Source organism: Caballeronia sp. BCC1704, assembly GCF_902833455.1.
Taxonomy (GTDB): domain Bacteria; phylum Pseudomonadota; class Gammaproteobacteria; order Burkholderiales; family Burkholderiaceae; genus Caballeronia.
In genome coordinates this window covers 965,790-1,023,460 of sequence record NZ_CADFFT010000001.1, presented here as the reverse complement: position 1 = coordinate 1,023,460, position 57,671 = coordinate 965,790, and the positions used below count along the sequence as shown (strand labels likewise).

Sequence of the window (57,671 nt, the reverse complement as noted above, 5' to 3'; positions counted from 1 at the left end):
GCATCGTCCGCAACGGGGCGTTCACGTATCTAAGCCAGTGATCCGCGGACAACCGGCGCTGCTTGCCGAGCGCGCGGTTTTGGGTCATAATCGCCGACTCAGCGTGCCCAGGTGGTGAAATTGGTAGACGCAGGGGACTCAAAATCCCCCGCCGCAAGGCGTGCCGGTTCGATTCCGGCCCTGGGCACCATCCTCTTAGAGCCTTGCGCCGTAAGGCTTCTACAGCGTCAGTAGCTTCTCGCGCTTTGCACTGTTTTCCCCTCGCTTAACCTTTCCGCTTTTTTAGCAGACTGCGAAGGCGCGACTATGTCCGACGCGCTCGTGCAGCGTTCGTCATTCGCCTACTTGCGGCGTAAATGTTGCCGCGTGCCTGTCTATCCCTGCGATACGGACGCGTCGGCGGCTTAGAACGGTACATTCCGGTCGTTCGTCGCTCTTGCACGCACACCGTATCCGTGAACGTCGATATGGGCCGTTGTTTCTCGCGACCTTCTTCAGCCTCGGGATTCCGCCGATGACGTTGGCATAACGGTCGCTATAGTATTTACAACCGCCTGAACGTATCGGGCTTTAATGGAAACGCGGCGTATTGGAAAATCGCAAGATCACGTTATCGCTCTCAATTGAATCGAGGTAGATCTTCTTCAAGTGCGACAGCGTTGATGCGGCCTGAAATAACTACCTTCAGCACCTGAGCGATACGCGAGAAATCTAAACGCCGGCATGCGCGAGAAGAAAGGCCGCATATTGACCGTGCTGAGACTTGAAATACCGGCATTCGATGTTTCAATGGCGGGTGCTCACCGAACGGTTGGTCGCACAGGGGAAGGTTGGAATTCCAGTCACGACTTGTCGAAATGCATTAGGGTGCTCCTCGTATTGGCTGAAAGGTTTGACGCAACTCGATTCTCAGACCCTTCGACCGCCAGGCAGTGAAAACGGGCGGGTTGTGGAATAACCGCTGAGCCCAAATAGCCGGAGGCGCGCAAGAGTCGGGACTCGAATCAACAAACGGTGTCAGTTGTCGGTCTTAGGGCGGCCAGAAAGCGCCATCACAAAAAGGACCGTTATCCCGCCGGAAGCTGGCATTCTTAATACTGGAATATCGGCAGCAATCACTCCGTTTCGTGCGCCATATATCAACGGTCACATTATTGCAAGATGCAGCCGTTGCTAAAAGGCAGTGCATTTCGCGTTCGGTGTCGAATTTGGCACGCTGGTCTCACACAGTAATATGCTCAAAACTCGACGACCGCGCTTGCGTTTCACAGAACGTTTGCTAACCTATATTGGCTAATTCAGATGCCGCGACGGCTTATAGCGGCCCGCTAACTTTTTGTATCTGGCAAATGACGGCATTTCATTGCGCAAGATTGTGAATAGAGGCGATGACCATTGCCGGTCGACCTCTTGAACGCGTGTCAGGTCGGATCGGGGATACGGCGGCGTCGGTGCCGCGCATAGTGATTTGGCTGGCTAAAAGGCCATCGTACATTCGTCGCGTCGGAGGGCCCAGATGAAGTCCAGCAGCGTTCTGCTTAGTAGAAGCTCATTCGCACCTGCTTTGGCGCAACATCCAGCCGCCTATTCGGCCTGCGGGCAAAGCGTGCAGGCTCAACAGGCGAACGACGGCACCTGCCGTCCAAGGGCGGAACAAGATAGCGACGGTGGCCCGGCAGCCGTCGCAAACGCCCCAGCGGCACCGCATGGACCCACGCGCGCCATCATGAGTGACGTGGATCGTCACTAATTGCGGCGCGGTGCAACGGTAGTCGCCACTGCGGGCGCTGTCGCGGGTGGCGAGCGCAGTCGCCGCGAACACGTCGCGCAGGCTCGAGCAGCCCAGTCGACGAAGCAATCTCTATGAATGTGTAGGCGCTGATCACCGCCTACATGCAGGGAAGGAAACACCGGCCGAACGGCAGCCAGTCGAAGCAGCGCCGCTAACAAGAAAGCGGACGGTTCGCGACGGCGCCTTCGCCGCCTCGATATCACACTACGCAGGTAACTTCACGAGGTGACGGATGTGCGTGCGTCTAACCATGGAAGCATCAGCGCCCAATACCGCGACTCGCTTCGCGGCCGCGATGCTGGCCGCAATGATGAGTTGGCCTGCTGTTGCGACGGAGGGCGGACTCGGAAGGTCCGTCACCGGCATGACAGTCCTTCCGGATGCGGGCATTGTTCCGTCCGAGCCTTTGACGATCTTTAGCGTTGAGCAGATCTACATCGACGGATCTATCGGCGCAAGTCGTCAGGTTCCCGTCTCCGGAAGAACTTCGCTGGGCATTGAGGGCGAAGTCGCCTTCACCTTGGCATCTGTGCTGCGTACATGGGGTTCTGTTGGAGGATGGAGTTTCGCATCCGGCATCACACTCCCATACGTCTGGTCGGAGGTGACCGGCTCCCTATCTGCCGGACCCGGGGCGAGATCGGCCACTGACAGAACATCCAATCTTTTCGACCTGTACTTCACGCCAGTGCTCGCTGGCTACCACCTGTCCCAGACCGATCACGTGGCCCTGAGCTTCAATTTCTGGGCACCCACTGGTGAGTACGAAGCTAACGCGCTCGCCAATCCGAGCCTGAACAACTGGACGTTTGTGCCGCAGATCGCCTACACGAAGCTCGTACCAAACGACGACATGGAGTTCGATGTAACGCTAGGCCTGCAGCTCTACACGCGCAATACCGCGACCGACTACCATAACGCTCCACTGCTCACCCTTGACGTGATGGGACTGAAGAAGTTCAACAATGGGCTCGGTGTCGGGCTGGTCGTGGGAACAACGCAGCAACTTGGCAACGATAGCGGCCCGACAGCCGACCGGCTCAATGGTTTTGTCGGTCGTGACGTTTCGGTCGGACCCGTCGTCACCTTGAACACCAAGCTATTCGGCAAGAACGCCCTGTCCGCGTCCCTGCGCTGGGTGCCGAACGTCATGAGCGTGAATCGCCTCAAGAGCACGAGGAGCTTCCAGGCTGGAGCCACGGTCGCCTTTTAGATTCAGCCTGAAAGGGGCAGCCAGTGCGCGGGCGCGTGACCGCAGGCGCGGAGACACGCATCGCGTGAGGCTTCTCATCGTTGGCTCGGATGCTATGTCGCAAGAACGAAGTCTTCTTTCGCGCCCCCCCCAAACCGAGGGGGGCGAGCACGCTTCCAAGCTTTAGAGTGACAGCTAACCGTTTTTGTCAGGCGACGCAGTTTTCAGCGGCACAGACGACGAACCACCGCAGACAGCGCTTGATTAGACCTAGCCCGCGTCGTCAGGCAAGCAGTCGTGACTACGATCGGGAGAGGAGCGTAAGAAAACTGATGCACGCTGCCCTTGCCTCGAGTCGCATCTGTGCGGCCGAGGCACACTGGCACCGGTTATCGTCGCGCATGAGCTTTACACGTCGTTCGATTCCGAGACTCGTCTTCAACAAGGAACCAGGCCATGAAATCGATTCGGGCTTCAGTAATAGTGATCGCAGCAACGGCGCTAGCATTCGCTTTGCAGGCGCAAGATGCTACGGCGCAGAACAGTGCCACGGATGGCACGCATTCCGCACAGGCGCCCAGCGCGGGCCCGCTGTCCGACGAGCAGATCAGTCAGGCTTACATCTACCTCCTTGGCCGGTTGTTCGTGACACGCCAGGAACAACTGGACTTTCAGGAAGGTTTCCACTGGAACCAACTCAACCACCGAAAGCCTGGGGCGGTGGACTGGCCGAATCCGAATCTCGATGTGGCCTATTCCGAAGCGTGGGTCGCCGTGGACGACAGCAGTTGCACGGTCGTAACTGTCCCACAGGTCAAAGGCAGGTACTTCACCGTCCAGGTGCTGAGCGGATGGGGCGAAACGCTTGCCAATATCAATGAGCGCGTCTTTCCCAGGAAACCCTATGGCGACTTCGCGCTGTGCCTGAATGGTTCGAAAGTTCCTACCCCAACGGGTGCCACGCGGATCGACCTTCCAGTCAAGTACTCCCGGATTCTTACGAGAGTCGCGCTCGGCAGCGACGTTGAAGGTGCGGTCGCGCTACAGCATCAGTTCCGCTTGACGACAACTGGATCACCCGCGCTTCCTTCGATCCCGAAGACTCCCCTTTTCGGGCTGGAAGACTTTCCCGGCGTCGAGGCTTTCGACGCGGCTGCCGTGGCACTGGATAGCGACCCAGACCGCAACGCGGGGCTGGAGGGCATGAGCGCGCTTGTTCGGCAAGTTGCGAACGCAGCGAGAGATCCGTCGCAGCGGAAGCGGATCGATCATGTGGTCCGTACGAAGGCGCTCGCTGAAATCGCGGAGGCGGGCGAGATCATCGGGCATGGAACCGCGCAGAGCGGCTGGGCTCGGCCAGGGGTGGTCGGTGAGTACGGGACTGACTACCTCACGCGTACGCTCGTGAACTACCGCGGCATATGGGCGAATATCAAGCCGGAGGTCCTTTACTATCGTGGCGCCAAGGATTCGACGGGCGCGGAGTTGAACGGCGATAACGTCTATACGTTGACCTTTCCGAAGGATGCGCTGCCGTCGCGCTTCGCCAACTATTTCTGGTCCGTGATCGCAGTGGACAGCGCCCGGTTCCGCGTCTTGCCCAATGCACTGAACAAGTACCTGATAAACGAGGCCTCTGGTCTCACCTACGCTGACGATGGCTCCTTGACGCTCTACTTCGCCGCGGAGAAGCCGGCGAATGCGCCTCAGGGCAACTGGCTACCGACGCCACGCGGCTCGAAGTACCGCTTGACGTTCCGCTATTACGGGCCAATTGACGCAGTAGCGAATGGAACCTATTTCCCTCCCGCATTGAAGCGTGTTCCCTGATCACTGCGCTACGTTCTGCATCGACATGGCAACTGCGGCGGGTTCGCGCTACTGCGGCAGCTTCGCCGAGAGTAGCGCGTGATGAGACAGTCGCCTCCGACCTCTCAAACGGTCAGCAAGACATCGGACGCTTACGGACCGCTTTGGGTCGGGTGCCGACTTTCGCCACCTGCATGGGGTCGGCAGCCCTCACCGGATCTGCCGCATTTGTTCGATGACGTCTCGACTTATACGGTTCAGCCGCCCTTGACTTTTGCCTTGGGGTACTCCCGCGACGTTCCGAAGGCTGCTGCGGCTTGCGTAAAGGTATCGGGATGCCCGCCTACCTTCGATCCGGACATCACGACGAACGAGACGCGTGCAGGTTCCACTTCGCCCGAGTCCATCGACACTGCCCCGGCAGGACTAATCGCTGCGCGGATCGCCGCTGCGTCACCGCACGACGACGGCGCCCCGTCGGCGCGACGTTCCCGACGCGCGTGTCCCCATCCAGCAAAGCGAAGGCGTACTCATCGTATCCGTCCGGTCGTGCGATCGATCCACACTACTGACGCGCGACCTCCAGAACCGCACGCACCGGCGTATTCCGTGACGCGAACATTACGCTAATGTGCGCAATCGCTTAGACGTACGGCACCCGGCGTCGCAAGAATGGGCTTCGAATCGGCGTCGCGGCATCCCGGCGCGGGGCGCGTCACGAGGACGCGCGCCCGCGCGGCAATCCGGCTTCGGGTTGCACTGGATGCACCACTGCCGTGACTTTGCTTCGCGCGCTGCGCAAGCCATAAATCTAACGAGTGCGCCATGACGCAACCCGAATCTTCGCTGACGCTGGATGCCGTCATCTGCGGCCGCTGTCACGCCATTTCGCCGGCCGACGAGCACACCTGTCCGTACTGCGGCGCGGACCGCCACGGCGCAGTGTTCACCAGCGTGGCCGACGCGGCGGCTATTTCGCCGGTCGAGGAACCGTACGATATCGTCGATCTGCGCGACACCGGGTGGCTCACGCGCCTCGCGCGCCGCAAGATGGTGACGTCGTATCCGAGCCTCGTCGAACCGGGCGATGAGCTCGCCGCCCCGGTGCGAACGCCCGCGCGCAAGATACTCGCGGTGCTGGTGGGTGGCGTCGTGGCGGCGGCGGCCGGTGCATACTTTTATGCGCAGCAAGCCGCGGTCATCGTGCCGACGAAATCGGGCGCCACGGCGGGCGTTGCCGGTGACGGTGCCTTGCTGGCGGCGCAGGGCCGTGGCGACGCGGGACGTCCGACGCTGGCGCGTCACGGTAGCGATGCATCGAGCGACGACGCGCGCGACGACAACCAGGCGCGCACGTCGGTTGCAACTCCGGGCGCGTCGGCGGCGGCGACTGCGACCGAAGGCGCACAGGCATCGCAAGGCGATACCGCGACCGGGCGCGTCGTTTCGCAGACACGCTCGCTGGCGGTTGTGCCGGCGACATCGGCGCACGCACGCACGTTCGCATCGGCCAGCGCCGTGGTGGCGGGGCAGTCTGCGATTCCACAACAGAGGGACAAGACACCCGTCATAGGAACAGCCGCGTCGCCGACGATGACAGCCACCGCACCGCGCCCGCCCTCGCAAACAACGGTGGCCGACGTGGCTACGGCGACCGCTTCGGGCATCTCCGCACCCGCCGCCGTGCCGGTGACTCGTGCCGCTCCGACTGCCTCCGCGCAATCCGCGCCGGCGGCATCGGCACACGCGGCCAGTGTTCCGATGGGCCTGGCTTCTAGCGATCCGGCGCAGGCAAAAGCCAGTCCGACGCCGATCCTCTCGCCGCAGCCGAAGGCCGCGACAACGACGCCGACGACGGCGACAGTCGCGACCGACAAGTCGCCACCCTCGTCCGCCACCGCGACCGCGACCGCACGCCCGAATGGCAACCCGCCGCAAGCATCCACGTCCGTCGCCCAGCCGGAACGACCGACTCCGGCAGCAGTGGCGCGAAGCATCGTCGCGGTGAGGCAGGCCCTCGCCGCTCACGACCTTTCCGCTGCGCGCCGCCACCTGCGCGGCCTTTACGCGAATCAGGCCCTGAGCCCGGAAATCGCGCAGCTTGCCGCCGATGTGTCGCGTCAGGAGCGCGCACGCGACAGCGCGATAGCGAGCGCCCGCGCCTGTTCGGCAAAGCAGGAACCCGCCTGCGCCGTGCGCAACGCCCGCCGCGCGGTGGCGCTCGATCCGCGCAATCCGCAGGCGCAGACGCTGCTGCGTCAGGCGATGGCCGCGCAAGCCGAAGCCAATACCGCGTACTTCCGTCAGGCGAGCGCACTGCCCGCGCCCGTGCCGGCCGCCATGACCTTCGACGGACGCTGGAGCGCCGCAGGCAGGCACGGCGCCACGGCGAGCCAGCAGGACCGCTCGCCGTCGACGTTCACGATCTTCGGCCTGGGCGTGCCGACGGTAGCGAAGGGGCGCGGCGACGCGCATTGAGGGCAGCCGCGGTCTGCGTGCCTGGTCGACGGCGACAACTGCCGCCGCGTGGCTTTGCCGACAAATACGAACGCGCATGCCATGCGGCGACGGTCGTGCGCGCGCCTGTTCGACGCGGACAACCCGCAGCCGCGCGGCTTAGCCGACAGATCCGAACGCGCATTGCCATGCGGCGATCGGCCGTACGCACGACTATGCGACTGGGGCAACTGCCCGCCGCGCGGCTGCACCGACAGCTTCGAACGCGCATGCGATGCGGCGATCGGCGGTACCCGCGCCTGTTCGACGCGGGGAACTGGCCGTCGCCCGGCTGAGCCGACAGCGCATGCCGGTGACGGAGCTCGCGCGTTCACGACTTCCCGCTTGCTAAAATGCGCCCTCCGTCCCCATTCGTCCGATGGACCTCGAATCACTCCTCTTCTCGCAAGGCTTCGGCTCACGCCGTCAATGTCGCGGCATCATCTTGGAGGGCCGCGTGCGCATAGGCGGTGACGTTTGTAACGATCCGAACGCCAGCATCGCGGTCGCCGAATCGCCGGACTTCGAAGTCGACGGCACCGTCTGGACGTATCGCGAGAAGGCGTATATCGCGATGAACAAGCCCGCGGGCTACGAATGCTCGCGCGATCCGCAACATCACCTGAGCGTGTTTCACCTGTTGCCGCCGCAGCTCATCGAGCGCGGCGTGCAGCCGGTCGGCCGGCTCGATCAGGATACGACGGGCCTCCTCCTCTTCTCCGACGACGGCGCGTTCGTCCACGCCTTCACTTCGCCCAAGCGCAAAGTGCCGAAGGTGTATCTCGCGACGCTGCGCCACCCGCTCGACGATGCCCAACTCGCCAGCCTGCGCGACGGCGTGCTGCTGCACGGCGAAACGAAACCCAGCGCCGCGCTGGCCGCGCATCGCCGCGACGAACGGCTGCTCGAACTGACGGTGCTCGAAGGCAAATACCATCAGGTCAAGCGGATGGTTGCGGCAGCGGGCAATCGCGTGGAGAAGCTGCATCGGGAGCGCGTGGGCGGCTTCGCGTTGCCGGCGTCTCTCCCGGAAGGTGAATGGCAATGGCTCGGTGACGAGGATCTCGCTGCACTGCGCGCGCAGGGCTGAGGCGCTGCGCCGCAGCGATAGAAGCTGCACCCGGAGCGCGTGGGCGGCTATGCGCTGCCGGCGTCTCTCGCGGAGGGCGAATGGCGATGGCTCGGTGATGAGGCTCTCGCTGAACTGCGCGCTCAGCGCTAAGGCGATGCCTGCCGCCGCAGCACATAGAAACTGCATCGGTAGCGCGTGGGCGGCTATGCGCTGCCGACGTCTCTCGCGAAAGGTGAATGGCAATGGCTCGGTGACGAGGCTCTCGCTGAACTGCGCGCTCAGCGCTAAGGCGATGCCTGCCGCCGCAGCACATAAAAACTGCATCGGTAGCGCGTGGGTGGCTATGCGCTCCGGCGTCTCTCGCGGAAGGTGAATGGCAATGGCTCCGTAACGGCGATCTCGCTGCAACGCGCGCCCAGGTCTTAGGCGCTTCACCGCGCGCCGCAGCAATAGAACCCTCACCCGGAGCGCGTGGACGCCTATGCGCTGCCGGCATCTCTCGCCGGCCCGGCGACAACAACATCGATGCCCTGCGCGCCCCGCAGCTATCAATCTTCACGCCAATCGGTACAAGCCCCGATGTCTCGCCGCTGCGCCGCAGCATGCCTTCCGCGCGCGGCGCTCATATACTCGTCTTACGGATTCAAAATCACTAGAAGAAAGCAGGAGGGCATCATGGCTTCCCACATGAGCGTCGCGCTGATCGCGTTCTTGGCGTTGAGCGCGGTCGTGATCGGGGTATTGGGTGTTGTCATGCACGTGCGTCACCGCTACTCGCCGAACCTCATCGGCGCATTGATCGGCGCGCTGATGTGCTTCGTCCTGCTCGAAACGATTCCCGCGCTGATCTAGCGCCGCATCGTGCCGACGCGCGAGCGCAAGAAGTCGTCCACGGTCGGATGACGCAGCGTATAGCCTAACTCGCGCTTCATGCGTGCGTTGGACAGACGGCGCGACTCGCGCATGAACGAGAGCGTAAGCGGTTCCAGACGCGTTTCCGCCTCCTCGCGCGTGATGCGTGGCACGCGCGGCAAACCGTACGCGTCGGCGACGCGATCGAAATAGTCGGCCATGCGCAAATCCGTGTCGTCCGACGCGTTCACGACGCGCTGCGCCCGCCCGCGCCCGAGCGCGCGCATGAGAATCGCGGCGAGATCGTCGGCGTGAATGTGATTCGTGTAGACGTCATCGCGTTCGATGAGCGCGGGCATCGCCCGTTCGATGCGCGCAAGCGGCAGGCGATTCTCCGCGTAAATGCCGGGAATCCGCACGATGGAAACGCGCCAGCCGCTTCGCGCGCCCACGCGGCGCAATTGCTGCTCGGCCGACACGCGCCGCCGTGCGCGCTCGTTGTCCGGCCGCGCGGGCCGCGTTTCATCGACCAGCGCGCCGCCGCAGTCGCCGTAGACGCCCGTCGTGCTCGCATACACGAAGCGCACAGGCGCAACGCGCGATGTGGCTCTCGATGCGGCTCCAAAAGGGGCGTCGGGTACAATGAAAGTCGATGCGCGCCGCGCACGATGCTGGGCAACGGCGGCCTGAGCGCCACGCGCAACCGAACGGCGCGGCGCGCGCAAGGCAGCGAGCAACGCACGCGTGCGGCGGTCGGTGTCGCCTTCGCGCTGAGGCGGCGCAAGATGCAGCACATGCGGCGCGATGCCCGCGAGCCTGCGAAGGCTGCGCTTCGCATCCAGGTCGCCGGCGATCGGCGAGGCGCCCGCTGCGCGGAGTTCAGCGGCGCGTTCCGGATGATGCGTGAGGGCGATCACGCGCGGCGACGCGGCGCGCGAACGCAAGAGCGGCAGCACGCGCAGCCCGACATCGCCGCATCCGACGATCAGCACGCGCGGGCGGCGCAAGGTTCGAGTGGCGATCATGCGAAGCATTGTATCCGCCGCTTGCGTGACGCGTTCCGGCGTCATCGAGAGACACATTCACACATCGCAAGAAATCGATCTATGGCATTCAACGTAACGCTCCGGCAAAGCGGCCGGCAGTTTCAGGTGGAACCCGACGAGCCGGTGCTGACCGCGGCGCTGCGCCAGGGCATCGGCTTGCCTTACGGCTGCAAGAACGGCGCGTGCGGTTCCTGCAAGGGCGCGGTCGTCGAAGGCGAAGTCGAGCAGGCGCCGCATTCGTCGTCCGCGCTCTCCAACGACGAAAAAACGCGCGGCATGGCGCTCTTCTGCTGCGCGACCGCGCAGAGCGACCTCACGATCGACGTGCGCGAAGTCGCGGGTGTCGGCGACGTGCAGGTCAAGAAGCTGCCGTGCCGCGTGAACGCGCTTCAGCGCAAGGCCGACGACGTCATCGAAATGAAGCTGCAACTGCCCGCCAACGAGCGCCTGCAATATCTCGCGGGGCAGTACATCGAATTCATTCTGAAGGACGGCAAGCGCCGCAGCTATTCGATGGCGAGCCCGCCGCATCACGAAGGCCCGCTCGAACTGCACATTCGCCACATGCCGGGCGGCACGTTCACGGACCACGTGTTCGGCGCGATGAAAGAGCGCGACATCTTGCGCTTCGAAGGTCCGCTCGGGACGTTCTTCCTGCGCGACGAATCGGACAAGCCGATCGTGCTGCTCGCTTCCGGCACGGGCTTCGCGCCGATCAAGGCGATCATCGAACACGCGGTCTTCAAGAACCTGAACCGGCCGATGACGCTCTATTGGGGCGGACGCCGCAAGAAAGACCTATACATGATGGACCTCGCCGAGCAATGGGCGAAGGAAGTGCCCAACTTCAAGTTCGTGCCGGTGCTGTCCGAACCCGATCCGCACGACGGCTGGACCGGCCGCACGGGCTTTGTTCATCGCGCTGTCATCGAGGATCTGCCAGACTTGAGCGCGTATCAGGTCTATGCGTGCGGCGCGCCCGTGATGGTGGAATCGGCGCAGCGCGATTTCACGCAGCATCACCGCTTGCCGGAGGACGAGTTCTACGCCGATTCGTTCACGAGCGCAGCGGACCTCGCGCATCCGGTCTGACGGCCCGCGCGGGCCTCGCATGCCGCCGGCGCGCAACAAATCGACGCCGGCGGTTTACATGCACGAACGTGATCACGTATCCTTCGCGAATGAACCGAATCGCTAACATCGTCCGACGCCGCCGCTCGCCGCTTCCCTAGGGATGCCGCTGGCTCGTCATGCATTCGCGCTCGTCATGTTCGGTTAGTCTGAAGCGCAGAGAATGAAGCCACGGAAACACCGTGGCTTTTGTTTTTTGCGCGCCGTTTTTTTCACCTGAGTCCACGCCCGGAGCCTGCTGTCATGAATTTCAATGAGTACCCCGTCGATTCGCTGATGTACATCACGAACCGCCCCGAGATCGTGTTCACGCACGGCAAGGGCTCCTGGCTTTACGACAACACCGGCAAACGCTATCTCGACTTCATTCAGGGCTGGGCCGTCAATTCGCTCGGTCACTGCAACGACGGCGTGATCGAGGCGCTGGAGAAGCAGGCGCGCACGCTGATCAATCCGTCGCCCGCGTTCTATAACGAGCCGATGGCGAAGCTCGCCGCGCTGCTCACGGAGCACAGTTGCTTCGACAAGGTGTTCTTTGCCAACAGCGGCGCGGAAGCGAACGAAGGCGCGATCAAGCTCGCGCGCAAGTGGGGCCGCAAGTTCCGCAACGGCGCGTACGAGATCATCACGTTCGATCACAGCTTCCACGGCCGCACGCTCGCGACCATGTCTGCGAGCGGCAAGGCGGGCTGGGACACGATCTACGCGCCGCAGGTGCCGGGCTTTCCGAAGGCGGATTTGAACGACATCGCATCCGTCGAAAAGCTCATCACCGAGAAGACCGTGGCCGTGATGCTGGAGCCGATTCAGGGCGAAGGCGGCGTGATTCCCGCGACGCGCGAGTTCATGCAGCAGTTGCGCGCGCTGACGAAGCGGCACAACATCCTGTTGATCGTCGATGAAGTGCAAAGCGGCTGCGGTCGCGCGGGGACGTTGTTCGCGTATGAGCTGTCGGGCATCGAGCCGGACATCATGACGCTCGGCAAAGGCATCGGCGGCGGCGTGCCGCTCGCGGCGCTGCTCTCGACTGCGGATGTGGCGTGCTTCGAAGCGGGCGATCAGGGCGGCACGTACAACGGCAATCCGCTGATGACGGCAGTGGGCTATTCGGTGATTTCGCAGCTGACGGCACCGGGCTTTCTCGAAGGCGTGCGCGACCGCGGCGAGTATTTGCGTTCGGAATTGCTGAAGCTATCGGACGAACGCGGTTTCAACGGCGAGCGCGGCGAAGGTCTGTTGCGCGCGTTGCTGCTCGATGGCGATCAGGGACCGCAGATCGTCGAGAAGGCTCGGCTGATGCAGCCTGACGGACTCTTGCTGAACGCGGCGCGGCCGAATCTGCTGCGCTTCATGCCTGCGCTCAATGTGACCAAGGACGAGATCGATCAGATGATGTCGATGCTGCGCTCGGTCCTCGATTCGCTGTGATCATCCGCACGTTCGATGCGAGCGATCGCGATGCCGTGATCGATCTGTGGCGCGATGTGTTTCCAGAGTACGCGGATGCATCGCGGCCGCAGCGCGATCCGGCGTTGTCCATTGCTAATAAACTGCGCACGCAGCCGGAGTTGTTCTTTGTCGGAGCGCTCGATGGGGATGTCATCGGGACTGTGATGTGCGGGTATGACGGGCATCGCGGGTGGATTTATTCGCTCGCTGTTTCGGCTGCCCAGCGGGGGCGCGGGTTCGGGCGCGCGTTGATGCTTCATGCGGAAGCGGCGCTTTCTCGTGCTGGATGTCCTAAGGTTAATCTGCAGATTCTTTCTGCTCGGCGGGATCTCTTGCCCTTTTATGAGCGGCTTGGGTATCGCGTTGATGACGTTGTTAGTCTCGGGAAGCGGCTTTAGTTTTGTCTCTTCGTTCTCCCGTTTCCGTCTATCAGCGTGCCCCTTCCCGGGGCGGGGTTGCTGGCTGCTTTCTTCGTGGAACTTGTTTTCGTCTCGGTCTATTTGCTTTGCCCCTCCCCGGGGCGGGGGTGCCCGCTGCTTTCTTCGTGAAACTTGTATTCGTGTCGGTCTATTAGCGTTGCCCCTCCCCGGGGCGGGGGTCACTTTCTTTGCTGCTGCAAAGAAAGTAACCAAAGAAAGCAGCTTTTTTCTGGCCCGCAGCATCAAGAGCGTGATCACTTCGCAGAAAAGCATTGGCACTCAGTTTGAATCAACCCTGAATTACCTTCCACGCCCACTGAGCACCACGTCCTCCGAGCCCCTTGGCTCGTTAACACCGAACGTTTGCATAGGTACGCGCGCTTGTCCATGCAAATGCGCGTCCGCATAACGTTAGCATTCCAAACAGTGTCTAGGCGATCTTCACTAAGCCTGGATCGCAGGCGGAGCGTAAAACGGGGGTGTGGTGTTGACGAGCCAAGGGGCTCGGAGGACGTGGCGCTCAGCGGGTGCGGAAGGTGATTCAGGGCTGCCGATTAGCTGAGTGCCACGGTTCTTCTGCGGAGTGCCCACGCTGTTATTGCTGCGGGCCAAAAAGCTGCTTTCTTTGGTTACTTTCTTTGCAGCAGCAAAGAAAGTGACCCCCGCGCCGGGGAGGGGCAACGCTAATAGACCGATACGGATACAAGTTCTACGAACAAGCAAGAAGACCGAAGAGAGCGGGAGCAAACAAAACCCCCGCCCCGCGAGGAAAGAAAAAAACCCTCACTCGCCCAAATAAGCAGCCCGAACCTTAGGATCATCGAGCATGACCTTAGCATCGCCGGACATGGTGACGGTACCCGAATCCATGACATACCCGCGATTAGCGGCCTGAAGCGCGAGCCGAGCATTCTGCTCAACGAGCAGCACCGTCAGCCCTTCGCTGGAAATCTCCCGAACGACTTCGAAGATCTTCTCGACCATGATCGGCGAGAGCCCCATCGAAGGCTCATCGAGCAACAGCAATTTGGGCCGCGACAACAAAGCCCGCGCCATCGCCAGCATCTGCTGCTCGCCACCGGAAAGCGTGCCCGCATACTGCGAAGCCCGTTCCTTCAAACGCGGAAAGAAGCCGAACATCCGTTCGGTGTCCTTCTGAATGCCGTCCGAATCGTTGCGCAAATACGCGCCCATCTGCATGTTCTCGAGAATCGACATGCGCGCGAAAATGCCGCGGCCTTCCGGCACCATCGCGAGGCCGCGCTTCAAAAGCTCGTGCGTGGGCACGCCCTTGATCGACTGGCCCATGTACTCGATATCGCCACCCGAGAACGGTTTCAGCCCCGTGATGGCCTTCATCGTCGTGGTCTTGCCCGCGCCGTTCGCGCCGATCAGCGTGACGAGTTCGCCCTGTCCGACTTCCAGATCGACACCCTTCACCGCCTGGATGCCGCCGTAGTTCACCTGCAGACCCTTGACCTTCAACATTGCGCTTGTGGTCGCCATTTAGTGCACCCCCGCACCCAGATATGCTTCGATCACCTTCGGGTCCTTCTGCACGTCCTGCGGCAGACCCTCGGCGATCACCTTGCCGTAATCGAGCACCGTCATGCGGTTGCACAATCCCATCACGAGTTTCACGTCGTGTTCGATCAACAGAATCGTCTTGCCGTCCGCGCGAATCTTGTCGAGCAGGCGCGTGAGTTCCACCTTCTCCGTCGCGTTCATGCCGGCTGCCGGTTCGTCGAGCGCGAGCAGCTTCGGATCGGTCGCCAAAGCACGCGCGATCTCCAGACGACGCTGGTGGCCATACGACAGATTGCGCGACGTGTAGTCCGCGTATTGCAGCACGCCGACGTACTCCAGCAGTTCCAGCGCGCGCTCCTTGATTTCCTTCTCTTCACGACGTTCGGCGGGCGTCTGGAACACCGCGCCGATCAGGCCATGCTTCGTGCGCACATGGCGCCCTACCATCACGTTCTCCAGCGCGGTCATGCCGCCGAAGAGGCGAATGTTCTGGAACGTGCGCGCGATGCCCGCCTTCGCCACCTGATACACGGCGGTCGGCGTGTAGGCTTCGCCGTCGAGCTTGAATTCGCCGGAATCCGGCGTGTAGAGGCCCGTGATGACGTTGAAGAACGTCGTCTTGCCCGCGCCGTTCGGGCCGATCAGGCCGTAGATTTCGCCTTCCTTGATTTCGAGGCCCACTTCGGACAGCGCCTGCAAGCCGCCGAAACGCTTGTTCACGCCCTTCACGGACAATCGAGTACGTTTGTCGCTCATTTTTGATTCCCCCGCTTAGGCGCGCACCGGCTTCTTGCCGTTGCGCTTCGCGATCTTCGCGATCTTGTCTTCGTGTTTCGCGGCGGGCCACAGGCCTTCCGAGCGATACAGCATGATCAGCACCATCGCCAGACCGTACAGCAACTGGCGGATGACTTCCGTATCCACGATCTGATGGCCGAAGACGGCGTTTTGCAACGGACCCATCGTCGAGCGCAGGAATTCGGGGAACACGGCGAGCAGCACCGCGCCGAGAATCACGCCCGGAATGTGGCCCATGCCGCCGAGCACCACGCACGCCAGCACGACGATCGACTCCCAGAACGTGAACGATTCCGGCGACACGAAGCCCTGGAACGCGCCGAACATCGCGCCCGAGAGGCCGCCGAACGACGCGCCCATCGCGAACGCAAGCAGCTTCACGTTACGCGTGTTGATGCCCATGGCCTTCGCGGCGATTTCGTCTTCGCGGATCGCGGCCCATGCGCGGCCGATACGCGAGTGCTGCAGGCGCGTACAGACCCAGATCACGATGAGCGCGCCGATCACGAACAGGTAGTAATACATGTACACCGACGGGAACTTCATGCCGAACAACTCGTGCGTCTGCGACAGGTTGAAGCCCGCCACCGTCACCGGATCGATGCCCGTGATGCCCTTCGGGCCGTTGGTGATGTTCACCGGACGGTCGAGGTTGTTCATGAAAATCCGCACGATTTCGCCGAAGCCGAGCGTCACGATAGCGAGGTAGTCGCCACGCAGACGCAGCGTCGGTGCGCCGAGCAGCACGCCGAACGTGGCGGCGAGCGCCATCGCGATCGGCACGATCAAGAGGAACGGCAGGTGCAGCCCGCCCGGCGCCAGATGCGCGATCCATTCGAACTGCGAGGTCAGCTGCGGCGAAGACAGGAGCGCCGCCACATACGCGCCGACCGCATAGAACGCGATGTAGCCCAAATCGAGCAGGCCGGCGAAGCCGACCACGACGTTGAGGCCGAGCGCGAGCATCACGTAAAGCATTGCGAAGTCGAGCACGCGCACCCAGTAGTTGCCGCCGGCTGCGCCGATCACCATCGGCGCGGCGATCACGAACGCGGCGACGATGATGCCGACGACGAGCGTCTTGCCCGTGTTCTTCTCGGGGATGAGCGTCGTGGACGGCTCAATCGGTTGAATCGAAGTCATTTTGTAGAGCTCCTCACACGGTCTTTAAGCGCGGTCCGCGACACGTTCGCCGAGCAGACCCGACGGACGGAACACGAGCACGATGATCAGCACGATGAAGGCGAACACGTCCTGATAGTTACTGCCGAAGACGCCGCCCGTCAGATTGCCGATGTAACCGGCGCCCAACTGTTCGATGAGACCGAGAAGCACGCCGCCGACCATCGCGCCGCCCAGGTTGCCGATGCCGCCCAGCACCGCGGCGGTAAACGCCTTCAGGCCGGGAATGAAGCCCATGTAGAAGTGCGCGTTGCCATATTCGGAGGCGATCATTACGCCGGCGAGCGCAGCAAGCGCCGAGCCGATCATGAAGGTCGCCGAGATCACGAAGTTCGGGTTCACGCCCATCAGCGATGCGACGCCGGGGTTTTCCGCGATCGCGCGCATCGCGCGGCCGAGCTTGGTCTTGTGCACGAGCAGCAGGAGGCCGCCCATCACGAGGAACGCCACCACGATGATCACGATTTCCGTCATCGAGATGACCGCGCCGGGACGCGTTTCCGTCGCGGTGATGACGTTGATCGGATCGGTCGGCAGCAGCTGCGGGAACGCGAGCGGGTTGCGGCCCCAGATCATCATGGCGACCGTTTGCAGCAGGATCGACACGCCGATTGCGGTGATGAGCGGCGCGAGACGCGGCGCCTTGCGCAGCGGCCGGTACGCGACGCGTTCGATGGTGTAGCCGACGATCGCGCAGACGATCGCCGCGACGATGAGCGCGATCGTCAGCATGATCGGGCCGGGCATCGAGGGAAAGTGGTTCTGCATGACGCCGATGGCTGAAAGCGCCACCATCGCGCCCACCATCAGCACGTCGCCGTGCGCGAAGTTGATGATGCCGAGAATGCCGTACACCATCGTGTAACCCAACGCGATGATGGCGTAGACGCTGCCAAGCACCAGACCGTTGAGGATCTGCTGGATGAAAATATCCATTTAAAGCTCCTTAGCCCCGTGCGACCGGATGACGCTTTTATCACCGGCCGATAAACCGGTGTGAAGCGAAATCTGGAGCGGCACTGCGCGTACTTTTAAAAAAACCGGTAAGGGTTAATCGCCTGTCGTTGCGCCCGCCGCCGGATAGGTGCGGGCGTCCGCCAGACGGATGCGAAACGGCGCTTGTCGGATAGGCGCCGCAAGACTGCAAACGCCTGCTGCTACTGCTTCACGACGTCGAGCACGTCCTTCTTTTTGTCCTTGAAGTCGTAAAGCGTGATGGTGCTGGTCTTCAGATCGCCTTTGTCGTCGAAAGCGATATGCCCCGTCAGACCGTTGAAATCCGTCGTGGCCATCGCCGCGAGCACCTTGCTCGCTTCGATGGAATTGGCGCGCTTCATCGCATCGACGATCACGTACACCGCGTCGTACGTGAACGGCGCGTAAATCTGCACTGGCGTGTGAAACCGTGCCTCGTACTTCTGCGCGAAGTCCGCGCCCTTGTCCATCTTCGCGAGCGCGGGTCCCGCTTCCGAACACACGACGTTCTGCACCGCGTCTCCCGCCAGTTCGGGCAGTTGCTCCGTGCAGACGCCGTCGCCCGCCAGAATCTTCGCCTTCACGCCGAGCGCCGCCGCTTCTTTCGCGAACGGGCCGCCCGTTGCGTCCATGCCGCCGTACATCACGGCGTCCGGCTGCATGCGCTTGATCTTCAAAAGGATCGCCTTGAAGTTGCGCGCCTTCTCCGATGTCGTCTCGCGCGCGGCGACCTTCACGCCGCCCGCCTGCGCCGTCTTGGCGAACTCGTCGGCGAGGCCGCGGCCGTAGGCGGTCGCGTCGTCCACGATCACCACTTTCTTCGCGTGCAGCGTCTTGATCGCGTAGCCGGCCAGCACGGGGCCTTGCAGCGCATCGGTTGCGACCACGCGGAAGGTCGTCTTGTAACCCTGCTTCGTGTATTGCGGGTTCGTCGTCGACGGCGAAATCTCCGCGATGCCCGCATCGCTATAAATCTTGGACGCCGGAATCGATACGCCCGAATTCAAATGGCCGATCACCGCGACCACATGGTCATCCACCAGGCGCTGCGCGGCTTCTTCGCCGGTGCGCGGGTCGGCTGCGTCGTCCTGGCTGTCTAGCACGAGGCGAATGGAGCGGCCGTCGATGGTGAGACCCTGCGCGCTGATTTCCTCCAGCGCGAGCCGCGCGCCGTTTTCGTTGTCTTTCCCTAAATGCGCCTGCGTGCCGGACAACGGCGCAACGTGGCCGATCTTCACCACCGTCGCTTCGCTCGCCGGTGCCGGCGCAGCCGTCGCCGCCGTCGGGGCGCTTGCCGCCGGTGCTGCTCCGCTCGCTCCGCCTTCGTCCTTCTTGCCGCATGCGGTTGCCATTGCAACCGCAGCCGCGATGGACACGGCGTAAGCAAACTTGAATCGCATCAAATGAGATCTCCTGCGCCTTTCAGAACCGTTGCCAGAGGCCCTTCCGGACTCAGGACGCGCGAATTGTAACGCTAAATATGAGACGAGCAATATTCTTGCGTGGCGGGGTTTTCCAGCATTGCAACCCGCATTTTTCGGCGATTTTCGCGCTAAAGCGCAACCCGGTTGCGATCCGCTTTTGTGCAGCAGTTGCACCATTCCGGAAGCGGGGTTTATCGGGGCTCGGCAGAATACGTTTGCGCCACTTTCACGCGATGCACCGGAATGGTTCACGCGCGGTCGGCTTGCCTGTGCCCGGGCGAAAAAAAAGCGCCCGCAGGCGCTTTTCGAAGGTTTCGTCTAACTTATTGCGGCAACGACAAGCCGCGCGGCAGCGGAAACGAGATGGTCTCTTCGATCCCTTCCAGCGAGCGCACGCTGCGCACGCCGAGTTCGCGCAGTCGCGCGATTACCGCCTGCGCGAGCACTTCCGGCGCCGATGCGCCCGCCGTCACGCCGATGCGCTTTTTGCCCTCGACCCAGTTCGGATCGATCTGCGTAGGCGAATCCACCATATAGGCGGGGATGCCGCTGCGCTCGGCCACTTCGCGCAGCCGGCTCGAATTCGAGCTGTTCGGGCTGCCGACCACGATCACGACATCGCACTGCGGCGCGAGAAACTTGACCGCGTCCTGACGATTCTGCGTCGCGTAGCAGATGTCCTGCTTCTTCGGCTCCTTGATCGCGGGATACTTGTTCTTGAGCGCGTTAATGATGGCGGAGGCGTCGTCGACCGAAAGCGTCGTCTGCGTCACGTACGCAATGCGGTTCGGGTCGGGCAGATCGAGCTTCAGCACGTCCTCGATATCTTCGACCAGATGCATGCCCTCGCCGGACTGCCCCATCGTGCCTTCGACTTCCGGGTGTCCCTTGTGGCCGATCATCACGATATCGAAGCCTTCCTGCCGCATCTTCGCGACTTCCATGTGCACCTTGGTCACGAGCGGGCATGTAGCGTCGAATACGCGCAGCCCGCGCGTTTCCGCTTCGACGCGCACTGCTTTCGAGACGCCGTGCGCGCTGAAAATCAGCGTGCTGCCCTCGGGCACGTCCGACAGTTCCTCGATGAAGATCGCGCCCTTCTTGCGCAAATCGGCGACCACGTACGCGTTATGCACGATCTCGTGGCGCACATAGATCGGCGCGCCGAACAGCTTGATCGCGCGCTCGACGATTTCGATCGCGCGGTCCACGCCCGCGCAGAAGCCGCGCGGCTGCGCGAGCAGGATTTCGACGTCGGTTTCGATATCGGTGAGGCTTTCGATCAGGCTCATGGCTACAGAATTCCGATGATTTTCACTTCGAACGCCAGCGTCTGGCCGGCAAGCGGGTGATTGAAGTCGAAAAGCGCCGACGTGTCGCCCACTTCCTTGAGCACGCCCGCGTAGCGCCCGCCGTTGGGCGCGTTGAATTCGACGAGATCGCCGGGAGAAAAATCCTCGCCGACCATGCTGTTTTCGCGCAGCGTCGCGAGCGACACGCGCTGCAGCAGCTCAGGGTTGCGCGGCCCGAACGCCTGTTCCGGCGTTAGCCGAAAGGTCGAATGGTGGCCGACCTTGAGCCCGAGCAGAATTTCTTCGAGCGGCGGGGCGAGCTGGCCTGCGCCGAGCAGAAGCGTGGCGGGCTTGTCGGTGAAGGTGTTGACGATGTCGGCGCCGTCGGCCAGTGCCAGCCGGTAATGCAGCGTGACATGGGAGCCGGGCTTGACCTCGGAGATATCGATGATGCTCATGAGTATTGGATGTGGCGGTTCAGTCGAAAGCGCGGCGTGGGCCGGGCGAGCGGCGGCTCGTCGGCGCGAAGCTGCGAACCGCGTGGCGCAGGGTCGAAACGGGCGCCAAAACCGCTATTGTAAGACAGAGTGGTCCGGCGACGCGTCAGGCGCGTGCGGCGTTGGTGCGGCGGCGCGCGGAACGCGGCCTCTTCGGAGCGGGCGATGACGGGCGTCGTCTCGCTGGATACTGCGCCGGAAGTCGCGCCGGTTTGTGCGCCGGTTTGTGCGTCCGTTGCCGCGACCGATGCGGTGCCGGTTGCAAGCACGAACGTCGCGCCTGTTGCTGCGTCCGTTCCCGCCGCGCCATCGGAGACTTCCGAAACCGTCCGGCTCGCGGCACTAGCCATCTCGAAATGGGAAAAGGCCGACCGGCCGCGTGAACGCCTGCTCAGTTCGGGTGCCGAGAAGCTAGCCGATGCCGAATTGCTCGCGCTTTTCTTGCGCACCGGCGTGCCGGGTCGCACCGCCGTCGATGTCGCCCGCGCGCTGTTGCGGCGTTTCGGCTCGCTGCGCGCCATGCTCGATGCATCCGCCGCCGAGTTGCAAGCCGAACGCGGCATCGGCGAGGCGCGCGCGGCGACGCTCATCGCGGTTTCCGAACTGTGCCGGCGCATGCTGGCGGAGAAAGCGCGAAACCGCATGCTGTTGAATTCCCCCGGCGCCGTCGAAGACTTTCTGCGCCTGAAAATCGGCACGCGTCCGAACGAAGTGTTCATTTGCATCTATCTCGACGCGCGCCACCAGTTGCTGGACATTTGCGAGGAGGCGCGGGGCTCGCTCACGCGCGTGGCCGTGTATCCGCGCGAAATCGTCAAGCGCGCGCTGGCGCTGAACGCGGCCGGACTGATCGTCGCGCATAATCATCCGTCCGGCGGCATCCAGCCGAGCGCGGGCGACCGCAAGCTCACGCGCACGCTCCAGGACGCGCTCTCGCTCATCGACGTAAAGCTGCTGGATCATATGGTCGTCGCGTCGAATGACATTTTTTCGTTCGCGCGCGAGGGTTGGCTGTGACGCTGGCTTTGAGGTCGGTCTGCCGAATAGGAAAAGGAGCAAAACGCCTTGATAACGCACGGCTTTTCCTGCTAGAATCCGCGTTTGCTTTTCTCAACCCACCTGTTCTGAGCTTACGCGGTCCTCATTGGCATAACCGTGCTGCCAAGTTCCCGGTAAAGGCAACCAGGGAAAAAGAGGTCGGCTTGCAGCATCCGCTGCGCCGAGCGTAGGAATCAGACTGTATTAGGAGTGCTCGCATGGCACGCGTATGCCAAGTAACTGGGAAAGGGCCGATGTCCGGCAACAACGTTTCCCACGCCAACAACAAGACCAAGCGTCGTTTCCTGCCGAACCTGCAGAACCGCCGTTTCTTCGTTGAAAGCGAAAATCGCTGGGTCCGTCTGCGCGTTTCGAACGCCGGTCTGCGCCTGATCGACAAGAACGGTATCGACTCCGTGCTCGCAGATCTGCGCGCACGCGGTGAAATCTAAGGAGCACGCACATGGCCAAGGGCGCACGCGACAAGATCAAGTTGGAATCGACCGCAGGCACGGGTCACTTCTATACGACGACCAAGAACAAGCGCAACATGCCGGAAAAGATGCTGATCAAGAAATTTGATCCGGTCGTCCGCAAGCACGTTGAGTACAAGGAAACCAAGATCAAGTAAAGCGGCGTTGTTCCGCTCACGCGGAAGACGCACCGCACTTGAGATTGAGTGCCTGACGAAGACAGCAAAAAGCCCCGCTCATGCGGGGCTTTTTGTTTTGCGGCGCGGTTTTCATGCGGGTTTCACATGGTCGTGCATGGGTTTTCGCGGTTTTCCGGCGCTCGCGCGTTATGCTTGCCGGCTATCGACAACGACAGCGACGGAGACACGGCGGCATGAACTTCGATGTAGCGATCGTGGGGAGCGGACTCGCGGGCCTGAGCGTCGCGCTGAATCTGGCCGAAACGCGGCGCGTGGCGATCATTGCGAAGCGCGCGGTGAGCGAAGGCGCGAGCGACTGGGCGCAAGGCGGCATCGCGGCGGTGCTGGATTCGGCGGACAGCGTCGACGACCACGTGGCCGACACGCTCATCGCGGGCGGCGGCCTGTGCGACGAGGCGGCCACGCGCTACATCGTCGAAAACGGGCGCGCCGCGATTCAGTGGCTGATCAACGAAGGCGTGCCCTTCACGCGCGATGTCTCCGCCGAACTCGGCTTCCATCTGACGCGCGAAGGCGGGCATAGCCATCGCCGCATCATCCACGCCGCGGACGCCACCGGCCACGCGGTCGTCACGACGCTCGGCGAGCGCGTGCGCAATCATCCTAATATCACCGTTCTCGAAGACCACTACGCGATCGACCTGATCACGTCCGACCGGCTCGGGCTGCCGGGCCATCGCTGCCACGGTCTGTACGCGCTCGACCTGAAAAGCGGCGGCACCGTCACGATCGAGGCGCCGCACACGGTCCTCGCGACGGGCGGCGCGGGCAAGGTCTATCTCTACACGACCAATCCCGACACCGCGACCGGCGACGGCATCGCGATGGCGTGGCGCGCGGGCTGCCGGGTCGCGAACATGGAGTTCATCCAGTTTCATCCGACCTGCCTCTTTCACCCGTACGCGAAGTCGTTCCTGATCTCGGAAGCCGTGCGCGGCGAAGGCGGCGTGCTGCGCCTGCCGGACGGCACGCGCTTCATGCCCGCGCACGACGAACGCGCCGAGCTCGCGCCGCGCGATATCGTCGCCCGGGCGATCGACTTCGAGATCAAGAAGCGCGGCATCGACTGCGTGTATCTCGATATCAGCCACCAGCCGCGCGCGTTCCTCGAGGAACACTTCCCGACAATCCTCGCCCGCTGCCGCGAGTTCGGCATCGATATCGCGAAAGAGCCGATTCCGGTCGTGCCGGCCGCGCACTACACCTGCGGCGGCGTCGTGACCGATCTCGCCGGGCGCACCGACCGTCCCGGGCTGTATGCGGTCGGGGAAACGTCGTGCACGGGGCTGCACGGGGCGAACCGGCTGGCGAGCAATTCGCTGCTGGAATGCATCGTGGTCGGCCGAGCGGCGGCGGCGGCCATCGAAGCGGACGGTTTCTCCGCCGGATGCCACGCGCCCCTGCCCGACTGGGACGAAAGCCGCGTGTCGGATCCCGACGAGGAAGTCGTCGTCGCGCATAACTGGGACGAGTTGCGGCTTCTGATGTGGAATTACGTCGGCATCGTGCGTACGGACAAACGGCTCGCGCGCGCCCGGCATCGCATTGCGCTCCTGCGCGACGAAATCCACGAGTACTACGCGAATTTCAAGGTGAGCCGCGACCTGCTGGAACTGCGCAATCTGGTGGATATGGCGTCGCTGATCGTCGAAAGCGCGTGTTCGCGACGCGAAAGCCGCGGCCTGCACTACAGCCGCGACTGGCCCGAAACTTTGCCGAAGGCGCTGCCGACCGTGCTGACGCCGCCGGCGGCGCGGCGGCGCGCGGTCTGACGGCTAGATAAGGCGCATCGAATAATCGGTGGCGCGCACGTCCTTCGTGAGCGCGCCGATTGAAATGCGGTCGACGCCGGTTTCCGCAATCGCTCGCACGGTTTCGAAATTCACGCCGCCCGACACTTCCAGCAACGCGCGGCCCGCCGTCACCCGCACGGCGTCGCGCATGGCGTCGAGCGTGAAGTTGTCGAGCAGAATGGACTCCGCGCGGTGCGCGAGCGCCGTTTCGAGCTGCGCGAGCGTCTCGACTTCGATCTGAACCGGCACGCCCGCGTTCAGCGCGAGGGCCGCGTCCATGGCCGCGCCGACGCCGCCCGCCGCCGCGATGTGGTTTTCCTTGATCAGAATGCCGTCGTAGAGCGCGAGCCGCTGGTTCGCCCCGCCGCCCACCCGCACGGCGTATTTCTGCGCGAGCCGCAGGCCAGGCAGCGTCTTGCGCGTATCGAGAATGCGCGCGCGCGTGCCTTCGATCGCGTCGACGTAACGGCGCGTCGCGCTTGCCACGCCCGAAAGCAATTGCAGGAAGTTGAGGCCATTGCGCTCGGCCGTCAGCAGCGAGCGCGCGGGGCCGTGCAGCAGCGCGACGGGCGTATCGGCGCCCATGCGCTGCCCTTCGCGATACTGCCATTCCACTTCGATGGACGCGTCGACGCGCCGCATCACTTCGTCGAACCACGGCGCGCCGCACAGCACGGCGTCTTCCCGCACGATGATCCGCGCCGTGCGCCGCGCGTCCGCGGGAACGAGGCGGCCGGTCACATCGCCGGGGCCAATGTCTTCGGCGAGCGTATCGGCGACATTACGCGCGAGCGCCGCGTCGAATGCTTCGCCGTACTGCGATCGGACTTCGTCGAAAATCGGTGAGTACGGCATCATGCGGCTCCCACGTTCGAGAACAACGCGGTGTCCTTAGCCAGATCGCCGCTCGCCTGCACGCGTTTCCTGTGACGCGCGGCGAAATCGAGCATGCGGTCGATCGGCACGCGCGCGCGTTGCCCAATGGCGGCGTCGACGTGAATCTCGTTATGCCCACGCTCGAGCACGTCGGCGAGGTTGGCGAGACCGTTCATCGCCATCCACGGACAATGTGCGCAGCTCTTGCACGTGGCGCTGTTGCCGGCCGTCGGCGCTTCGATGAACGTCTTCCCCGGCGCGGCGAGCCGCATCTTGTGCAGAATGCCGAGGTCCGTCGCGACGATGAAGCGGCTCGCGTCGAGGCGCACGGCGGCGTCGATCAGCTGCGTTGTCGAGCCGACGACATCGGCCAGCTTCACCACGGCTTCCGGCGACTCCGGATGCACGAGGATCTTCGCGCCCGGATACTCCGCGCGCAGCAGGTCGAGTTCGATGCCCTTGAACTCGTCGTGAACGAGACAGGAGCCCTGCCACAGCAGCATGTCCGCGCCCGTCTTCTTCTGAATGTAGCCGCCGAGGTGACGATCGGGCGCCCACAGAATCTTCTCGCCGCGCGCGTGCAAGTCCGCGATGATCTCCAGCCCGATGGACGACGTGACCATCCAGTCGGCGCGCGCTTTCACGGCGGCGCTCGTGTTCGCGTACACGACGACCGTGCGGTCCGGATGCGCGTCGCAGAACGCGGCAAATTCGTCGGCGGGACAGCCGAGATCGAGCGAGCATGTGGCGTCCAGATCCGGCATCAGCACGCGCTTGTCCGGGCTCAGAATTTTGGCGGTCTCGCCCATGAACCGAACGCCCGCGACAACCAGCGTTCTTGCCGCATGATCCCGGCCAAAGCGCGCCATTTCGAGCGAATCGGCGACGCAGCCGCCGGTTTCGTCGGCAAGCTCTTGCAACTCGGCATCGACGTAATAATGCGCGACGAGCACGGCTTCTTCCCGCCGCAACAGCGCGCGAATGCGCTCCTTCAACGCGCGCTTCTCCTCCGGCGACGGCGCCTGCGGCACGCGCGCCCACGCCTCGCCTACTCCACACGTCAGCCCTTGCGGCCGGTCGTACTCGACGCTTTTGATCGCCTGCATGTCCCCTGTCTCCCTGCCGAATCCAGCGAAAACCCGTCGCCCAAAAACAAAAACCCCGCCAGAGCGGGGTCTTGTGACGTCTTCGAATTTTAGCGGATATCGCTTACAGGGCGTAGCGGCGCAGACGCAACGCGAAGTCCTGCAACGCCTTGATGCCGCTTTGTTCCGCGCGATGACACCAGTCCTGCAACTGCGCCAGCAGTTGCTCGCGCGATGCGTTCGAGCGGTCCCACATCGCCGCCAGATCCTTGCGCAGTTCGATGTAGGTGCGCAGCTTCTGGTTGTCCGAGAACAATTCGGGCAGTTGCTGGCGCTGCGGCTCGTTCAGGCCGTCTTCGTCCTTGTGGAACCACTTGCGCGCGCCGCGCATCAGCTGATACTTCTCGCGCGCGCCGGCTTCCTTCAGCTTGACGAGTTCCTGCTTGTACGCGCGCTTGAGCGCCTTGCCGTAACGCGCCATGACTTCGTAGCGGTTCGCGAGCACAGCTTGCAGCGTGTCGTGGTCCGGCACCGACTTCGATTCCGACAGGCGCGGCGTGGGCGCGAGCTTCTTCACCTTCGCGAGGCCGATGGCCGACAGAATGCGGATGTACAGCCAGCCGATATCGAACTCGTACCACTTGCTCGAGAGCTTCGCCGACGTCGCGTACGTGTGGTGATTGTTGTGCAGTTCTTCACCGCCGATCAGGATGCCGAGCGGGAAGATGTTGGTGCTGGCATCGGACGAATTGAAGTTGCGATAACCCCAGAAGTGCGCGAGACCGTTGACGACGCCCGCCGCCCAGAACGGAATCCAGATCATCTGCACGGCCCACACCGACAGCCCGATGATGCCGAACAGCGCCACGTCGATAACCATCATGATGCTGATGCCGAGGATCGGATAACGCGTGTACACGTTGCGCTCCATCCAGTCGTTCGGCGTGCCGTGGCTGAAGCGGCGCAGCGTTTCTTCGTTCTTCGCTTCCGCGCGATACAGTTCCGCGCCTTCCAGCAGCACCTTCCAGATGCCGCGCGTCTGCGGGCTGTGCGGATCTTCTTCGGTCTCGCACTTCGCATGGTGCTTGCGGTGGATGGCCGCCCACTGGCCGGTCAGCATGCCGGTGGTCATCCACAGCCACAGGCGGAAGAAGTGGCTTGCGATGGGGTGCAGGTCCAGCGCGCGATGCGCCTGGCAGCGGTGCAAATAAATGGTGACGCCCGCGATGGTGACGTGCGTCATCGCCAGCGTGAACAACAGAATCTGCCACCAGGAGAAGTCCAGCAATCCGTTGGCGAGAAATTCGAGGGAGGAATTCAGCAAGGCAATTTACCTATGTAGCTGTGAAATTCGGAAAAAATGGCCGACGAAGAATGTCAAGAATCGACTTATCGCCGCATGTCGGGCGCGTGAAAGGTCAGCGCCGAAGTTCGATCGCATTCTACTGCATGCGTTCCAAGTCGTTGTCGTAAAGGTGAATTTTTTTGAATCTCGGCCCTACGAGAAAAATCTCACGCGGCCAAAATTTGCGTCACCCTTGCAAAAACGGAAGGAATGGCGCACTGCCGTTGCTTCAGGCGGCGCTTCCAGCCGTTGACGAGGGTGCATCGCCAGGAAAACCGGCATTTCCTACCGATTCGCTTGCCGCACCGCCGACGATTCGCACTTCGCGCTGCGCGTACGGAATCTCGATGCCATGCTCGCAGAATAAACGCCACACGCTGCGATTGACTTGCGACTTAACGCCGCCCGTGCCCTTCGCCGCGTCCTCGATCCAGAAGCTCAGTTCCAGATTGATGCCGTCCGCGCCAAAACTCGCGAGCAGCGCCGCGGGCGCCGGATCCTGCAACACACGCTCGACGCCGTACGTTGCTTCGACGAGAAGTCGCATCGCGCGTTCCACGTCCGAGCGATAACTCACCTGCACCGCGATTTTCGCGTTGCCGCGCGTCAGATACGACGAGTGATTCTGTACGACATCGGTAATCAGCTTTTCGTTCGGAATCAACGTTTCGATGCCGTCCAGCCCGCGCACGACGGTGTATCGCGTGCGAATCTGCGTGACGGTGCCCTGAAAGCCGCTGACGTTGATCATGTCGCCGAGCCTGAGCGACCGGTCGAGCAGAATGATGAAGCCCGACACGTAATTGCTGGCGATCTTTTGCAAGCCGAACCCGAGCCCGACGCCGAGCGCGCCGCCAAACACGCCGAGCACCGTGATGTCGATGCCGACGATAGACAGGCTCACGAGAATCGCCGCGAGAATCATCAGCGCCCGCGCGACGCGCCCGAGCACCACTTTGAGATTCGCGTCGAGCGAGCGCGAACGCATGAGGCGGTCGTCGAGCAGCGCGCCGGCCCACATCGCGACGATCAGCGTCACGCACACCCAGAGCACGCCCGAGGCGAGCGAGAGCAGCGTCATGTGTGCGTTGGCGAAGTTGAAGCGCACGCTCGCCATCCAGCGCACGACGTCGTCCTGAATGCCCATCACCGTGAGCAGCATCGCGACCCAGACGAGCACCGTCACGACTTTCTCGAACAGAAACAGCAGCGCGCCGGCCTCGTGGTCCGCGCCGCCCGTGGCGCTCTTGCTGAACACGCGGCGCACCGCGTAGAACATCGTGTAGATCACGGTGATGCCGCAAAGCGGCACCAGCGCGAGTTGCAGCAGCGCCGTGTGCATGATGGGCGCGAGCGCCAGTCGCGCGACGGAGACGAAGACGGTCCCGAGCAGCGGAAAAAGCGCCTTATTCAGACTTTCGGCCCCGAAGCGCACGGCCTCGAAGCGCGACTGCCGCCGCGCGTCGAGCTGTTTGCGCAAGAGACCGGCGCACCACCACGCGATGGCAAGCAGCGCGATCAGAGCGCCGACCTGCCACAGCACTTCCGGCTCGCCGAAGTCCCGGACGAGCCGTTCCGAGAGGTGGCTCAGGAAGCGGTTCTGCATCGCGCGCTTAAGCGCTTGCTTCCCCGGCGCCTTCTTCTGCCGCTTGCGCCTTCGCGCCGGGCACCCGCTCCAGCACGGCCGCGAAGAAGCCGTCCGTGCCGTGCTTGTGCGGCCACAGCGACAGATACTCGCCCGTGTCGAGTTCGATGCGCTGCTCGGCCAGCACGTCGCGCGCCGGCACCACGCGGAAGTTCGGATGCGTTTCCAGGAACTGCGCGACGACGCCTTCGTTCTCCGCTTCGAGCATGCTGCACGTCGCGTAGACGAGACGGCCGCCCGCCTTCACGAGCCGCGCGGCGCTCGTGAGAATCGAAAGCTGCTTCGGCGTCAGTTCCGCGACGGTCGCGGGCGACTGCCGCCACTTGAGGTCGGGATTGCGGCGCAGCGTGCCGAGCCCGGAGCACGGCGCATCGACGAGCACGCGGTCGATCTTGCCCGCGAGGCGCTTGATCTTCGCGTCGTGTTCGCTGTCGATCAGCACCGGATTCACGTTCGACAGCCCGCTGCGCGCAAGACGCGGCTTCAGCTTCGCGAGCCGCCGGTCGGAGACGTCGAAGGCATACAAACGGCCGGTGGAGCGCATCATCGCGCCGAGCGCGAGCGTCTTGCCGCCCGCGCCCGCACAGAAATCGACGATCATCTCGCCGCGGCGTGGGGCCACCAGCGAGCACAGCAACTGGCTACCCTCGTCCTGCACTTCGATCCAGCCTTCCTGAAACGGCTGCAGGCGCGTGAGCGCCGGCTTGCCTTCCACGCGGATGCCGAACGGCGCGAACGGCATGTCGAACGCGTCGATGCCCGCGTCGATGAGCGCCTTGCGCACCACGTCGCGGCTCGCCTTGATCGGATTCGCGCGCAAGTCGAGCGGCGCCGGATAGTTCAGCGCGGCGGCAAGCTGCGCGAGCTCGTCCGGCTCGAAGCGCTTGGCCATCGCGTCGTAGATCCACTGCGGCAGGTTCGTGCGCACGCGCACCGGCAGGCTCGCGGGATCGATCTTCGACACTTGCGCGAGCCACTGATGCTCGTCCGCCGAGACGAACGGCTTGAGCGCGGTGAGGCCCGCGGTCTGCATCAGCCCGAGCAGCGCGAGACGCCGCGCCTGATTGCCGGTGCCGCTTTCCGCGAGATGCGAGAACTCCATCTTCCGCCGCAGTACGGCGAAGACCGCCTCGGCAATCACGCCGCGCTCGCCGTGACCGAGCTTCGGATGCGCGCGGAAAAAACGGCTCGTCGCGGCATCGGCGGGACCGGAAAAGCGGAGCACGTCCGCGAGCAACGTTTCGGTTTGACCAATCAGAAATCCATGCAGCCTCATGCGCCCTCCCCGGCAATGTCGGCAAAGAGCCACTGCGGCTCAGACGGCGTGAGGGCGACTCGTTCGCCCTCGATAGAAAGACGCCCTTCCACGAACCAGCGCACTGCGCGCGGGTAAATGATGTGTTCGACAGCGAGCACGCGCGCGGCGAGCGCAGCGGCGTCGTCGCCCGCGATGACCGGCACCGCGCCCTGCGCGACGATCGGCCCGTGATCCAGCTTCGCCGTCACGAAATGCACGCTCGCGCCGTGCACGCGCACGCCGGCGTCGAGCGCCTGCTGGTGCGTGCGCAGGCCGGCAAAGCACGGCAAGAGCGACGGATGCACATTGAGCATGCGCCCGGCGTAGCGTTCGACGAACGCATCGGTGAGCACGCGCATGAAGCCGGCCAGCACGACAAGATCCGGCTCGAAGCGGTCGATTTCACGCGCGAGCGCGGCGTCGAACGCTTCGCGGCCGTCGAATTCGCGATGATTGACGACGACCGTTTCGATGCCGTTCGCGGCCGCGAAGCCGAGCCCGGCGGCATCGGGCCGATTGGAAATGACCGCACAGACGCGCGCCGGCCAGCCCTCGCGCGCGCAAGCACGCACGACGGCCTCCATGTTGCTCCCGCGTCCGGAGATCAGAATGACGATTTTTTTCATCCGCGGATTTTATCATTCCGGGGACGGCGAAAATCGTGCCAGTAAGACGACGGCGGCGCGCCGGGCGCTCCGGCGCCGCTGCCCGGCGCGCGCGCCCGTGCATCCGTGCGAGCGTTTATAATCGAACGCTTTGCAGCATCAGCCCTCCCACCGACCAACGCCTATCGTGAGAGTCTTTCGCGGCCTCCCCAATGCCGAAAGCCGGGCGCCCTGCGCACTGACCATCGGCAACTTCGACGGTGTCCATCGCGGGCACCAGGCGCTGCTCGCGCGCGTGCGGGCCGCTGCGGACGCGCGCGGGCTGCCGGTCTGCGTGATGACCTTCGAGCCGCATCCGCGCGAGTTCTTCAATCCGGCCGGCGCGCCGCCGCGCATCGCCATGCTGCGCGACAAGCTGGAAGCGCTGCGCACGAACGGCGTCGACCGCGTGGTGGTCGAGCATTTCAATCACACGTTCGCGAGCCAGCCGCCGGACACATTCGTCAAGAACGTCATCGTCGACGGCCTGCACGCGCGCTGGGTCATGGTCGGCGACGACTTCTGCTACGGCGCGAAACGCGCGGGCAATTTCGATTCCCTCAAGGCCGCAGGCGACAAGTACGGCTTCGAAGTCGAGCAGATGGCCACCGTCGCGCATCCGAACGGCGCGCGCATTTCGTCGTCGTCGGTGCGGGCGTCGCTCGTCGCGGGCGATCTCGACGCCGCGAACGTCGCGCTCGGGCGTCCGTACATCATCAGCGGCCACGTCGTGCATGGCGCGAAGCTCGGCCGCGATCTCGGCTTTCCGACGCTCAACCTTCCGATTGCCCACAAGCGCCCGGCGCTCGCGGGCATTTTCGTCGTGCGCGTGCACGGCCTGGCGGACGAACCGCTGCCCGCCGTCGCGAGCCTCGGCCTGCGTCCGACCGTGGACGATTCCGGCCGCGTGCTGCTCGAAGTCTTCGTGCTGGACTGGCACGGCGACGCGTACGGCAAGCTCGTGCGGGTGGAGTTTCTGAAAAAGCTGCGCGACGAGGAGAAGTACGTCGACCTCGAAACGCTGTCCGCCGCCATCGCGAGGGACGTCGACAACGCGCGCGCCTACTTCGGCCTGCCGCCCGCCAGCAACGCCGGCAGCCGCGCGACGGGCTTCGCCATTTCGGCCACCGACCGAATTAGGTGAGCGCGCCGTGCCGCATGATCCATGCGCGCATCGCCCGCTGCCCCGCCTCCGAATCACCGCGCGCCAACGCGCCGTCTCACCGAATTCACTGAGTCACCCATGAGCGACAAGAAAGAGAAAGCCTCCTCGAAATACCCCGTCAACCTGCTCGACACGCCGTTTCCGATGCGCGGCGATCTGCCCAAGCGCGAACCCGCGTGGGTCAAGGAATGGCAGGAGAACAAGGTCTACGAGAAAATCCGCGCGGCGAGCCGCGGCCGCAAGAAGTTCATCCTGCATGACGGCCCGCCGTATGCGAACGGCGACATTCACTTGGGCCATGCGGTCAACAAGATCCTGAAGGACATGATCGTCAAGGCGCGCAATCTCGCGGGCTTCGACGCCGTGTACGTGCCGGGCTGGGACTGCCACGGCATGCCGATCGAGATCCAGATCGAGAAGCAGTTCGGCAAGTCGCTGCCCGCCGCCGAAGTCATGCAGAAGGCGCGCGCCTACGCGAGCGAGCAGATCGAGAAGCAGAAGGTCGGCTTCCGGCGTCTGGGCGTGCTCGGCGACTGGGACAACCCGTACAAGACGATGAACTTCGTGAACGAAGCGGGCGAAATCCGCGCGCTGGCGAAGATCATGGAAAAGGGCTTCGTGTTCCGTGGCCTGAAGCCCGTGAACTGGTGCTTCGACTGCGGCTCGGCGCTGGCCGAAGCGGAAGTCGAGTACAAGGACAAGACCGATCCGACGATCGACGTGCTGTTCCCGTTCGCTGAGCCGGACAAGACCGCGCAGGCGTTCGGCCTGCCCGCGCTGCCGAAGACGGAAGGCGGCATCGTGATCTGGACGACGACGCCGTGGACCATCCCCGCGAACCAGGCGCTCAACGTCCATCCGGAGATCGTGTACGCGCTCGTCGATACCCCGCGCGGTTTGCTGATCCTCGCGGCCGAGCGCGTCGAAGCGTGTTTGCAGAACTACGGTTTGCCCGGTGAAGTGATCGCCACGACGACCGGCGCGAAGCTCGCCAACGTGCGCTTCCATCATCCGCTCGCGGCCGCGCATCCGGGCTACAAGCGCACGTCGCCCGTCTATCTCGGCGAGTACGTCACGACTGAAAGCGGCACGGGCGTCGTGCATTCGTCGCCGGCCTATGGCGTAGAAGACTTCGTATCGTGCAAGGCGCACGGCATGGCGGATTCGGACATCATCAACCCCGTGATGGGCGATGGCCGCTACATCGAATCGCTGCCGCTGTTCGGCGGCTTGTCGATCTGGAAGGCGAATCCCGAAATCGTGGAAGCGCTGAACAACGCCGGATCGCTGCTCAAGACCGAGAAGTACACGCACAGCTACATGCACTGCTGGCGTCACAAGACGCCGATCATTTATCGCGCGACGTCGCAATGGTTCGCGGGCATGGACGTGACCCCGAAGGACGGTGGCAAGACGCTGCGCGAAACCGCGCTCGAAGGCGTCGAGAACACGGCGTTCTATCCGTCGTGGGGCAAGCAGCGCCTCTTCAGCATGATCGCGAACCGTCCGGACTGGACGCTCTCGCGCCAGCGTCAATGGGGCGTGCCGATGGCGTTCTTCGTGCACAAGGAAACGGGCGAACTGCATCCGCGCACCATCGAATTGCTGGAGGAAGTGGCGAAGCGCGTGGAGCAAGGCGGCATCGAGACGTGGCAAACGCTCGATCCGCGCGAGCTGATCGGCGACGACGCGAACATGTACGAAAAGAACCGCGACACGCTCGACGTCTGGTTCGACTCCGGCACGACGCACTGGCACGTGCTGCGCGGCTCGCACAAGGACGAGCTGCAATTCCCGGCTGATCTGTATCTCGAAGGCTCGGACCAGCATCGTGGCTGGTTCCATTCGTCGCTGCTCACGGCATCCATGCTCGACGGCCGTCCGCCCTACGACGCGCTGCTCACGCACGGCTTCACCGTCGATGGCGAAGGCCGCAAGATGTCGAAGTCGCTCGGCAACGGCGTCGATCCGCACGAAGTGGCGAATCGCCTCGGCGCGGAAATCATCCGCTTGTGGATCGCGTCGACGGACTATTCCGGCGAGCTCGCCATCTCCGAGGAAATTCTCAAGCGCGTGACGGAGACGTATCGCCGTATCCGCAACACGCTGCGCTTCCTGCTCGCGAATCTCTCGGATTTCGACTTCGAGAAGAACGCGGTGCCGGTCGCGGATTGGCTCGAAATCGACCGCTACGCCGTGGCGCTCACGCGCAATTTGCAGGACGACGCGCTCTCGCACTACGAGAAGTACGAGTTCCATCCGGTCGTCGCGAAGATCGCGACGTTCTGCTCCGAAGACCTGGGCGGCTTTTATCTCGACGTGCTGAAGGACCGTCTCTACACGACGAAGCCCGATTCGCGCGAGCGCCGCAGCGCGCAGACCGCGCTCTTCTACATCGCGCACGGCTTGCTGCGACTCGTCGCGCCGTATCTCTCGTTCACGGCGGAAGAAGCGTACAAGGTGCTGAAGCCCGGCCAGGACACGATCTTCGCCGAGGTCTACGCGACGTACCCGGACATTCCGAACGGCGGTGAGTTGCTGGACAAGTGGTCGCTGATCCGCTCGGCGCGCGGCGACGTGACGAAGGCGCTGGAAGAAGCGCGCACCGCGAATCTGATCGGCTCGTCGTTGCAGGCGGAAGTCGTCGTTCGCGCGAGCGGCGCGCGGTACGACGCGCTCGCGAGCCTCGGCGATGCGCTGCACTTCGTGCTCATCACGTCGCAGGCGTCGGTCGAGCGCGTGGCGAGCGAAGCCGAAGAAGGCGTCGACGTGACCGCATCGCGCTACCTGAAGTGCGAACGCTGCTGGCACTACTGCGCCGACGTCGGCTCGCACCCTGAGCATCCGGGTCTCTGCGGCCGCTGCTTCTCCAATCTCTTCGGCGCTGGCGAAACGCGAGGCGCAGCATAATGGCAAGGACTATGGCGAAACAAAGTACTTCGAGCGGTTCGCTCGCGCCGTGGATCGGCGTCGCGCTCATCGTGATTCTGTTCGACCAGTTGACGAAGATCGCGGTCCAGAAGGTGTTCGCGTACGGCGAGCCGCACGCGCTGGCGCCCTTCTTCAATCTGCTGCTCGTCTATAACCGCGGCGCCGCGTTCAGCTTTCTCGCGGCGGCGGGCGGCTGGCAGCGCTGGGCGTTCACCGCGCTGGGCGTCGTGGCGGCGGCTGTGATCTGCTATCTGCTCAAGAAGCATTCGGCGCAGCGGCTCTTCTGCACGGCGCTCGCGCTCATCATGGGCGGCGCGATCGGCAACGTGATCGACCGGCTGGCTTACGGTCATGTGATCGACTTTCTCGACTTCCACGTGAAGACGTGGCACTGGCCCGCGTTCAATCTCGCAGACAGCGCGATCACGGTCGGCGCGGTGCTGCTGATTTTCGACGAGCTGCGGCGCGTACGCGGCTCGAAGTGATGTGCAGAGGCGCGGCTCCCTTTTCGGAGCCGCGTTTTTTTTGCGACGGAGGCAAGTTGGAACTCGCAGGCAAACATCTTGTGCTGGGACTGACCGGCGGCATCGCGTGCTACAAGATCGCGGAGCTCACGCGGCTGCTCGTGAAAGCAGGCGCGACCGTGCAAATCGTGATGACGGAAGCGGCCACGGAATTCATCACGCCCGTCACCATGCAGGCGCTCTCGGGCCGTCCCGTGTATGTGTCGCAATGGGATGCGCGCATGCCGAACAACATGCCGCATATCGATTTGTCGCGCGAGGCGCATGCCATCGTCATCGCGCCCGCCTCGACCGATTTCATCGCGAAGCTCGCGCATGGCATGTGCGACGACCTGCTCTCCACGCTTTGCGTCGCGCGTGATTGTCCGCTGCTCGTCGTGCCCGCAATGAACCGCCAGATGTGGCAAAACCCGGCGACTCAGCGCAACGTCGCGCAGATCCGCGCGGACGGCGTGGAAGTGCTCGGACCGGATTCGGGCTCGCAGGCGTGCGGCGAAGTCGGCGACGGCCGCATGATCGAGCCGGAAGCCGCGTTCGAAGCGATCTGCGCGTCGTTTCAGCCCAAGATTCTGCGCGGCCGCCGCGTGCTGATTACCGCGGGCCCGACGTTCGAGCCGCTGGATCCGGTGCGCGGCCTCACGAATCGCTCGTCGGGCAAGATGGGCTTCGCGCTCGCGCGCGCGGCGGCGCAGGCGGGCGCGGACGTGCATCTCGTCGCCGGGCCGGTTGCGCTGCCCACGCCGTGGGGCGTCTATCGCGAAGACGTGCAGACCGCGCAGCAGATGCACGATGCCGTCATGCAGGCCGCGTCCGATGCCGAGATTTTCATCGCGGTGGCGGCGGTGGCGGACTGGCGCGTCGATCACGCGAGCGAGCACAAGATCAAGAAGTCGGGCGATGCGTTGCCGGCGTTCAACTTCGTCGAGAATCCGGACATTCTCGCTTCGGTCGCAAACCTGCCGAATCCGCCGTATTGCGTCGGCTTCGCGGCCGAAAGCGGCGACCTCGACTTGCACGGCGAGGAAAAACGCAAGCGCAAGAACGTGCCGCTCTTGATCGGCAATCTCGGGCCGCTCACCTTCGGCCGCGACGACAACGAAGTCGTGCTCTTCGAGGCATCGGGCAGAACGCCGTTGCCGCGCGCCGATAAACAGTCGCTCGCGCGCACGCTGATCGCGGAAATCGCCAAGCGCGCGCCGAGCGGCGGCTCGCTTCTCTCGTAGGCTCGACATGACGAAGTTATCCGTTCTCGACCAGACGCCGGTCATCCACGGCCACACGACGGCGGACGCCATCGCCGCGACGCTGGACCTCGCGCAACTCGCCGACGATCTCGGCTACACGCGCTACTGGTGCGCGGAGCATCACGGCCTGTACGGCGTGTCGAACCCGTGCCCGGAAGTGATGCTCGCGCGTATCGGCAGTCTGACGAAGCGCATTCGCATCGGCTCGGGCGGCGTCATGCTGCCGTACTACAGCCCGTTCAAGGTCGCCGAGCAGTTCCTGATGCTGGAGGCGTTGTTCCCGAATCGCGTCGATCTGGGCGTCGGCCGCGCGCCGGGCGGCGACATGCGGACCGCGCAGGCAGTGGCTGCCGGGTCGTACAATCGCGGCGATATCTTTCCGCAGCAAGTGGCCGAACTGATCGCGCTCTTCGACGGCAAGATTCCCGACGATTCGCTCGCCAGAGGCGTGCTGCTGCAACCGCAGATCGACACGCGCCCCGAACTGTGGATGCTCGGATCGAGCGATTTCGGCGGTCTGCTCGCCGCGCAACTCGGCATCCGTTTCGCGTTCGCGCATTTCATCAACGCGCACATGGGGCATCACGTGGCGGAGGCGTATCGCGAGCGGTTCGTCGCGGGTCACGAAGAGAAGCCGTATCTCGCGGCGGCGGTGTTCGCCATCTGCGCCGATACCGAAGACGAAGCCGTGGCACTGGAGAAGGCCGTCGATCTGCGTCGCGTGCAGATGGCGTATGGCCTGAACCAGCCGATTCCGTCGATCGCGCAGGGCGTCGCGCAGCAATACGGCGAGCGCGAGCGGGCGGTGATCGCGCATGAGAAGGCGCGCAGCATCATCGGCACGCCGGAGCGCGTCACCGAAAAGCTTCACGCGCTGCAAGAACAATTCGACGCCGACGAACTGATCGTTCTGACGGTCGCCGGCAGCTACGCCGCACGCACGCGGTCCTATCAACTCCTCGCCGACGCGTTCGCGCTCGGCCGTTCAGCCTGACCATGAAACTCGACGTCAAGATTCTCGACGCGCGCATGCGCGATTTCCTGCCCGCTTATGCTACGCCCGGCAGCGCCGGCCTCGACCTGCGCGCGTGTCTGGATGCGCCGCTCGTCATCGAGCCGCATCAGACGGTGCTCGTGCCCACCGGCCTCGCCATCCACCTCGCCGATCCCGGCTATGCGGCGCTCATTCTGCCGCGCTCGGGTCTCGGTCATAAGCACGGCATCGTGCTGGGCAATCTGGTCGGCCTGATCGATTCCGATTATCAAGGGCAACTGATGGTTTCGACGTGGAATCGCGGCGACACCGCGTTCACGCTGAATCCGATGGAACGGCTCGCGCAACTGGTCATCGTGCCGGTGGTGCAGGCGCAGTTCAATATCGTCGATGACTTCGAGGCGAGCGAACGCGGCGCGGGCGGATTCGGCAGCACGGGCAAGCACTGAGCTTTCCGAAGCCCAAAAAAACGGCGCGTTCTCGAAAGAACGCGCCGTTTTTCTTTGAGGCTAACTCACGATCAGTCGACTTCGATCGCTTCCGGATTCGGATTACGCGGCGGCGCCGAGTTCTCGTCGAACGTCAGCTGCACCTTGTCTTCCGCATCGACGTCCACGGTCACGCGGCCGCCGTTGAGCAGCTTGCCGAAGAGCAACTCGTCGGCGAGCGCGCGGCGAATCGTGTCCTGAATGAGACGCTGCATCGGACGCGCGCCCATCAGCGGATCGAAACCGTGCTTCGCCAGGTGCTTGCGCAGCGCATCCGTGAACACCGCATCGACCTTCTTCTCGTGCAGCTGATCTTCCAGTTGCATGAGGAACTTGTCGACCACGCGCAGGATGATTTCCTCGTCCAGCGAGCGGAAGCTGATGATCGCATCCAGACGGTTGCGGAACTCCGGCGTGAACATGCGCTTGATGTCGGCCATTTCATCGCCCGACTCGCGGCGCGACGTGAAACCGATCACCGCCTTGCCCATCGCCTCGGCGCCCGCGTTCGTCGTCATGATGATGATGACGTTACGGAAATCCGCCTTGCGCCCGTTGTTATCCGTCAACGTGCCGTGGTCCATCACCTGCAAGAGCACGTTGTAGATGTCCGGGTGCGCCTTCTCGATTTCGTCCAGCAGCAGCACGCAATGCGGCTTCTTCGTGACGGCCTCGGTCAGCAGGCCGCCCTGATCGAAACCGACGTAGCCCGGCGGCGCGCCGATCAGCCGGCTCACCGCATGGCGCTCCATGTATTCGGACATGTCGAAGCGCAGCAGTTCGATGCCGAGCGTGAACGCGAGCTGCTTCGCCACTTCCGTCTTGCCGACGCCCGTGGGGCCGGAGAAGAGGAACGCGCCGATCGGCTTGTCCGTCTTGCCGAGACCCGCGCGCGCCATCTTGATCGACGCCGACAGCGCGTCGATGGCCGGATCCTGACCGAACACGACGGCCTTCAGATCGCGGTCCAGCGTCTGCAGCTTGCTGCGATCGTCCTGCGACACGCTTTGCGCCGGCACGCGCGCGATCTTCGAGATGATCTCTTCGATCTCGCTCTTGCCGATGGTCTTCTTCTGCTTCGACTTCGGCAGAATGCGTTGCGCCGCGCCCGCTTCGTCGATCACGTCGATCGCCTTGTCCGGCAGATGACGGTCCGTGATGAAGCGCGCCGACAACTCAGCCGCCGCCGAAAGCGCACCCGACGAGTACTTCACGCCGTGGTGTTCCTCGAAGCGCGACTTGAGACCGCGCAGAATCGCGACCGTCTGCTCGACGGAAGGCTCGGTGACATCCACCTTCTGGAAGCGCCGCGACAGCGCCGCGTCCTTCTCGAAGATGCCGCGATACTCCGTGAACGTGGTCGCGCCGATGCACTTCAGCTGCCCCGACGACAACGCCGGCTTCAGCAGGTTCGAAGCGTCGAGCGTGCCGCCCGATGCCGCGCCCGCGCCGATCAGCGTGTGGATCTCGTCGATGAACAGAATGGCGTGCGGACGCTCCTTCAGTTCCTTCAGCACCGTCTTGAGACGCTGCTCGAAATCGCCGCGATACTTCGTGCCCGCGAGCAACGCGCCCATGTCGAGCGAGTAGACCTGCGCATCCGCGAGGATGTCCGGCACTTCGCCGCGCGTGATGCGCCAGGCGAGACCTTCGGCGATGGCCGTCTTGCCGACGCCCGCTTCGCCCACGAGCAGCGGATTGTTCTTGCGGCGGCGGCAGAGCACCTGCACCACGCGCTCGACTTCCAGCTCGCGGCCGATCAAAGGATCGATCTTGCCGTCCTTCGCCTGCTGGTTCAGGTTCTGCGTGAATTGCGCGAGCGGCGTTTCCTTCTGCGCGGCGGCGTCTTCCGATTCCGGATTCGCTTCGCTGTTCGCCTTCGCGGCGTCGCCGCTGTTCGTCTTCGCGATGCCGTGCGAAATGAAATTCACGACATCCAGACGCGTCACGCCCTGCTGCTGCAGGTAGTAGACCGCGTGCGAGTCCTTCTCGCCGAAGATCGCGACGAGCACGTTCGCGCCGGTCACTTCCTTCTTGCCGTTCGAAGTCGATTGCACATGCATGATCGCGCGCTGAATCACGCGCTGGAAACCAAGCGTCGGCTGGGTATCGACGTCGTCCGTGCCGGGCACGGTCGGCGTGTTGTCATGAATGAAATTGCGCAGGTTCTGACGCAAATCCTCGATATTTGCTGCGCAGGCGCGCAGCACTTCAGCCGCGGTCGGATTGTCCAACAAGGCCAGTAAAAGATGCTCGACCGTTATGAACTCGTGCCGCGCCTGACGTGCTTCCATAAACGCCATGTGCAGACTGACTTCCAGTTCCTGGGCAATCATGCTTCCTCCATCACGCACTGCAGCGGATGCCCCGCTTGCCGTGCATGGCTAACGACTTGCTCAACTTTGGTCGACGCAATATCCCGCGTGTAGACCCCACAAACTCCCCTGCCCTCGCGATGAACCTTCAGCATGATCTGCGTCGCAGTCTCACGATCTTTATTGAAGTATTCCTGCACGATCATCACGACGAATTCCATCGGCGTGAAGTCGTCATTCAGCAGCACCACCTTGTACATCGCCGGCTTTTTGAGCTTCTGCTCCTGCCGCTCGAGTACCGTGCCATCCTGCTTGTTGGGATTTATCGCCATACACCCATTCTAAACAACACGGACGCCTTCGCAATTGCCGCTCCAGCACTGGCCGCACGGCCCTATGGTATGGCTGGAAAACACGCGTCGCGCAGCGACCGTCCATCGAATCCTGCCGGCGCCCAACCTTCGGCGCGGCCCGCTTGCACCTCGTCGAATCCAGTATCGCACAGCTTCAAAAAAAACAAACCGCACGACGGTGGCGCGCTGCCGGGCGTATCACACAAGTGAGACGATTATGCGACTTTTCAAGATGCCTTGCTTGGACGGCGGCGCACACGGGAAAGCAGGAATTACCCTACGAATGTGGACTTTGCAACGAGCTTAACGGCCATCCCAAAAATTCCTTGACACTCGATTTAAGAGATTTAACAATCAAACTGGCACTTTTTTCCGGGGACATCGGGCAAAAAAGGCCGAGGGGAGCAGTGAGGAGGAGGCGGTTCGCTGTGGGGTGGGCCGTCGAGCTTTTCGAGCGTGCTCTGGTTGCGACGAGAGTTAGAGGGGAAGTACGAATGTCTACTGGTACGGTCAAGTGGTTCAACGACGCGAAAGGCTACGGATTCATCACGCCCGACGAAGGCGGCGAGGATCTGTTCGCACATTTCTCGGCGATTCAGATGAACGGTTTCAAGACGCTCAAGGAAGGCCAAAAGGTCACTTTCGAGATCGTCCAGGGGCCGAAGGGCAAGCAGGCATCGAACATCCAGGACGCAGCCTGACCGTTCGGGTGCCATGAGCCCGTAAAACCCGGCTTCGCGCCGGGTTTTTTTATGCTTGCTCGACCGTCGAATGTGCGCGGCCAGGACGGCGTCACATGTTCTCGATCATGACCTCGCCGAATCCCGAGCACGACACCTGCGTCGCGCCTTCCATCAGCCGCGCGAAGTCGTACGTGACGCGCTTCGAAAGAATCGACTGCTCCATCGACGCGATGATGCGATCCGCCGCCTCGGTCCAGCCGAGATGGCGCAGCATCATTTCGGCGGACAGAATTTCCGAGCCCGGATTCACGTAATCCTTACCGGCGTACTTGGGCGCGGTGCCGTGCGTGGCCTCGAACATTGCAACGGAGTCCGACATGTTCGCGCCCGGCGCAATGCCGATGCCGCCGACCTGCGCCGCGAGCGCATCCGAGATGTAATCGCCGTTCAGGTTGAGCGTGGCGATCACGTCGTATTCGGCCGGACGCAGCAGGATCTGCTGAAGGAACGCATCGGCGATCACGTCTTTCACGACGACATCCGCGCCCGTCTTCGGGTTCTTCACCTTCATCCACGGGCCGCCGTCGATCAGTTCGGCGTTGAACTCCTTTTGCGCGAGGGCGTAGCCGTAGTCGCGGAACGCGCCTTCGGTGAACTTCATGATGTTGCCCTTGTGCACGAGCGTGACCGAGCGCCGGTTGTTGTCGATCGCGTATTGAATCGCCTTGCGCACGAGCCGCTCCGTGCCCTCGCGCGACACCGGCTTGATGCCGAGCCCGGACGACTCCGGGAAGCGGATCTTCTTCACGCCCATTTCATCGCGCAGGAACGCAATCACCTTCTTCGCTTCCGCCGATTCGGCCGGCCATTCGATGCCCGCGTAAATATCTTCCGAGTTCTCGCGGAAGATCACCATGTCCACCTTGTCCGGCTCGCGCAGCGGCGACGGCACGCCCTTGAAGTAGCGCACCGGGCGCAGGCAGACATATAGGTCGAGTTGCTGCCGAAGCGCAACATTCAGCGAACGGATGCCGCCGCCGACGGGCGTCGTGAGCGGTCCTTTGATCGAAACGACGTATTCCTTCACGACGTCGAGGGTTTCGTCCGGCAGCCAGACGTCCGGACCATAGACGCGCGTGGCCTTTTCGCCCGCGAAGATCTCCATCCAGTGAATCTTGCGCTTACCGCCGTACGCCTTCTCGACTGCCGCATCCACCACCTTGAGCATGACCGGCGTGATATCGACGCCCGTGCCGTCGCCCTCGATGTACGGAATGATCGGCTGATCCGGAACGTTGAGCGAGAAATCCGCGTTGACGGTGATTTTTTCACCGCCCGCCGGAACCTGGATGTGCTGATACGACATGGTCGACTCCAATGAAGGCCGGACTTGATGATTGGTTGCGCGGACGCTCGCTGCGCCAGCGCTTTCATTTTATCCACGGCGGGCGGACGGAAGGCCCTCGCCGGCGCGGCAATGAGAGAAACGGATCGCGATCCATTATGCATTAAGATGCCGCATTCACGCCCCGGCGCCTTGCCGCGCGGCGTGCCTCGCCTGCCACCCGTTCCGCATGTCTGCCGATGCCGCTCATCGCTCTGAATAAACCGTTCGGCACGATCTGCCAGTTCTCCGCGCACGAAACGCGCGCGTCGCTCGGCGACTTCGTGTCGGTGCCGGGCGTCTATCCGGCGGGCCGGCTCGATGCGGACAGCGAGGGCCTTCTCCTGCTCACCGACGACGGCGCGTTGCAGGCGCGCATCGCGGAACCGCGCCACAAGCTCGTCAAGCGATATTGGGCGCAGGTCGAAGGCGCGCCCACTGGCGATACGCTCGCGCGTCTCGCGAAAGGCGTCGATCTCGGCGATTACGTGACGCGGCCCTGCAAGGCCGCTTTCGTCGCGGAGCACGACGCCGAGCGGCTGTGGCCGCGCAATCCGCCGATCCGCTATCGCGCCGCCATCCCGACGACGTGGATCGAGCTCGCCATCACCGAAGGGAAGAACCGCCAGGTCCGGCGCATGACGGCGGCAGTCGGCTTTCCGACGCTGCGGCTCGTGCGCGTGTCGATCGGCGCGCTCGACGTCTTCTCGCTGCGGCTCGCGCCCGGCGAAAGCGTGGAAGTGCCGGCGCAATCGCCATGGCGTTGAATCGCATTCAAGTATCGTCGACGGCGCTTTGCTGTAAACGCACGATTAGCCGCGTACCTACCCGCGAAGATTTTTTGCATCTCGGCAGCGAATCCCTGCGAAATCGCGTCAACCGACTCTTTCGGCGACGCGTTAAGGGCCACAGATGCCGCACAAAGCTATCCGGCATGAACGAAACACCCTTTCGATTAACCTGTGTGCTCCAGGCTCTTTGAAAGGAACAAGCGTTCACAGCCGTATCGAGTTTTTGCCGATACGACTGTCAACCGAAAGGTGGATGGCTCGTTTACCGACATGACTCATTGACCGGGTCGTTTGGTTAATTAACTCAAGCTGAGGATTCACAAATGAACAAACTGATCGCTGCTCTCGTCGCTGGCCTGTTCGCAACGGCTGCATTCGCACAAGCTTCGGCTCCGGAAGCCGCTGCTCCGGCTGCTGCGTCGGCTGCTTCGGCACCGGCTCACAAGGCTGCCAAGAAGCACTCGCACAAGAAGTCGCACAAGAAGTCGCACAAGGCTGCCGCTTCGGCACCGGAAGCTGCTTCCGCAGCTCAGTAAGTTCGTTGTAAGACGCGGTATAGCGAAGCTAAAAACGAGCATTACCGCCGTCTTCACGGCGTTAAAGGGCAGATCGCCGAATGGCAATCTGCCCTTTTGTTTTGCATGCGGCCTTTGCGTCGTTTCGTATTTGCGCCACGAGCTACATTCGCCGCCTTCGCTCGCGCTTTTTACATTCGCGTCGTGCTTCAAGTAACATGCGCGGGGCTGCTGTTTCTTTCTTAGCGCGGACGACCGATTTCTAAGGAGCATCGTGTGAATTCGCTGTTGCTTTCTCTGCGCGCGTTGCGCGCGCCATTCCCTTTTGCTGAATCGATTCGCCGCGCGACTGCCATTCGACGACTGCGCGCGCTCGTCATCGCCATTTTGCTGCCGTTCGCCGCGCTTTCGCTCGCGCAGGCCCAGACGATGCCGCCCGGCGCGAAGCAGCCGTCGGAGTTTCCGCGCGCGAAGCTCACGGCCGGCATGTTCGTGATCGACGCCGCCGTGGCCGCCAACGACGCGGACCGCGAGCAAGGTCTCATGTATCGCACGCAACTCGCCGCGAACGAAGGCATGCTTTTCGTGTTCGACGAGAACGCCGTGCATTGCTTCTGGATGAAGAACACGCTGATCCCGCTGTCGATCGCGTTCATTCGCGCGGACGGCACGATCACCGACATCGACGAAATGGATGCCGAAACCACGAATAACCATTGCCCGCGCAACAACGGCGTGTACGCGCTGGAAATGAGCAAGGGCTGGTTCACGGCCAAGGGCATCAAGCCGGGCATGAGAATCAAGGGACTGCCGGGCGCGCACTGAGCGCAAGTCTGGATGAACGATAGAAACGGCGTGTCGCCTGACGCGCCGTTTTTTTTCGCCCGTGCGGGGCGGCGGCGGGACAATCCGGAAGCGTTTGTCGCAACGTTCGGCAGGGCTGGCAAGATTCCTGCAAGAAGCTGGTCTACGCGCTATCCTAAAAAGATTGCATGGGACCGCAGCAAGGGCTGAAGCCCGATACGGTCGACAGCTTTGCATGGGACCGCAGTAAAGGGCTGAAGCCCTAACTGCGGTCGCAATTACCCACAGGAGGTTCACGTGCCCCGCAAGACTCCCATCGAGCGCTATCGCAATATCGGTATTAGCGCCCACATCGATGCCGGCAAAACGACCACTACCGAACGCATCCTTTTCTACACCGGCGTGACGCACAAGATCGGCGAAGTGCACGACGGCGCGGCGACGATGGACTGGATGGAGCAGGAGCAGGAACGCGGCATCACGATCACGTCCGCCGCGACGACCGCCTTCTGGAAAGGCATGGCCGGCAATTATCCGGAACATCGCATCAACATCATCGATACGCCGGGACACGTCGACTTCACCATCGAAGTCGAGCGTTCCATGCGCGTGCTCGACGGCGCGTGCATGGTCTACGACTCGGTCGGCGGCGTGCAGCCGCAGTCCGAAACCGTGTGGCGTCAGGCGAACAAGTACAAGGTGCCGCGCATCGCGTTCGTCAACAAGATGGACCGCGTCGGCGCGGATTTTTTCCGCGTGCAGCGGCAAATCGGCGAGCGTCTGAAAGGCGTCGCGGTGCCGATCCAGATTCCGATCGGCGCGGAAGAGCATTTCCAGGGCGTGGTGGATCTCGTGAAGATGAAGGCCATCGTCTGGGACGACGAGAGCCAGGGCATCAAGTTCACGTACGAAGAGATTCCCGACAATCTCAAGGACGTCGCGCATGAATGGCGCGAGAAGATGGTCGAGGCCGCGGCCGAATCGAGTGAAGAACTGCTCGAAAAGTATCTCGAAGACCACGAAAGCCTGACCGAAGAAGAGATCAAGACGGCATTGCGCCAGCGCACCATCGCGAACGAAATCGTGCCGATGCTTTGCGGCAGCGCGTTCAAGAACAAGGGCGTGCAGGCGATGCTCGACGCGGTGATCGACTATCTGCCCTCGCCGGTGGATGTCCCCGCGATTCTCGGCCACACCGAAGACGACCAGGAAGCGGAGCGCCATCCGAGCGACGACGAGCCGTTCTCCGCGCTCGCGTTCAAGATCATGACCGACCCGTTCGTCGGCCAGCTGATCTTCTTCCGCGTGTATTCGGGCGTCGTGAATTCGGGCGATACGGTCTACAACCCGGTGAAGGAAAAGAAAGAGCGGCTTGGGCGCATCCTTCAGATGCACGCGAACGAACGCAAGGAAATCAAGGAAGTGCGCGCGGGCGATATCGCGGCGGCGGTCGGCCTGAAGGAAGCCACGACCGGCGACACGCTGTGCGATCCGGGCAACATCATCATTCTCGAACGGATGATCTTCCCGGAGCCGGTGATCTCGCAGGCCGTCGAGCCGAAGACGAAAGCCGACCAGGAGAAGATGGGCATCGCGCTTAATAGACTTGCGCAGGAAGACCCGTCGTTCCGCGTCACGACCGACGAGGAATCCGGCCAGACCATCATCTCCGGCATGGGCGAGCTGCACCTCGAAATTCTCGTCGACCGCATGAAGCGCGAGTTCGGCGTGGAGGCGACGGTCGGCAAGCCGCAGGTCGCGTATCGCGAGACCGTGCGCAACAAGGTGACGGATGTCGAAGGCAAGTTCGTCAAGCAGTCGGGCGGGCGCGGCCAGTACGGGCACGCCGTCATCACGCTGGAACCGGACCCGGGCAAAGGCTACGAGTTCGTCGACGCCATCAAGGGCGGCGTGATTCCGCGCGAGTACATTCCGGCCGTGGACAAGGGCATTCAGGAATCGCTCAAGTCGGGCGTGCTGGCGGGCTATCCGGTGGTCGATACGAAAGTGACGCTGACCTTCGGCTCGTATCACGATGTCGATTCGAACGAAAACGCGTTCCGCATGGCCGGCTCGATGGCCTTCAAGGAAGCGATGCGCCGCGCGAAGCCCGTGCTGCTCGAACCGACGATGGCCGTCGAAGTGGAAACGCCCGAGGAATTCATGGGCAACGTGATGGGCGACTTGTCGAGCCGGCGCGGCATCGTGCAGGGCATGGAAGACATCGCGGGCGGCGGCGGCAAGATCGTGCGCGCCGAGGTGCCACTTGCCGAAATGTTCGGCTACTCGACGTCGCTGCGCTCGCTGACGCAAGGCCGCGCGACCTACACGATGGAGTTCAAGCACTACGCCGAGACGCCGAACAACGTGTCGGAAGCGATCATCAACTCGAAGGGGAAATGATCGCCGCCCGCTTTGGGCGCTTCGCCGTGTAATATCGGAAGTCCGTTGCTCGCGCGGTGTCGGCGGCAACGGACTTTGTCTATCCGAGAGACCAGAGGCACCATGAGCGACGCACATCATATCGATTGGCGCGAGAACGGCGTCAAGGTCATCAAGGGCGATCAGCTCGACACCAACACGCCGCAGACGCCGGGCATGAACCGCGCGGCCGCCATCGACGCCGCGCGCGTCGGGGCGCAGAAGATCTGGGCGGGCACGGTCACCATTCATCCGAATGCGAAGACCGGCGCGCACCATCATGGCGCCCTCGAAAGCGTTATCTACATCGTGCGCGGCCAGGCGCGCATGCGCTGGGGCGAGCACCTCGAATTCACGGCGGAAGCCGGTCCGGGCGATTTCATCTTCGTGCCGCCGTACGTGCCGCATCAGGAAATCAACGTGAGCACGGATGAACCGCTCGAATGCGTGCTCGTGCGCAGCGACAACGAAGCGGTCGTCGTGAATCTGAATATCGACGCGGTCGAAACGCCGGAAGAAGTCTTCTGGGTCGATCCAATCCACAAACATCCGCACGAACATTGACACGCCGCCCAACTAAGCGGCGCGTTCCTTGCTTCCACGCCGAGACGCGCTGACTTCGCGTCACTTCGGCGAAGCGCGGCGAACAACGACAACACGCACAGGAAACGATCACCGATGAAGAAAGCATCGACGGACGCGCATCACCTGGAGCTTGCGCGCGGCAACGCGGGCGAGCTGGGCAATCACGCGATCGACGAGTTCATGGCCGGCCGCCTCACGCGGCGCGAACTGCTGCGGCACGCGAGCGTGCTCGGCTTCGCGCTGTCGGCGGGCGGGCTCTTCGGCATGCCGGCGGCGCGCGCGCAGAGCGCGGGCAAGCCCGGCGGCACGATCCGCGTCGCGCACATGACGCCTGCGGGCGCGGTCGATCCGCTCACCGTCACCGATGCGGCCGGTCTCGTGCTCATCAATCAGACGGGCGAATTCCTGATCGACGACGACAGCGAGACGCTCACGCTGCGCCCTGCCCTCGCGCTCTCGTGGTCGTCGAACGCAACGGGCGATGTCTGGACCTTCAAACTGCGCCCGAACGTCAAGTTCCACGACGGCCAGCCGATGACGGCGAAGGACGTCGCCGCAACCTTCAACCGCCTGGCCGATCCGGGCGCGGGCTCGGCGGCACTCTCGGTGCTGAAGGGCGTGCTGTCGAAGGATTCGGCGAAAGCGGTCGACGACCACACCGTCGAGTTTCATCTCGACGCGCCGAACGGCAATTTCCCGTACTACGTTTCCTCCGACAACTACAACGCGGTGATCCTGCCCGCGAACTTCAGTGGCCCGTACGAGAAGTCGTTCATGGGAACGGGCGCGCTGAAGCTGGAGAAGTACACGCCGAAGGTCGGCGCGTCGTTCGTGCGCAATCCGGACTACTGGGGCGACAAGTCGCTGCCCGACCGCGTGCAGTTCTCGTTTTACGCCGACCAGCAGGCGCAACTCCTCGCGATGCAAGGCCGCCAGGCCGACGTGATGGGCGACTTCACCGTGCAGGGCGGCGTCTCGATGCTGTCGAACCCGCAGTTCAAGGTGCTGGGCGCGAAGTCGAGTTCGCATCGGCAGATCCACATGCGCTGCGACATGGGCGCGTTCAAGGACAAGCGCGTGCGTCAGGCGCTCGCGCTCGCGATCAATCGCGAAGTCATCGTGAAGGGCCTGTTTCGCGGGCGCGCGGTCGTCGGCAACGACAGTCCGTTCGCGCCGGTCTTCCCGTCGAGCGATCTCACCGTGCCGCAGCGGCATCTCGACATCGCGAAAGCGAAGCAGCTGATGAGCGAAGCGGGCGTGGCCAACGGCTTCGACATCACGCTCACGACCGAGAAGTACATGGAGATTCCCGATCTCGCCGTGGTCGTGCAGAACGCGGCGAAGGCCATCGGCATTCGCATCGCGCTGAAGGTGGAGAGCCAGGACCTGTATTACGGCTCGGGCACGTTCGGCAAGTCGGACTGGCTGGATTCGCCGCTCGGCATCACGGACTACGGGCATCGCGGCGTGCCGAACGTGTTTCTGAACGCGCCGCTCACGAGCAGCGGCACGTGGAACGCGGCGCATTTCAAGAACGCGGAGTACGACAAGCTCGTCGCGCAGTTCGTCGCGGCGCTCGACGTCGCCTCGCAGAAGAAGCTCTCCGGCCAGATTCAGCGCCTTCTGCTCGACGAAACGCCCGTCGTGATTCCGTACTTCTACGACCAGTTGATCGTCACGCGCGCGAACGTGTCGGGCGTGCGCTTCAACGCCATTTCGCAGATGTGGTTTGACCGCGCGACGGTGGCCGCTTGAGCACGATCACGTCACCGGCGGGAATCGGCGGCAAGCGCAACGGCACGGCGAAGGCGCGGCGCGTGCTGCGCTTCGTCGGCGTGCGCGTGCTGCTTGCGCTCGTCACGCTGTGGCTTCTGTCGATGATCGTCTTCGCGGGCGGACAACTCTTGCCCGGCGACGTGGGCCGCGCGATTCTCGGCCCGCTCGCCGATGCGCGCGCCGTCGCGGCGCTCAATCATCAATTGGGCGTGGACCGGCCGCTTCTCACGCAATACACCGGCTGGATCACGCACTTTCTGCGCGGCGACATGGGCGAGTCGTATGCGTTTCGCGCGCCGGTCGCGCCGTTCATCGGCGGCGCGCTGTGGAATTCGGCCAAGCTCGGCGCGCTCGCGTTCGTGGTCGTGGTGCCGCTCGGCATCGCGGGCGGCGTGTACGCGGCGCTGCACGCGGGGCGCTGGATCGACCGGTTCATCAGCATCGGCGGACTCACGGCGACGGTCGTGCCGGAGTTCGTGTCGTCCATCGTGCTGATTCTCATCTTCGGCGTGTGGCTGCAATGGCTGCCGATCGAAGCGAGCGCGCCCGCCAACGCGAGCGCGCTCGTGCAACTGAAGCATCTGATACTGCCGGTGCTGCCGCTCGTCTTCGTCTTCTTCGGCTATATCGCGCGGATGGCGCGCGCAGGCACGGTCGAGGCGCTCGACGCCGACTACACCCGCACCGCGATTCTCAAGGGCTTGCCGCGCCGCGTCGTGATCCTGCGGCATGTGCTGCGCAACGCGCTTCTGCCGACGGTCACGGTCGCCGCGACGCAACTCGGCTATATGATCGGCGGACTCGTCGTCGTAGAGACGCTGTTTCACTATCAGGGCATCGGCTCGCTCATCTATAACGCCGCGAAGGCCAAGGACTTTCCGATGCTCGAAGCCGGCGTGCTGACCATCGGCGTGATCTACACGGCGGCGAATCTGATCGCGGATGCGCTATACGTGGTGCTCAATCCGCGCCTTCGCACCGGAGGCGCGCGATGAGCACGGTCGCCGCCGTCAGACCGAAGCGATTCGACGCCCTCGGCGCGCTCGCGCGTTCGGCCACGTTCGATGTCGGCGTGCTGATCCTGCTCTTCTGGGTCGCGTGCGCGCTGTTCGGGCACTGGCTCACGCCGCAAGACCCGTATGCATCCGATCCGTTGAACTCGCTCACCCCTCCTTCCGCCGACCACTGGTTCGGCACGGATCAACTCGGCCGCGACGTGTTCGCCCGCGTGATCGTCGGCTCGCGCGACATTCTCACCATTGCGCCTTTAGCGACGCTGCTCGGCACGGCGGCGGGCACGGCGCTCGGGCTCGTCGTCGGCTATTTCGGCGGCTGGGTGGATGCCGTGGTCGGCCGCGCGATCGACGCGCTGCTCGCGCTGCCGCTCGTGATCGTGGCGCTGCTCGCGCTGGCCGCCGTCGGCGCGAGCAACACGACGGTGATTCTGGTCATCGGCCTCACCTTCGCGCCGATCACCGCGCGCACGGTCCGCGCGGCCGTGCTCGGCGAGCGGCATCTCGACTACGTGCTCGCGGCGCAACTGCGCGGCGAAAACGCGTTCTACATCATGTTCGCGGAGATTCTGCCGAACGTGCTGCCGCCGATCATCGTGGAAGCGACGGTGCGCCTGGGCTACGCGATCTTCGCGGTCGCGACGCTGTCGTTTCTCGGCTTCGGCATTCAGCCGCCTTCCGCCGACTGGGGCCTGGCGCTCTCCGAAAGCTACACGCTGATGGCGGGCGGCGCGTGGTGGACGGTCGTGTTCGACGCGGCGGCGATCGCGTCGCTCGTCGTCGCCGTGAACCTCGTCGCGGATGCCGTGCAAGGAGTGCTCGACCGATGAACGGACCGCCGCCATCGGCCTTCCCCGCGTTCGGCGCGGCCAAGGGCAGCGAGACGGACGCGCTGACGGTCGTCGGCCTGACGGTCGCGTATCGCACGCGCTGGCACGACCGCGATGTCCTGCAAGACGTGACGCTGCGCGTGCGGCGCGGCGAAGCGTACGGGCTCGTCGGCGAATCCGGCTGCGGCAAATCGACGGCCGCGCTCGCGATCCTGCGCTATCTGCCGCGCAACGGCCGCGTGAAGGCGGGCCGCATTACGGTCGGCGGACACGACGTGGCGTCGCTGCCCGCCGAAGCGCTTCGCGTGCTGCGCGCCAACGCCGTGTCGATGGTCTATCAGGACCCGGGCCGCGCGCTCAATCCATCGCTGACGATCGCGCGTCAGGTGTCCGAAGCATTCGAAGCAGCGGGCGCCTCCGCCGACGACGCGCTCGCCCGCACCGCCGACATGCTGCGCCGCGTGCGGATCGCGTCGCCGGAGCGCGTGATGGAGAGTTATCCGCATCAATTGTCGGGCGGCATGCAGCAGCGCGTCGTGATCGCGATGGCGCTCGCGTGCAATCCCGAACTGCTGATTCTCGACGAACCGACGACCGGACTGGATGCCACCGTCGAAGCCGAAGTGCTCGATCTGATCGCCCAGTTGCGCGCGGAACTCGGCACGGCGGTGCTGTTCATCAGCCACAACCTCGCGGTGATCGGGCGCATGTGCGACCGCGTCGGCGTGCTGTACGCGGGCCGATTGGTGGAAGAAGGCGCGACCGCCGACGTCTTCGCGAAGCCGCGCCATCCGTACACGGTCGGCCTCTTGCGCTGCCTGCCGACGAGCACGCGCACGAAGGAAACCGGCCGTCTGGACACGATTCCCGGCTCGCTGCCGCTGCCGGGTTCGGTCGCGCAAGGCTGCATCTTCGCGCCGCGCTGCAAGATGGCGGACGAACGCTGCGTGAAGGAAGCGCCGCCGCCGTATCGCGTGGCATCGCTTCACGGCGATCAGATGGCGCGCTGTCATTATCACGAGCGCGCGCACCTCTTGCCCCGCTCGACCGACGAAACGCCGCCGCCCGCGCCGCCGCGCGACGATGCGCCGCTCGCGCTGTCGGCTCGTCATGTGTCGAAGACCTTCCGTGTTGGCGATGAAGACGTGCGCGCCGTCCACGATGTCTCGCTCGATCTCGCGCAGGGCGAAACGCTCGGGCTCGTCGGCGAATCCGGCAGCGGCAAGACGACGCTCGCGAAACTGCTGCTCGGCCTCGTCTCGCCGGATGAAGGCGCGACGCTCGAACTCGACGGCCAGCGCCTCGCCGAGCGCGTCACGCGGCGCAGCGGCGAGCAGGTCAAGTCGCTGCAGATCGTGTTCCAGAATCCGGATTCGGCGCTGAACCGCGCGCATTCGGTGCGCAGGCTCATTGCGCGGTCGCTCGCGAAGCTCGGCGCGTTGCATGGCGAAGCGAAGGAGCGGCGCCTGCACACGCTCACCGAGGCCGTGCGCCTGCCCGAGCGTTACCTCGGCTCGCGCACGCGGCAACTATCGGGCGGACTCAAGCAGCGCGTCGCGATTGCGCGCGCCTTCGCCGGCGATCCGCGCGTGGTGGTCTGCGACGAGCCCACTTCCGCGCTCGATGTCTCCGTGCAGGCCGCGATTTTGAATCTGCTCGCGGACTTGCAGCGCGAGCGGCGCGTGAGCTATGTGTTCATCTCGCACGATCTGCATGTGGTGCGCTATCTGTCGGACCGAATCGCCGTGCTGTATCTCGGGCGCATCATGGAAATCGGCCGCGCCGCCGATGTGTTCGACGGCCCGCAGCATCCGTATACGGAAGCGTTGCTGTCGTCGGCGCCGTCGCTCGACGACGCGCACGCGGCGCATCAGCGCATCCGGTTGTCGGGCGAGTTGCCGAGCGCGGCGAATCCGCCGTCGGGCTGCGTGTTTCACACGCGCTGTCCGCGCAAGATCGGCGAGATTTGCGAGCGCGAGACGCCGCCCAACCGCGATGCGGGCAACGGTCACGTCATCCATTGCCATATTCCGGTCGCTGAACTGCGAGCGCTGCGATCGCGCGAAAACGTGACCTGAAGCAAACGGTCGCCGGAACCAAAGCGCGCCGCTTCGCCTCTCAACGGTTCACTGTTCATACAAGAGGATACCTACGATGAAACGCGCTCTCTCGCTCGCCGCTTCTCTCGCGCTTTGCGCAGCCACGGCCGCTCACGCGCAAACCGCGCCGACGCCCGGCGCATCCGATCCGAGCTTTTCCGCGTGGTCGCTCGCGCAGCAGTGCGGCCAAAAAGGCGACAACGCCGCGCAGGGACAATGCGTCGGCGCGGTGCGGGGCATCGTGCGCGGGTATCAGTACGGCGTGCTGTTCCTGTCGCAACGCGCGTCGATGCCGGCGAACGAAACGCGGCGCGTGTCGCTGTGTTTGACGGATACGACGGTGTCGTCGATCGTCGATGATTTTCTCGCGGACGCGAAGCAGGTCAGTGAGGCGGATCTAAGGCGCACGCCAGCGGAAGTCGCGGTGTTGGGGTCGGTGCATGCGCATCATGCGTGTTCGTGATTAGGCGCGGTTGAGACGTAGCGGGCGTGTGGGGAACGCGCCCGCTCATCTAGGCGATGCGCGGCATGTTTCATGGCAGCGGGCCCCGACTAGACAGTCAGGATCACGAGCCTTGGAGCCCGTTCGAACGCCGACAGGAATCCATCGGCCAGCCATGACGTGCGGTTTTGCGCGAAGGATCACGGTCGTCGAGCCGCTGAGGCGCCACGCAAACCGCGCAAGTCCTGATGGCATCGCCGATGGCATCGGAGAAGAGAACTACGCGACTCGCTCCCTCAAAGCATCTCCAACCCCCTCTTTCTCGTGGGCGGCCTGAACTCCCCATCGATCTCCGCCAACTCCTCCGCCGACAACCGCAACTCCACCGCCGCGCGATTCTCCCGCACATGCGCGACATCCGCGGCCTTCGGAATCGCGAAGACGTCGGGCTGTTGCAGCACCCATGCAAGCGCCACCTGAAACGCCGACACGCCGCGCGCCGCCGCGATCTTCGCGAGCACGCCGCCGGGCGGCAGACGCGCATGATCGACCGGGCTGTACGCCATCGCGGGCAGCCGGCGTTCACGCAGCCATGGCAGCAAGTCGAACTCCGGCCCGCGTCGCGCGACGTTGTAGAGAATCTGATCCGTCGCGCAGGCATCGCCGCCATCGAGCGAGAAAAGCTCCTCCATGTCGTCGGTGTCGAAATTGCTCACGCCCCAATGCCGAATCTTGCCGTCGCGACGGAGCTTCTCGAAGCCCGCGACCACGCCCTGCAAGTCTTCGCCGCCGCGCCAGTGCAGCAAGTACAAATCGATGCGATCGGTCTTCAGCCGCTTCAGACTCCGCTCACACGCCGCCTGCACGCCGCGCTCGCTGCCGTTATGCGGATACACCTTGCTCACGATGAACACATCGTCGCGCACGTCCGACAGCGCCTCGGCGATGAGCTTCTCGCTCTCGCCGTCGCCGTACATCTCGGCGGTGTCGATGAGCGTCATCCCCAGTTCGACGCCTTCACGCAGCGCCGCGATTTCCGCCTTGCGCGCGTTCGGGCGCTCGCCCATTTCCCATGTCCCCTGACCGAGTTTCGGGATCGCTTCGCCGCCAGGCAGCGTGACGACGGGTAATGTATTCGCCATGAAATGCCTCCTTGTTCGCCCGCCGATTACGGCGCAAGGAGCACGCCCGAGCCGCTACACCAGCCCCTTACACCAGCCCAACCACGAGCGGCCCGAGCAGCGTCAACAGCACGTTCGCGAGCGCATACGTCACCGCGAAAGCGGCCGTCGGCACCGGGCTTTCCGCCTTGTCGAGCACGCCGCCGAACGCCGGGTTCGCGCTGCGCGAACCGGAAAGCGCGCCCGCGAATACCGCCGCGTTGTCGTAGCGCAGCACGTAGCGGCCGAAGAGCATCGTCAAGAGCAGCGGGAACAGCGTGACGAACACGCCGAGCAGGAAAATGGTGAGGCCGCTCTGCTTCACGGTGACGACGGCCTGCAAGCCGGAGTTCAGCCCGACCACCGCGACGAACGCCGCGAGGCCGAAATCCTTCAGCAATTGCGACGCGGCAGGCGGCATCACGCCGTACATCGGATGCTTGCCGCGCATCCAGCCGAACACGAGGCCCGCGAGCAGGCAGCCGCCGCCCGAGCCGAGCGTGATCGGAATGCCGCCCACGCGCACGACGACGAGCCCGAGCAAAAGCCCGATCACGATACCCACGCCCATATAGATGAAGTCGGTCTTGTTGCTGTACGGCAGTTCGTAGCCGGCGGCGTCGACGGCGCGCTTCGTGTCCTGCGGCGAGCCATAGAACGTGAGCACGTCGCCGTGTTCGAGCCGCGTTTCCGGCAACACGGGCAGCGGCATGCCGGCGCGCGAAATCGCCTGCAAATAGACGCCGTGGCGCATGTCGCGGTCGACCGTCGCGCGCACGGCGGCGATCGTCGTGTGATTCATGCCGCGTCGCGCGAACACGCCCTGGCGCTTTTGCATCACGATGCTGATGCCGTCGCTGTCCGCGACTTCCTCGCCGATGTGCGACGCCGCGCCGGCCATCGCCTCGCGTCGCCCGACGACGAGCACGATATCGCCCGCTTCGAGCATCACGTCCGGGCGCGGTTCCAGCGCGTGGCCCGCGCGCCGCACGCGCTCGACGGTGATCAAGTCCTGATGCGTCATCTCGATCTGCGCGACGGTGCGCCCCGCCGCGCCTGCCGCCGTCACGCGATACGCGCGCCCGACGAGCGGCGGCAACGCGGAGACTTGCCCCGGCGCGGGACCGGCATCGCCCGCAAGCGACTTCTCCGCCTCGATCGACGCGTCCTTCAGGCTCTGCCCCATGAACTTCGGCAGGATGTTCACGCACACGATGATCGCGCCGAGCGAGCCGAACACGTAGGTCACCGCGTAGGCAATCGCGACGTCGCCCTGCAGCGCCTTCGTTTCGGCCGCGGGCAAGCCGAGCCGCGCGATGGCGTCGCCCGCGGTGCCGATGATCGCGGACTGCGTGAGCGCGCCGCCCGCCAGTCCCGCCGCGAGCCCTTTGTTGAGGCCGAAGACCTTCGCGCAGACGATCACCGTGACGAGTGCCGTCACCGCGAGAAAAACGGCCATCGCGATTTCGCGCAAGGTCCGCCGGTTCAGTGAGTTGAAGAACTGCGGCCCCGAGTCGTAGCCGACCGCGTAGATGAATACGGCGAACATCACGGACTTCACGCCGTTGTCGATCTGCACGCCGACCTGACTCACGACGACCGCCGCGATGAGCGAGCCGCCGACGCCGCCCAATTGGAACTTGCCGAAGTTGATCTGGCCGATCAGATAGCCCGCCGCGAGCGACAGAAACAGCGCCGTTTCGGGCGACTTCGCGAAAATCGCGTGAAGCCAGTCCATTGAACCCCCGATGTGCATCGATCTAGCCGAGCTTGCTCACCAGTCCGACGACGAGCGGCCCGAGCAG

Annotated in this window: 50 protein-coding genes, 1 tRNA gene and 1 pseudogene (2 of these 52 cut by a window edge); 32 read left to right on the top strand and 20 right to left on the bottom strand. The window is 63.7% G+C overall.

The features are described 5' to 3' along the window. From HWX53_RS04740 to HWX53_RS04710, 8 genes and pseudogenes are all read left to right on the top strand, one after another. On the top strand, positions 1–41 hold the 3' portion of the coding sequence (locus tag HWX53_RS04740) for an ABC transporter substrate-binding protein (RefSeq protein WP_175939668.1). The gene continues 1,120 nt to the left of window position 1, outside the view; 41 of the gene's 1,161 nt are visible here — the last part of the coding sequence; its start codon lies beyond the left edge, outside the window; the stop codon is at positions 39–41. 64 nt (positions 42–105) lie between these two features. After that, positions 106–190 (top strand) — tRNA-Leu (locus tag HWX53_RS04735). A 1,897-nt stretch (positions 191–2,087) separates the two neighbouring features. Beyond that, positions 2,088–3,005: a transporter gene (locus HWX53_RS04730; RefSeq protein WP_175940602.1), complete on the top strand. Its 918-nt coding sequence runs from the start codon at positions 2,088–2,090 to the stop codon at positions 3,003–3,005. A 435-nt stretch (positions 3,006–3,440) separates the two neighbouring features. Beyond that, positions 3,441–4,814 (top strand): DUF1214 domain-containing protein, encoded by a 1,374-nt coding sequence (locus HWX53_RS04725; protein WP_175939667.1) that lies wholly within the window; start codon positions 3,441–3,443, stop codon positions 4,812–4,814. An 804-nt stretch (positions 4,815–5,618) separates the two neighbouring features. Then, on the top strand, positions 5,619–7,271 hold the full coding sequence (locus tag HWX53_RS04720) for a hypothetical protein (protein WP_175939666.1): 1,653 nt from the start codon (positions 5,619–5,621) through the stop codon (positions 7,269–7,271). Positions 7,272–7,668: 397 nt separating this feature from the next. Then, a complete protein-coding gene (locus tag HWX53_RS04715) occupies positions 7,669–8,379 on the top strand; it encodes a 16S rRNA pseudouridine(516) synthase (protein ID WP_175939665.1) in 711 nt (236 codons plus the stop codon). A gap of 24 nt (positions 8,380–8,403) precedes the next feature. Then, positions 8,404–8,511 (top strand): annotated as a pseudogene (locus HWX53_RS27560) (16S rRNA pseudouridine(516) synthase); the annotation flags it as partial. A gap of 525 nt (positions 8,512–9,036) precedes the next feature. Continuing rightward, positions 9,037–9,213: a hypothetical protein gene (locus HWX53_RS04710; RefSeq protein ID WP_175939664.1), complete on the top strand. Its 177-nt coding sequence runs from the start codon at positions 9,037–9,039 to the stop codon at positions 9,211–9,213. On the opposite strand, the gene HWX53_RS04705 is transcribed toward HWX53_RS04710, so the two are convergent. Further along, positions 9,210–10,238 (bottom strand): NAD-dependent epimerase/dehydratase family protein, encoded by a 1,029-nt coding sequence (locus tag HWX53_RS04705; protein WP_175939663.1) that lies wholly within the window; start codon positions 10,236–10,238, stop codon positions 9,210–9,212. The genes HWX53_RS04710 and HWX53_RS04705 overlap by 4 nt on opposite strands. An 81-nt stretch (positions 10,239–10,319) precedes the next feature. Here HWX53_RS04705 and HWX53_RS04700 point away from each other — a divergent pair, with 81 nt between their 5' ends. From HWX53_RS04700 to HWX53_RS04690, 3 genes are all read left to right on the top strand, one after another. Then, positions 10,320–11,351 (top strand): CDP-6-deoxy-delta-3,4-glucoseen reductase, encoded by a 1,032-nt coding sequence (locus HWX53_RS04700; RefSeq protein WP_175939662.1) that lies wholly within the window; start codon positions 10,320–10,322, stop codon positions 11,349–11,351. A gap of 282 nt (positions 11,352–11,633) precedes the next feature. After that, entirely contained in the window at positions 11,634–12,818 is a 1,185-nt protein-coding gene (locus tag HWX53_RS04695; RefSeq protein WP_175939661.1) for an acetylornithine transaminase, read from the top strand. Continuing rightward, positions 12,815–13,237 (top strand): GNAT family acetyltransferase, encoded by a 423-nt coding sequence (locus tag HWX53_RS04690; protein ID WP_175939660.1) that lies wholly within the window; start codon positions 12,815–12,817, stop codon positions 13,235–13,237. The genes HWX53_RS04695 and HWX53_RS04690 overlap by 4 nt, the downstream gene beginning before the upstream one ends. Before the next feature lie 804 nt (positions 13,238–14,041). On the opposite strand, the gene HWX53_RS04685 is transcribed toward HWX53_RS04690, so the two are convergent. The 7 genes from HWX53_RS04685 to HWX53_RS04655 form a co-directional block, all read right to left on the bottom strand. Next, a complete protein-coding gene (locus HWX53_RS04685) occupies positions 14,042–14,764 on the bottom strand; it encodes an ABC transporter ATP-binding protein (RefSeq protein ID WP_175939659.1) in 723 nt (240 codons plus the stop codon). Continuing rightward, a complete protein-coding gene (locus HWX53_RS04680) occupies positions 14,765–15,541 on the bottom strand; it encodes an ABC transporter ATP-binding protein (RefSeq protein ID WP_175939658.1) in 777 nt (258 codons plus the stop codon). Positions 15,542–15,556: 15 nt separating this feature from the next. Continuing rightward, positions 15,557–16,726, bottom strand: a complete 1,170-nt coding sequence (locus HWX53_RS04675) for an ABC transporter ATP-binding protein (RefSeq protein WP_175939657.1) — start codon at positions 16,724–16,726, stop codon at positions 15,557–15,559. A gap of 24 nt (positions 16,727–16,750) precedes the next feature. Next, entirely contained in the window at positions 16,751–17,701 is a 951-nt protein-coding gene (locus HWX53_RS04670; protein ID WP_175939656.1) for a branched-chain amino acid ABC transporter permease, read from the bottom strand. A 221-nt stretch (positions 17,702–17,922) separates the two neighbouring features. Next, positions 17,923–19,140, bottom strand: a complete 1,218-nt coding sequence (locus HWX53_RS04665) for a branched-chain amino acid ABC transporter substrate-binding protein (RefSeq protein ID WP_175939655.1) — start codon at positions 19,138–19,140, stop codon at positions 17,923–17,925. A gap of 347 nt (positions 19,141–19,487) precedes the next feature. Beyond that, complete coding sequence (ispH, locus tag HWX53_RS04660; protein WP_175939654.1) at positions 19,488–20,456, bottom strand: 4-hydroxy-3-methylbut-2-enyl diphosphate reductase; 969 nt, start codon at positions 20,454–20,456, stop codon at positions 19,488–19,490. 2 nt (positions 20,457–20,458) lie between these two features. After that, complete coding sequence (locus HWX53_RS04655; RefSeq protein WP_175939653.1) at positions 20,459–20,914, bottom strand: peptidylprolyl isomerase; 456 nt, start codon at positions 20,912–20,914, stop codon at positions 20,459–20,461. 204 nt (positions 20,915–21,118) lie between these two features. On the opposite strand from HWX53_RS04655, the gene radC reads away from it, so the two are divergent. The 4 genes from radC to nadB all read left to right on the top strand — a co-directional run bounded on the left by radC (position 21,119) and on the right by nadB (position 24,436). Further along, on the top strand, positions 21,119–21,970 hold the full coding sequence (radC, locus tag HWX53_RS04650) for a DNA repair protein RadC (protein ID WP_175939652.1): 852 nt from the start codon (positions 21,119–21,121) through the stop codon (positions 21,968–21,970). A gap of 239 nt (positions 21,971–22,209) precedes the next feature. Beyond that, the gene (rpmB, locus tag HWX53_RS04645; protein WP_175939651.1) at positions 22,210–22,443 is read left to right on the top strand and encodes a 50S ribosomal protein L28; all 234 of its coding nucleotides are present in this window, start codon (positions 22,210–22,212) and stop codon (positions 22,441–22,443) included. An 11-nt stretch (positions 22,444–22,454) separates the two neighbouring features. Beyond that, positions 22,455–22,622, top strand: a complete 168-nt coding sequence (gene rpmG, locus HWX53_RS04640; RefSeq protein ID WP_007180630.1) for a 50S ribosomal protein L33 — start codon at positions 22,455–22,457, stop codon at positions 22,620–22,622. A 215-nt stretch (positions 22,623–22,837) separates the two neighbouring features. After that, positions 22,838–24,436: an L-aspartate oxidase gene (gene nadB, locus HWX53_RS04635; RefSeq protein WP_175939650.1), complete on the top strand. Its 1,599-nt coding sequence runs from the start codon at positions 22,838–22,840 to the stop codon at positions 24,434–24,436. Between the two features lie 3 nt (positions 24,437–24,439). On the opposite strand, the gene nadC is transcribed toward nadB, so the two are convergent. The 6 genes from nadC to purN all read right to left on the bottom strand — a co-directional run bounded on the left by nadC (position 24,440) and on the right by purN (position 31,331). Then, a complete protein-coding gene (gene nadC, locus HWX53_RS04630) occupies positions 24,440–25,312 on the bottom strand; it encodes a carboxylating nicotinate-nucleotide diphosphorylase (RefSeq protein WP_175940601.1) in 873 nt (290 codons plus the stop codon). Further along, positions 25,312–26,439: a quinolinate synthase NadA gene (gene nadA / locus HWX53_RS04625; protein WP_175939649.1), complete on the bottom strand. Its 1,128-nt coding sequence runs from the start codon at positions 26,437–26,439 to the stop codon at positions 25,312–25,314. Before nadA ends, nadC begins: the two co-directional genes overlap by 1 nt. Positions 26,440–26,542: 103 nt before the next feature. Then, positions 26,543–27,742 (bottom strand): acyl-CoA desaturase, encoded by a 1,200-nt coding sequence (locus HWX53_RS04620; protein WP_175939648.1) that lies wholly within the window; start codon positions 27,740–27,742, stop codon positions 26,543–26,545. A gap of 250 nt (positions 27,743–27,992) precedes the next feature. Further along, the gene (locus tag HWX53_RS04615; protein ID WP_175939647.1) at positions 27,993–29,369 is read right to left on the bottom strand and encodes a mechanosensitive ion channel domain-containing protein; all 1,377 of its coding nucleotides are present in this window, start codon (positions 29,367–29,369) and stop codon (positions 27,993–27,995) included. A 7-nt stretch (positions 29,370–29,376) separates the two neighbouring features. Next, positions 29,377–30,684: an RsmB/NOP family class I SAM-dependent RNA methyltransferase gene (locus tag HWX53_RS04610; protein WP_175939646.1), complete on the bottom strand. Its 1,308-nt coding sequence runs from the start codon at positions 30,682–30,684 to the stop codon at positions 29,377–29,379. Further along, positions 30,681–31,331 carry a phosphoribosylglycinamide formyltransferase gene (gene purN / locus HWX53_RS04605; RefSeq protein WP_175939645.1) on the bottom strand — a complete coding sequence of 217 codons (651 nt, stop codon included), beginning with the start codon at positions 31,329–31,331 and terminating at the stop codon, positions 30,681–30,683. Before purN ends, HWX53_RS04610 begins: the two co-directional genes overlap by 4 nt. A 166-nt stretch (positions 31,332–31,497) precedes the next feature. Between purN and HWX53_RS04600 the strand changes: the two genes are divergently transcribed. From HWX53_RS04600 to dut, 6 genes are all read left to right on the top strand, one after another. After that, on the top strand, positions 31,498–32,493 hold the full coding sequence (locus tag HWX53_RS04600) for a bifunctional riboflavin kinase/FAD synthetase (RefSeq protein WP_175939644.1): 996 nt from the start codon (positions 31,498–31,500) through the stop codon (positions 32,491–32,493). Positions 32,494–32,592: 99 nt separating this feature from the next. Further along, positions 32,593–35,424 carry an isoleucine--tRNA ligase gene (gene ileS, locus HWX53_RS04595; RefSeq protein WP_175939643.1) on the top strand — a complete coding sequence of 944 codons (2,832 nt, stop codon included), beginning with the start codon at positions 32,593–32,595 and terminating at the stop codon, positions 35,422–35,424. Further along, on the top strand, positions 35,424–35,930 hold the full coding sequence (gene lspA / locus HWX53_RS04590) for a signal peptidase II (protein WP_175939642.1): 507 nt from the start codon (positions 35,424–35,426) through the stop codon (positions 35,928–35,930). The genes ileS and lspA overlap by 1 nt, the downstream gene beginning before the upstream one ends. After that, on the top strand, positions 35,930–37,192 hold the full coding sequence (coaBC, locus tag HWX53_RS04585) for a bifunctional phosphopantothenoylcysteine decarboxylase/phosphopantothenate--cysteine ligase CoaBC (RefSeq protein WP_175940600.1): 1,263 nt from the start codon (positions 35,930–35,932) through the stop codon (positions 37,190–37,192). The genes lspA and coaBC overlap by 1 nt, the downstream gene beginning before the upstream one ends. A gap of 7 nt (positions 37,193–37,199) precedes the next feature. Continuing rightward, positions 37,200–38,207 carry an LLM class flavin-dependent oxidoreductase gene (locus HWX53_RS04580; RefSeq protein WP_175939641.1) on the top strand — a complete coding sequence of 336 codons (1,008 nt, stop codon included), beginning with the start codon at positions 37,200–37,202 and terminating at the stop codon, positions 38,205–38,207. Between the two features lie 2 nt (positions 38,208–38,209). Next, the gene (gene dut, locus HWX53_RS04575) at positions 38,210–38,656 is read left to right on the top strand and encodes a dUTP diphosphatase (RefSeq protein WP_175939640.1); all 447 of its coding nucleotides are present in this window, start codon (positions 38,210–38,212) and stop codon (positions 38,654–38,656) included. 71 nt (positions 38,657–38,727) lie between these two features. On the opposite strand, the gene clpA is transcribed toward dut, so the two are convergent. Both clpA and clpS read right to left on the bottom strand, forming a co-directional pair. Beyond that, positions 38,728–41,031, bottom strand: a complete 2,304-nt coding sequence (gene clpA, locus HWX53_RS04570) for an ATP-dependent Clp protease ATP-binding subunit ClpA (protein ID WP_175939639.1) — start codon at positions 41,029–41,031, stop codon at positions 38,728–38,730. Further along, positions 41,028–41,342, bottom strand: coding sequence for an ATP-dependent Clp protease adapter ClpS (clpS, locus tag HWX53_RS04565; RefSeq protein WP_008351199.1), 315 nt, complete (start codon positions 41,340–41,342; stop codon positions 41,028–41,030). The genes clpA and clpS overlap by 4 nt, the downstream gene beginning before the upstream one ends. A gap of 515 nt (positions 41,343–41,857) precedes the next feature. On the opposite strand from clpS, the gene HWX53_RS04560 reads away from it, so the two are divergent. Beyond that, positions 41,858–42,064 carry a cold-shock protein gene (locus tag HWX53_RS04560; protein WP_175939638.1) on the top strand — a complete coding sequence of 69 codons (207 nt, stop codon included), beginning with the start codon at positions 41,858–41,860 and terminating at the stop codon, positions 42,062–42,064. A gap of 91 nt (positions 42,065–42,155) precedes the next feature. On the opposite strand, the gene icd is transcribed toward HWX53_RS04560, so the two are convergent. Then, a complete protein-coding gene (icd, locus tag HWX53_RS04555; protein ID WP_175939637.1) occupies positions 42,156–43,412 on the bottom strand; it encodes an NADP-dependent isocitrate dehydrogenase in 1,257 nt (418 codons plus the stop codon). A gap of 218 nt (positions 43,413–43,630) precedes the next feature. Here icd and HWX53_RS04550 point away from each other — a divergent pair, with 218 nt between their 5' ends. The 10 genes from HWX53_RS04550 to HWX53_RS04505 all read left to right on the top strand — a co-directional run bounded on the left by HWX53_RS04550 (position 43,631) and on the right by HWX53_RS04505 (position 54,727). Beyond that, a complete protein-coding gene (locus HWX53_RS04550) occupies positions 43,631–44,197 on the top strand; it encodes a pseudouridine synthase (RefSeq protein ID WP_175939636.1) in 567 nt (188 codons plus the stop codon). A 347-nt stretch (positions 44,198–44,544) separates the two neighbouring features. Further along, entirely contained in the window at positions 44,545–44,757 is a 213-nt protein-coding gene (locus tag HWX53_RS04545; protein WP_175939635.1) for a hypothetical protein, read from the top strand. A 342-nt stretch (positions 44,758–45,099) separates the two neighbouring features. Then, positions 45,100–45,561, top strand: a complete 462-nt coding sequence (locus HWX53_RS04540; RefSeq protein ID WP_175940599.1) for a DUF192 domain-containing protein — start codon at positions 45,100–45,102, stop codon at positions 45,559–45,561. A 276-nt stretch (positions 45,562–45,837) separates the two neighbouring features. Further along, complete coding sequence (gene fusA / locus HWX53_RS04535) at positions 45,838–47,943, top strand: elongation factor G (RefSeq protein ID WP_175939634.1); 2,106 nt, start codon at positions 45,838–45,840, stop codon at positions 47,941–47,943. Positions 47,944–48,045: 102 nt separating this feature from the next. Then, positions 48,046–48,525 (top strand): cupin domain-containing protein, encoded by a 480-nt coding sequence (locus HWX53_RS04530; protein WP_175939633.1) that lies wholly within the window; start codon positions 48,046–48,048, stop codon positions 48,523–48,525. A 114-nt stretch (positions 48,526–48,639) separates the two neighbouring features. After that, positions 48,640–50,301: an ABC transporter substrate-binding protein gene (locus HWX53_RS04525; protein ID WP_175939632.1), complete on the top strand. Its 1,662-nt coding sequence runs from the start codon at positions 48,640–48,642 to the stop codon at positions 50,299–50,301. 5 nt (positions 50,302–50,306) lie between these two features. Continuing rightward, entirely contained in the window at positions 50,307–51,317 is a 1,011-nt protein-coding gene (locus HWX53_RS04520; protein ID WP_244140044.1) for an ABC transporter permease, read from the top strand. Further along, entirely contained in the window at positions 51,314–52,165 is an 852-nt protein-coding gene (locus tag HWX53_RS04515; protein ID WP_175939631.1) for an ABC transporter permease, read from the top strand. Before HWX53_RS04520 ends, HWX53_RS04515 begins: the two co-directional genes overlap by 4 nt. Then, positions 52,162–54,243 (top strand): ABC transporter ATP-binding protein, encoded by a 2,082-nt coding sequence (locus HWX53_RS04510; protein WP_175939630.1) that lies wholly within the window; start codon positions 52,162–52,164, stop codon positions 54,241–54,243. Before HWX53_RS04515 ends, HWX53_RS04510 begins: the two co-directional genes overlap by 4 nt. A gap of 76 nt (positions 54,244–54,319) precedes the next feature. After that, a complete protein-coding gene (locus tag HWX53_RS04505) occupies positions 54,320–54,727 on the top strand; it encodes a Rap1a/Tai family immunity protein (RefSeq protein WP_175939629.1) in 408 nt (135 codons plus the stop codon). Positions 54,728–55,002: 275 nt separating this feature from the next. On the opposite strand, the gene HWX53_RS04500 is transcribed toward HWX53_RS04505, so the two are convergent. From HWX53_RS04500 to aspT (HWX53_RS04490), 3 genes are all read right to left on the bottom strand, one after another. Next, a complete protein-coding gene (locus HWX53_RS04500) occupies positions 55,003–55,848 on the bottom strand; it encodes an aldo/keto reductase (protein WP_175939628.1) in 846 nt (281 codons plus the stop codon). Positions 55,849–55,915: 67 nt separating this feature from the next. Then, a complete protein-coding gene (gene aspT / locus HWX53_RS04495) occupies positions 55,916–57,604 on the bottom strand; it encodes an aspartate-alanine antiporter (RefSeq protein ID WP_175939627.1) in 1,689 nt (562 codons plus the stop codon). 22 nt (positions 57,605–57,626) lie between these two features. After that, a protein-coding gene (aspT, locus tag HWX53_RS04490) for an aspartate-alanine antiporter (RefSeq protein ID WP_175939626.1) crosses the window boundary here: on the bottom strand, positions 57,627–57,671 show its end. The gene runs 1,638 nt beyond the window's last position; the window shows 45 of its 1,683 coding nt (coding positions 1,639–1,683); the start codon falls outside the window, past its right edge; the stop codon is at positions 57,627–57,629.

Coding starts and splice junctions, on each gene's coding strand:
- HWX53_RS04550 (WP_175939636.1), top strand. CDS start 43,631: ATGCCGCTCATCGCTCTGAATAAACCGTTCGGCACGATCTGCCAGTTC.
- radC (WP_175939652.1), top strand. CDS start 21,119: ATGACGGGCGTCGTCTCGCTGGATACTGCGCCGGAAGTCGCGCCGGTT.
- rpmB (WP_175939651.1), top strand. CDS start 22,210: ATGGCACGCGTATGCCAAGTAACTGGGAAAGGGCCGATGTCCGGCAAC.
- HWX53_RS04655 (WP_175939653.1), bottom strand. CDS start 20,914: ATGAGCATCATCGATATCTCCGAGGTCAAGCCCGGCTCCCATGTCACG.
- HWX53_RS04705 (WP_175939663.1), bottom strand. CDS start 10,238: ATGATCGCCACTCGAACCTTGCGCCGCCCGCGCGTGCTGATCGTCGGA.
- nadC (WP_175940601.1), bottom strand. CDS start 25,312: ATGCCGTACTCACCGATTTTCGACGAAGTCCGATCGCAGTACGGCGAA.
- HWX53_RS04710 (WP_175939664.1), top strand. CDS start 9,037: ATGGCTTCCCACATGAGCGTCGCGCTGATCGCGTTCTTGGCGTTGAGC.
- HWX53_RS04720 (WP_175939666.1), top strand. CDS start 5,619: ATGACGCAACCCGAATCTTCGCTGACGCTGGATGCCGTCATCTGCGGC.
- clpS (WP_008351199.1), bottom strand. CDS start 41,342: ATGGCGATAAATCCCAACAAGCAGGATGGCACGGTACTCGAGCGGCAG.
- HWX53_RS04680 (WP_175939658.1), bottom strand. CDS start 15,541: ATGAGCGACAAACGTACTCGATTGTCCGTGAAGGGCGTGAACAAGCGT.
- HWX53_RS04665 (WP_175939655.1), bottom strand. CDS start 19,140: ATGCGATTCAAGTTTGCTTACGCCGTGTCCATCGCGGCTGCGGTTGCA.
- nadA (WP_175939649.1), bottom strand. CDS start 26,439: ATGCAGGCGATCAAAAGCGTCGAGTACGACCGGCCGCAAGGGCTGACG.
- aspT (WP_175939627.1), bottom strand. CDS start 57,604: ATGGACTGGCTTCACGCGATTTTCGCGAAGTCGCCCGAAACGGCGCTG.
- HWX53_RS04670 (WP_175939656.1), bottom strand. CDS start 17,701: ATGGATATTTTCATCCAGCAGATCCTCAACGGTCTGGTGCTTGGCAGC.
- HWX53_RS04580 (WP_175939641.1), top strand. CDS start 37,200: ATGACGAAGTTATCCGTTCTCGACCAGACGCCGGTCATCCACGGCCAC.
- dut (WP_175939640.1), top strand. CDS start 38,210: ATGAAACTCGACGTCAAGATTCTCGACGCGCGCATGCGCGATTTCCTG.
- HWX53_RS04675 (WP_175939657.1), bottom strand. CDS start 16,726: ATGACTTCGATTCAACCGATTGAGCCGTCCACGACGCTCATCCCCGAG.
- coaBC (WP_175940600.1), top strand. CDS start 35,930: ATGTGCAGAGGCGCGGCTCCCTTTTCGGAGCCGCGTTTTTTTTGCGAC.
- HWX53_RS04530 (WP_175939633.1), top strand. CDS start 48,046: ATGAGCGACGCACATCATATCGATTGGCGCGAGAACGGCGTCAAGGTC.
- icd (WP_175939637.1), bottom strand. CDS start 43,412: ATGTCGTATCAGCACATCCAGGTTCCGGCGGGCGGTGAAAAAATCACC.
- nadB (WP_175939650.1), top strand. CDS start 22,838: ATGAACTTCGATGTAGCGATCGTGGGGAGCGGACTCGCGGGCCTGAGC.
- HWX53_RS04685 (WP_175939659.1), bottom strand. CDS start 14,764: ATGGCGACCACAAGCGCAATGTTGAAGGTCAAGGGTCTGCAGGTGAAC.
- ileS (WP_175939643.1), top strand. CDS start 32,593: ATGAGCGACAAGAAAGAGAAAGCCTCCTCGAAATACCCCGTCAACCTG.
- HWX53_RS04500 (WP_175939628.1), bottom strand. CDS start 55,848: ATGGCGAATACATTACCCGTCGTCACGCTGCCTGGCGGCGAAGCGATC.
- HWX53_RS04560 (WP_175939638.1), top strand. CDS start 41,858: ATGTCTACTGGTACGGTCAAGTGGTTCAACGACGCGAAAGGCTACGGA.
- HWX53_RS04545 (WP_175939635.1), top strand. CDS start 44,545: ATGAACAAACTGATCGCTGCTCTCGTCGCTGGCCTGTTCGCAACGGCT.
- ispH (WP_175939654.1), bottom strand. CDS start 20,456: ATGAGCCTGATCGAAAGCCTCACCGATATCGAAACCGACGTCGAAATC.
- clpA (WP_175939639.1), bottom strand. CDS start 41,031: ATGATTGCCCAGGAACTGGAAGTCAGTCTGCACATGGCGTTTATGGAA.
- HWX53_RS04615 (WP_175939647.1), bottom strand. CDS start 29,369: ATGCAGAACCGCTTCCTGAGCCACCTCTCGGAACGGCTCGTCCGGGAC.
- HWX53_RS04715 (WP_175939665.1), top strand. CDS start 7,669: ATGGACCTCGAATCACTCCTCTTCTCGCAAGGCTTCGGCTCACGCCGT.
- HWX53_RS04610 (WP_175939646.1), bottom strand. CDS start 30,684: ATGAGGCTGCATGGATTTCTGATTGGTCAAACCGAAACGTTGCTCGCG.
- HWX53_RS04510 (WP_175939630.1), top strand. CDS start 52,162: ATGAACGGACCGCCGCCATCGGCCTTCCCCGCGTTCGGCGCGGCCAAG.
- lspA (WP_175939642.1), top strand. CDS start 35,424: ATGGCAAGGACTATGGCGAAACAAAGTACTTCGAGCGGTTCGCTCGCG.
- HWX53_RS04695 (WP_175939661.1), top strand. CDS start 11,634: ATGAATTTCAATGAGTACCCCGTCGATTCGCTGATGTACATCACGAAC.
- HWX53_RS04725 (WP_175939667.1), top strand. CDS start 3,441: ATGAAATCGATTCGGGCTTCAGTAATAGTGATCGCAGCAACGGCGCTA.
- HWX53_RS04505 (WP_175939629.1), top strand. CDS start 54,320: ATGAAACGCGCTCTCTCGCTCGCCGCTTCTCTCGCGCTTTGCGCAGCC.
- HWX53_RS04730 (WP_175940602.1), top strand. CDS start 2,088: ATGCTGGCCGCAATGATGAGTTGGCCTGCTGTTGCGACGGAGGGCGGA.
- rpmG (WP_007180630.1), top strand. CDS start 22,455: ATGGCCAAGGGCGCACGCGACAAGATCAAGTTGGAATCGACCGCAGGC.
- purN (WP_175939645.1), bottom strand. CDS start 31,331: ATGAAAAAAATCGTCATTCTGATCTCCGGACGCGGGAGCAACATGGAG.
- HWX53_RS04700 (WP_175939662.1), top strand. CDS start 10,320: ATGGCATTCAACGTAACGCTCCGGCAAAGCGGCCGGCAGTTTCAGGTG.
- HWX53_RS04515 (WP_175939631.1), top strand. CDS start 51,314: ATGAGCACGGTCGCCGCCGTCAGACCGAAGCGATTCGACGCCCTCGGC.
- HWX53_RS04525 (WP_175939632.1), top strand. CDS start 48,640: ATGAAGAAAGCATCGACGGACGCGCATCACCTGGAGCTTGCGCGCGGC.